Annotated in this window: 54 protein-coding genes (1 of these 54 running past the window's edge); 24 read left to right on the top strand and 30 right to left on the bottom strand. The window is 59.0% G+C overall.

All coding sequences use genetic code 11. The annotated features are described in order from the left end of the window. The 8 genes from GBCGDNIH1_RS07965 to GBCGDNIH1_RS07610 form a co-directional block, all read right to left on the bottom strand. A protein-coding gene (locus tag GBCGDNIH1_RS07965) for a phosphoenolpyruvate carboxylase (RefSeq protein WP_198353669.1) crosses the window boundary here: on the bottom strand, positions 1-339 show its 5' end (the start). It extends 2433 nt beyond the left edge of the window; the window shows 339 of its 2772 coding nt (coding positions 1-339); the start codon lies at positions 337-339; the stop codon falls past the left edge of the window. A 15-nt stretch (positions 340-354) separates the two neighbouring features. Next, positions 355-1251: a succinate--CoA ligase subunit alpha gene (gene sucD, locus GBCGDNIH1_RS07950; protein WP_011630761.1), complete on the bottom strand. Its 897-nt coding sequence runs from the start codon at positions 1249-1251 to the stop codon at positions 355-357. Positions 1252-1266: 15 nt separating this feature from the next. Beyond that, positions 1267-2436, bottom strand: a complete 1170-nt coding sequence (locus GBCGDNIH1_RS07910) for a malate--CoA ligase subunit beta (protein WP_011630760.1) — start codon at positions 2434-2436, stop codon at positions 1267-1269. A 108-nt stretch (positions 2437-2544) separates the two neighbouring features. Continuing rightward, positions 2545-3186, bottom strand: coding sequence for a methenyltetrahydrofolate cyclohydrolase (gene fchA / locus GBCGDNIH1_RS07905; RefSeq protein ID WP_025285641.1), 642 nt, complete (start codon positions 3184-3186; stop codon positions 2545-2547). After that, a complete protein-coding gene (locus tag GBCGDNIH1_RS07875) occupies positions 3186-4058 on the bottom strand; it encodes an NADP-dependent methylenetetrahydromethanopterin/methylenetetrahydrofolate dehydrogenase (RefSeq protein ID WP_011630758.1) in 873 nt (290 codons plus the stop codon). The genes fchA and GBCGDNIH1_RS07875 overlap by 1 nt, the downstream gene beginning before the upstream one ends. 48 nt (positions 4059-4106) lie before the next feature. Next, complete coding sequence (locus GBCGDNIH1_RS07800) at positions 4107-5045, bottom strand: D-2-hydroxyacid dehydrogenase (protein ID WP_011630757.1); 939 nt, start codon at positions 5043-5045, stop codon at positions 4107-4109. A 125-nt stretch (positions 5046-5170) separates the two neighbouring features. Next, positions 5171-6355, bottom strand: coding sequence for an aminotransferase class V-fold PLP-dependent enzyme (locus GBCGDNIH1_RS07755; protein WP_011630756.1), 1185 nt, complete (start codon positions 6353-6355; stop codon positions 5171-5173). Positions 6356-6446: 91 nt separating this feature from the next. Beyond that, positions 6447-8165, bottom strand: coding sequence for a formate--tetrahydrofolate ligase (locus GBCGDNIH1_RS07610; RefSeq protein ID WP_011630755.1), 1719 nt, complete (start codon positions 8163-8165; stop codon positions 6447-6449). A 377-nt stretch (positions 8166-8542) separates the two neighbouring features. On the opposite strand from GBCGDNIH1_RS07610, the gene GBCGDNIH1_RS07450 reads away from it, so the two are divergent. The 3 genes from GBCGDNIH1_RS07450 (at position 8543) to GBCGDNIH1_RS07170 (ending at position 11585) form a co-directional block, all read left to right on the top strand. Then, positions 8543-9415 carry a L,D-transpeptidase gene (locus GBCGDNIH1_RS07450; protein WP_232449662.1) on the top strand — a complete coding sequence of 291 codons (873 nt, stop codon included), beginning with the start codon at positions 8543-8545 and terminating at the stop codon, positions 9413-9415. Positions 9416-9527: 112 nt separating this feature from the next. Further along, complete coding sequence (locus GBCGDNIH1_RS07295; protein WP_198353667.1) at positions 9528-9914, top strand: copper resistance CopC family protein; 387 nt, start codon at positions 9528-9530, stop codon at positions 9912-9914. 18 nt (positions 9915-9932) lie between these two features. After that, positions 9933-11585 (top strand): copper resistance D family protein, encoded by a 1653-nt coding sequence (locus GBCGDNIH1_RS07170; RefSeq protein WP_011630752.1) that lies wholly within the window; start codon positions 9933-9935, stop codon positions 11583-11585. A gap of 103 nt (positions 11586-11688) precedes the next feature. Here GBCGDNIH1_RS07170 and GBCGDNIH1_RS07165 read toward each other — a convergent pair whose 3' ends face one another. From GBCGDNIH1_RS07165 to GBCGDNIH1_RS05850, 6 genes are all read right to left on the bottom strand, one after another. Further along, positions 11689-12270 (bottom strand): hypothetical protein, encoded by a 582-nt coding sequence (locus GBCGDNIH1_RS07165; RefSeq protein ID WP_025317955.1) that lies wholly within the window; start codon positions 12268-12270, stop codon positions 11689-11691. 14 nt (positions 12271-12284) lie between these two features. Next, positions 12285-12908 carry a hypothetical protein gene (locus tag GBCGDNIH1_RS07040; RefSeq protein WP_025317954.1) on the bottom strand — a complete coding sequence of 208 codons (624 nt, stop codon included), beginning with the start codon at positions 12906-12908 and terminating at the stop codon, positions 12285-12287. A 239-nt stretch (positions 12909-13147) separates the two neighbouring features. Next, a complete protein-coding gene (locus tag GBCGDNIH1_RS06800; protein WP_011630749.1) occupies positions 13148-14038 on the bottom strand; it encodes an energy transducer TonB in 891 nt (296 codons plus the stop codon). Further along, positions 14038-14472 (bottom strand): TonB system transport protein ExbD, encoded by a 435-nt coding sequence (gene exbD, locus GBCGDNIH1_RS06385; protein ID WP_011630748.1) that lies wholly within the window; start codon positions 14470-14472, stop codon positions 14038-14040. Before exbD ends, GBCGDNIH1_RS06800 begins: the two co-directional genes overlap by 1 nt. Positions 14473-14505: 33 nt before the next feature. Next, on the bottom strand, positions 14506-15456 hold the full coding sequence (gene exbB, locus GBCGDNIH1_RS05855; protein ID WP_011630747.1) for a tonB-system energizer ExbB: 951 nt from the start codon (positions 15454-15456) through the stop codon (positions 14506-14508). A 151-nt stretch (positions 15457-15607) separates the two neighbouring features. Next, on the bottom strand, positions 15608-16453 hold the full coding sequence (locus tag GBCGDNIH1_RS05850; protein WP_162288464.1) for a polysaccharide deacetylase family protein: 846 nt from the start codon (positions 16451-16453) through the stop codon (positions 15608-15610). 202 nt (positions 16454-16655) lie between these two features. On the opposite strand from GBCGDNIH1_RS05850, the gene GBCGDNIH1_RS05555 reads away from it, so the two are divergent. The 9 genes from GBCGDNIH1_RS05555 to GBCGDNIH1_RS04590 all read left to right on the top strand — a co-directional run bounded on the left by GBCGDNIH1_RS05555 (position 16656) and on the right by GBCGDNIH1_RS04590 (position 26598). Continuing rightward, a complete protein-coding gene (locus GBCGDNIH1_RS05555; RefSeq protein ID WP_011630745.1) occupies positions 16656-18110 on the top strand; it encodes an AMP-binding protein in 1455 nt (484 codons plus the stop codon). 10 nt (positions 18111-18120) lie between these two features. Further along, positions 18121-18477 carry a hypothetical protein gene (locus GBCGDNIH1_RS05475; RefSeq protein ID WP_050748366.1) on the top strand — a complete coding sequence of 119 codons (357 nt, stop codon included), beginning with the start codon at positions 18121-18123 and terminating at the stop codon, positions 18475-18477. A gap of 110 nt (positions 18478-18587) precedes the next feature. Then, positions 18588-19622, top strand: coding sequence for a hypothetical protein (locus GBCGDNIH1_RS05435; RefSeq protein WP_025317950.1), 1035 nt, complete (start codon positions 18588-18590; stop codon positions 19620-19622). Between the two features lie 16 nt (positions 19623-19638). Then, complete coding sequence (locus GBCGDNIH1_RS05265) at positions 19639-20124, top strand: LolA family protein (RefSeq protein WP_050748365.1); 486 nt, start codon at positions 19639-19641, stop codon at positions 20122-20124. A 139-nt stretch (positions 20125-20263) separates the two neighbouring features. Next, positions 20264-21601 carry a dicarboxylate/amino acid:cation symporter gene (locus GBCGDNIH1_RS05210; protein WP_172823006.1) on the top strand — a complete coding sequence of 446 codons (1338 nt, stop codon included), beginning with the start codon at positions 20264-20266 and terminating at the stop codon, positions 21599-21601. A gap of 126 nt (positions 21602-21727) precedes the next feature. Continuing rightward, positions 21728-24127 (top strand): MMPL family transporter, encoded by a 2400-nt coding sequence (locus tag GBCGDNIH1_RS04725; protein ID WP_025317948.1) that lies wholly within the window; start codon positions 21728-21730, stop codon positions 24125-24127. Between the two features lie 10 nt (positions 24128-24137). Beyond that, positions 24138-25307, top strand: a complete 1170-nt coding sequence (locus GBCGDNIH1_RS04710) for a beta-ketoacyl-[acyl-carrier-protein] synthase family protein (RefSeq protein ID WP_025317947.1) — start codon at positions 24138-24140, stop codon at positions 25305-25307. Positions 25308-25318: 11 nt separating this feature from the next. Then, positions 25319-26146 carry a beta-ketoacyl synthase chain length factor gene (locus tag GBCGDNIH1_RS04705; protein ID WP_025317946.1) on the top strand — a complete coding sequence of 276 codons (828 nt, stop codon included), beginning with the start codon at positions 25319-25321 and terminating at the stop codon, positions 26144-26146. Continuing rightward, positions 26143-26598, top strand: a complete 456-nt coding sequence (locus tag GBCGDNIH1_RS04590; protein WP_011630737.1) for a 3-oxoacyl-ACP reductase — start codon at positions 26143-26145, stop codon at positions 26596-26598. The genes GBCGDNIH1_RS04705 and GBCGDNIH1_RS04590 overlap by 4 nt, the downstream gene beginning before the upstream one ends. A 12-nt stretch (positions 26599-26610) precedes the next feature. Here the strand turns inward: GBCGDNIH1_RS04590 and hemW are convergent, their stop codons facing one another. From hemW to rph, 4 genes are read right to left on the bottom strand one after another with little or no spacing between them, the layout of a single operon-like run. Continuing rightward, positions 26611-27795 (bottom strand): radical SAM family heme chaperone HemW, encoded by a 1185-nt coding sequence (gene hemW / locus GBCGDNIH1_RS04160; RefSeq protein WP_011630736.1) that lies wholly within the window; start codon positions 27793-27795, stop codon positions 26611-26613. Beyond that, positions 27792-28391, bottom strand: coding sequence for a nitroreductase family protein (locus GBCGDNIH1_RS04025; protein ID WP_011630735.1), 600 nt, complete (start codon positions 28389-28391; stop codon positions 27792-27794). Before GBCGDNIH1_RS04025 ends, hemW begins: the two co-directional genes overlap by 4 nt. A 44-nt stretch (positions 28392-28435) precedes the next feature. Next, complete coding sequence (gene rdgB / locus GBCGDNIH1_RS03890) at positions 28436-29053, bottom strand: RdgB/HAM1 family non-canonical purine NTP pyrophosphatase (RefSeq protein ID WP_011630734.1); 618 nt, start codon at positions 29051-29053, stop codon at positions 28436-28438. 38 nt (positions 29054-29091) lie between these two features. Then, positions 29092-29844, bottom strand: a complete 753-nt coding sequence (rph, locus tag GBCGDNIH1_RS03865) for a ribonuclease PH (protein WP_011630733.1) — start codon at positions 29842-29844, stop codon at positions 29092-29094. Between the two features lie 225 nt (positions 29845-30069). Here rph and hrcA point away from each other — a divergent pair, with 225 nt between their 5' ends. From hrcA to dnaJ, 4 genes are all read left to right on the top strand, one after another. Next, positions 30070-31209, top strand: coding sequence for a heat-inducible transcriptional repressor HrcA (hrcA, locus tag GBCGDNIH1_RS03825; protein WP_011630732.1), 1140 nt, complete (start codon positions 30070-30072; stop codon positions 31207-31209). A 143-nt stretch (positions 31210-31352) separates the two neighbouring features. Beyond that, complete coding sequence (locus tag GBCGDNIH1_RS03820; protein WP_025285615.1) at positions 31353-31937, top strand: nucleotide exchange factor GrpE; 585 nt, start codon at positions 31353-31355, stop codon at positions 31935-31937. A 189-nt stretch (positions 31938-32126) separates the two neighbouring features. After that, on the top strand, positions 32127-34025 hold the full coding sequence (gene dnaK / locus GBCGDNIH1_RS03635) for a molecular chaperone DnaK (protein WP_011630730.1): 1899 nt from the start codon (positions 32127-32129) through the stop codon (positions 34023-34025). Between the two features lie 175 nt (positions 34026-34200). Next, positions 34201-35325, top strand: coding sequence for a molecular chaperone DnaJ (dnaJ, locus tag GBCGDNIH1_RS03435; RefSeq protein ID WP_025285614.1), 1125 nt, complete (start codon positions 34201-34203; stop codon positions 35323-35325). A 195-nt stretch (positions 35326-35520) separates the two neighbouring features. Here the strand turns inward: dnaJ and GBCGDNIH1_RS02470 are convergent, their stop codons facing one another. Beyond that, entirely contained in the window at positions 35521-36309 is a 789-nt protein-coding gene (locus tag GBCGDNIH1_RS02470; RefSeq protein WP_011630728.1) for an amino acid ABC transporter ATP-binding protein, read from the bottom strand. Between the two features lie 213 nt (positions 36310-36522). Between GBCGDNIH1_RS02470 and GBCGDNIH1_RS02370 the strand changes: the two genes are divergently transcribed. Then, complete coding sequence (locus GBCGDNIH1_RS02370) at positions 36523-37857, top strand: Nramp family divalent metal transporter (RefSeq protein WP_011630727.1); 1335 nt, start codon at positions 36523-36525, stop codon at positions 37855-37857. Between the two features lie 142 nt (positions 37858-37999). On the opposite strand, the gene GBCGDNIH1_RS02260 is transcribed toward GBCGDNIH1_RS02370, so the two are convergent. From GBCGDNIH1_RS02260 to GBCGDNIH1_RS01735, 5 genes are all read right to left on the bottom strand, one after another. Further along, a complete protein-coding gene (locus GBCGDNIH1_RS02260) occupies positions 38000-38305 on the bottom strand; it encodes an HU family DNA-binding protein (RefSeq protein ID WP_011630726.1) in 306 nt (101 codons plus the stop codon). A gap of 242 nt (positions 38306-38547) precedes the next feature. Beyond that, on the bottom strand, positions 38548-38754 hold the full coding sequence (locus tag GBCGDNIH1_RS02245) for a cold-shock protein (RefSeq protein ID WP_025285611.1): 207 nt from the start codon (positions 38752-38754) through the stop codon (positions 38548-38550). Between the two features lie 123 nt (positions 38755-38877). Next, a complete protein-coding gene (locus GBCGDNIH1_RS02000; RefSeq protein ID WP_011630724.1) occupies positions 38878-39864 on the bottom strand; it encodes a quinone oxidoreductase family protein in 987 nt (328 codons plus the stop codon). 12 nt (positions 39865-39876) lie between these two features. Continuing rightward, entirely contained in the window at positions 39877-40380 is a 504-nt protein-coding gene (locus GBCGDNIH1_RS01975) for a methylated-DNA--[protein]-cysteine S-methyltransferase (RefSeq protein ID WP_025285609.1), read from the bottom strand. A gap of 101 nt (positions 40381-40481) precedes the next feature. Continuing rightward, the gene (locus tag GBCGDNIH1_RS01735) at positions 40482-42500 is read right to left on the bottom strand and encodes a thioredoxin domain-containing protein (protein ID WP_025317944.1); all 2019 of its coding nucleotides are present in this window, start codon (positions 42498-42500) and stop codon (positions 40482-40484) included. Between the two features lie 258 nt (positions 42501-42758). Between GBCGDNIH1_RS01735 and GBCGDNIH1_RS25110 the strand changes: the two genes are divergently transcribed. The 6 genes from GBCGDNIH1_RS25110 to GBCGDNIH1_RS01295 all read left to right on the top strand — a co-directional run bounded on the left by GBCGDNIH1_RS25110 (position 42759) and on the right by GBCGDNIH1_RS01295 (position 48763). Next, positions 42759-43115: a (2Fe-2S) ferredoxin domain-containing protein gene (locus GBCGDNIH1_RS25110; protein ID WP_043452553.1), complete on the top strand. Its 357-nt coding sequence runs from the start codon at positions 42759-42761 to the stop codon at positions 43113-43115. After that, positions 43112-44434 (top strand): tRNA uridine-5-carboxymethylaminomethyl(34) synthesis GTPase MnmE, encoded by a 1323-nt coding sequence (gene mnmE / locus GBCGDNIH1_RS01625; protein ID WP_011630720.1) that lies wholly within the window; start codon positions 43112-43114, stop codon positions 44432-44434. The genes GBCGDNIH1_RS25110 and mnmE overlap by 4 nt, the downstream gene beginning before the upstream one ends. 40 nt (positions 44435-44474) lie before the next feature. Then, entirely contained in the window at positions 44475-46364 is a 1890-nt protein-coding gene (mnmG, locus tag GBCGDNIH1_RS01550; RefSeq protein ID WP_011630719.1) for a tRNA uridine-5-carboxymethylaminomethyl(34) synthesis enzyme MnmG, read from the top strand. Continuing rightward, positions 46352-46993 (top strand): 16S rRNA (guanine(527)-N(7))-methyltransferase RsmG, encoded by a 642-nt coding sequence (gene rsmG, locus GBCGDNIH1_RS01440; RefSeq protein ID WP_011630718.1) that lies wholly within the window; start codon positions 46352-46354, stop codon positions 46991-46993. Before mnmG ends, rsmG begins: the two co-directional genes overlap by 13 nt. Positions 46994-47075: 82 nt before the next feature. After that, positions 47076-47900, top strand: a complete 825-nt coding sequence (locus GBCGDNIH1_RS01310) for a ParA family protein (protein WP_157692040.1) — start codon at positions 47076-47078, stop codon at positions 47898-47900. Then, complete coding sequence (locus GBCGDNIH1_RS01295) at positions 47897-48763, top strand: ParB/RepB/Spo0J family partition protein (protein ID WP_011630716.1); 867 nt, start codon at positions 47897-47899, stop codon at positions 48761-48763. Before GBCGDNIH1_RS01310 ends, GBCGDNIH1_RS01295 begins: the two co-directional genes overlap by 4 nt. Here the strand turns inward: GBCGDNIH1_RS01295 and holA are convergent. The 5 genes from holA to GBCGDNIH1_RS00565 form a co-directional block, all read right to left on the bottom strand. Further along, entirely contained in the window at positions 48744-49799 is a 1056-nt protein-coding gene (gene holA / locus GBCGDNIH1_RS00875; protein ID WP_011630715.1) for a DNA polymerase III subunit delta, read from the bottom strand. The genes GBCGDNIH1_RS01295 and holA overlap by 20 nt on opposite strands. A gap of 12 nt (positions 49800-49811) precedes the next feature. Next, positions 49812-50372, bottom strand: coding sequence for an LPS assembly lipoprotein LptE (gene lptE, locus GBCGDNIH1_RS00775; protein WP_025317939.1), 561 nt, complete (start codon positions 50370-50372; stop codon positions 49812-49814). A gap of 117 nt (positions 50373-50489) precedes the next feature. Further along, positions 50490-53117, bottom strand: coding sequence for a leucine--tRNA ligase (gene leuS, locus GBCGDNIH1_RS00685; RefSeq protein WP_011630713.1), 2628 nt, complete (start codon positions 53115-53117; stop codon positions 50490-50492). 66 nt (positions 53118-53183) lie between these two features. Continuing rightward, positions 53184-53777: a Maf family protein gene (locus GBCGDNIH1_RS00665; RefSeq protein ID WP_011630712.1), complete on the bottom strand. Its 594-nt coding sequence runs from the start codon at positions 53775-53777 to the stop codon at positions 53184-53186. A 44-nt stretch (positions 53778-53821) separates the two neighbouring features. After that, a complete protein-coding gene (locus GBCGDNIH1_RS00565; protein ID WP_025285598.1) occupies positions 53822-54673 on the bottom strand; it encodes a pyruvate, water dikinase regulatory protein in 852 nt (283 codons plus the stop codon). 375 nt (positions 54674-55048) lie between these two features. On the opposite strand from GBCGDNIH1_RS00565, the gene hemE reads away from it, so the two are divergent. Then, entirely contained in the window at positions 55049-56080 is a 1032-nt protein-coding gene (hemE, locus tag GBCGDNIH1_RS00335; protein ID WP_011630710.1) for a uroporphyrinogen decarboxylase, read from the top strand. Positions 56081-56096: 16 nt separating this feature from the next. Here the strand turns inward: hemE and GBCGDNIH1_RS00180 are convergent, their stop codons facing one another. After that, on the bottom strand, positions 56097-57518 hold the full coding sequence (locus tag GBCGDNIH1_RS00180; protein WP_043452546.1) for an MFS transporter: 1422 nt from the start codon (positions 57516-57518) through the stop codon (positions 56097-56099). Positions 57519-57671 lie beyond the last annotated feature (153 nt).

Below are 57671 nucleotides of genomic sequence, written 5' to 3'. Positions count from 1 at the left end.
AGCGGCTTTCGCTTCCGCCAGCACGGCATCGAAGGTACCGCGCACATCGGCGCGGCTGCCCTGTTTTTCCACCGCCCGGCGCTGACGCATGGCTTCTTTCTGCTCGGCAATCGACAGAAGCTGAAACCAGATGCCCTGCGCCTGCAACGCCCTGCCGAGCGCCTGCGGTGTCATGGTGGAGAGGGACCAGCGCCCCTCCCCCGTCAAAGCCGGCACGATATCGGGATGATGACGTGCCGCCACTTCCAGCAGCAGATCTCGCAGAAGACAAGCCGTTCCCCGGCCGGCTGCCGAAACATCCGGCCGGGAAGTGCCTGTCATGATGTCAGACCGCTGCATGTTCGTCATGCCGGATCAGGCTGCCTGACGCCCAGCCAGCACCGCGGCAACGGTCGAGCCGAGTTCACCCGGGCTGGGAGCAACCGTCAGACCGTAGGAGCGCATGATCTCGCTCTTTTCGGCGGCGCTGTCGCCTTCGCCAGAGATGATCGCACCGGCATGGCCCATACGACGCCCCTTCGGAGCGGTCAGGCCGGCAACGTAGCCAACCACCGGCTTCGACATGTTCTCGCTGATCCACTTCGCCGCTTCGGCTTCCTGCGGGCCACCGATCTCGCCGATCATCAGCACGGCATGAGTCTCGGGGTCGGCTTCGAACAGCTGAAGGTGATCAAGGAAGGAAGAACCATTGATCGGGTCACCACCGATACCCACACTGGTGGACACACCGATGCCCAGCTCCTTCAGCTGCGCGGCGGCTTCATAGCCGAGCGTGCCTGAGCGGGAAACAATGCCGACATGGCCTTCCTTGTAGATATGGCCCGGCATGATGCCCAGCATGGCCTGGCCCGGGCTGATGATGCCCGCGCAGTTCGGCCCCACCAGACGCGTGCGACGATCCTTCTGGTAGCGGCGCAGATAACGCTTCACGCGCATCATATCCTGCGCCGGAATACCGTCCGTGATGGTGCAGATCAGCTCCAGCCCCGCATCGGCGCCTTCCATGATCGCATCGGCGCAAAAGGCAGGTGCCACAAAGGTGATCGACGCCTGGGCACCGGTTTCACGCACCGCGTCCTCGACCGTGTTGAACACGGGACGACCCAGATGGGTCTGGCCGCCTTTACCGGGCGTCACGCCACCGACGACATTGGTGCCGTAATCGATCATCTCGCGACCGTGGAACGTGCCCTTGTCGCCGGTGAAGCCCTGAATGATGATCTTGGTCTGCTTATTGATCAGAATGCTCATTGGTCCTGCCTCCCCTTACGCCGCGGCCTTCGCGGCCTCGACGGCCTTTTCGGCCGCTTCGGTCAGGCTTTCGGCCATGATGACGGAAATGCCGCTTTCTTTCAGAATACGGCGGCCTTCCTCCACATTGGTGCCTGCCAGACGCACCACCAGCGGAAGCTTCAGATCGACTTCTTTCACCGCGTGCACCACGCCTTCCGCGATCCAGTCGCAGCGGTTGATGCCGGCGAAGATGTTGACCAGAACAACCTTCACGTTCTTGTCGGACAGCACCAGACGGAACGCCGTCGCGGTACGCTCGGGGCTTGCCCCGCCGCCGACATCGAGGAAGTTGGCAGGCTCACCACCCGCATATTTGATGACGTCCATGGTCGCCATCGCCAGGCCGGCGCCATTCACCACGCAGCCGATATCGCCTTCCAGACCCACATAGTTGAGGTTGTGCTCGGCAGCCTGCGCCTCACGCGGATCGTCCTGAGAGGGGTCATGCATGTTGGCGACGTTGTTGCGACGGAACAAGGCGTTGTCGTCGAAGCTCATCTTCGCATCGAGCGCCAGAATACGGTCATCCTTGGTCAGAACCAGAGGATTGATTTCCAGCATGGTCGCGTCGTGATCGCGGAATGCGCGATAAGCGCCCATGATGCTGGTCACCGCACGCTGTACCTGACGGCTGGACAGGCCCAGCTTGAAGGCGATCTGGCGGGCCTGGAACTGCTGAAGACCAACCGCCGGCTCCACGATCACCTGGATCAGCTTTTCCGGATGCTTGGAAGCGATTTCCTCGATCTCCATGCCGCCCTCGGCGGAGGCGATCACACGCACGCGCTCCAGCTTACGATCCAGCACAAAGCCCAGATAGAATTCTTTCTCGAAGGGATCGGCGACCTCGACATACACGCGCTGGACAGGCTTGCCTTCCGGACCGGTCTGATGCGTGACCAGACGCTTGCCGAGCATACCGGCAGCAGCCTCGCGCACTTCATGATACGTCTTGCACAGCTTGATGCCGCCGGCCTTGCCGCGCGCACCGGCATGAATCTGGGCTTTCACCGCCCAGTGCCAGCCACCCAGTTCGGTCGCGGCATACACGGCCTGATCAGCGCTGAAAGCGATTGCACCGCGGGGCACGGCCACACCGGCGCTCGCAAGCAATTCTTTTGCCTGGTACTCATGGACGTCCATCTACGTCTCTCCCTTCGCGTTGATGCGCGCCTTCCCCCCCTCAGGTAAGCGCCAGACAGGATCGGGTCGGAAACATGCCGTATAGCCGCTTCGGACCCGGAGTATCACTCAGACGAGCTGCGATCTCACCAGCTCGTAAGTCGCTTCCGTCTTTTCGCCCGCACTGCCCAGAATCTCCTGAAGCTCCTGCAGACGGCTTTCCGCAAATGCCCGGTCTTCGATGGCCTTGGCATTGACATAGACATTCAGGGCGGAACTACGCAGACCGGCATGAGCGGCCAAAACAGCCACACCGCCATCGCTGATGACAGCGGCATTCCCCTTACGGCTGACGATCTCCGCCAGATCAATGGCATCACGGCAGAGGCGCGCGCAGTCCAGCGGCGCATCCGTAGCCAGATGCAGGGCCTTCTGGATCGCTTGCTTGCGGGCAGCCTGTTCCTCTTCCGTGGTCTTGGGCATGCCATAGGCGCCCATGACCGCATCGAAAGCCTGCACGTCTTCTTCAATCGCCGCAATCAGCTTCAGACGCAGCGCATCGGCCTGCGCCAGAACGCCCTTCAGCTCTTCCTCAACCTCGGCATATTTCTTTTTACCGATGGTCAGGTTGCAGACCATGCTGGACAGGGCCGCACCGATGGCCCCCATCACCGCAGCGGCGCTTCCACCACCGGGGGTGGAAGCCTTGCTCGCCAGCTGTTCGAGGAAAGCCTCGACGCTTTCGTCCTTGAACGAGACGCCTGCGGTCATCACGCCATTTCCTTCGCCAGGGCGTAGATGCCCTCCGCGTCCAGAACCTGATCGTCCTTCTCGAAGAGCTGGGCGATGCAGGCGCGATGCAGCTTCAGCTTCAGACCGCCGATACCCAGCGCACCAAAGCCCTTCACGGTGCCGGTGCCGCCTTCGTATTCCTTGCCCTTGTCCATGACACCAACCCCGCCAATACCCAGCGGAGGCTGTGCATTCACATCGGCCAGCAGCTCGACAGAGGAGGTCTTTTTCCAGGCCTCTTCGGACAGCAATTCGAACCCGATCGCACCGGCGGCATAGACTACCTGCTGCCCCTGAATAACGGCTTCACGCGCAGCGGCATCAGCGGCCTCGACCGCCTTCACCTCAACGCCGAAACGCTTGCTGATCGCAGCAGCGGCTTTTTCAGTGCGGTCCTTCTGGCGACCGGTGATGGTGACATCGGCCCCTTCGAGCGCCATCAAACCGGCAGCGCGCATGCCCACCGGCCCTGTTCCGGCCAGCACGATCGCCTTCTTGCCCTTCAGCGGAGCCGCCTTGGCCAGCAACGCCACACCCGCCGCAGCGGTGGTGTTGGAGCCATTGCTGTCCAGCATCACGGAGACGCGGAAATTACCGAAGAATTTCTTCTTCACCGCGCTCAGCACAGCCTCACCGGCCTCCATGCTGCCACCGCCGATCCACAATGCGGTGAAACGCTTTTCCTTCGGGCCGCGCGTAAAGATCGCACCATCGACCAGAGCACCGACATTCTCCGGCGTCACATTGGCATGGCCGATCACATGATCCGCACCGCCATCATACGCAACAACGCTGTCGAAAACGCTCGGGGTCCAGTCCGTATCAAACTGATACAGCAATTTCGCTGTCATAGTTTCGTTTCCTCTCCGCCTGAGACAGTCCTGATGTGAAAGACGATCTTACTCGACTACGTTGGCAGGCTTGCCGGAGACAAAAGCCTCGATATTGTCTACCAGCTGATCGGCCAGAATCTGCATCGCCTCGGTGCTCGCCCAGGCGACATGCGGGGTCACGATCAGGTTGGGGATGGTGGGATCCAGCAGCACGTTGCCGTTCACCGGCGGCTCCTGCGTCAGCACGTCGAAACCTGCACCGGCGATTTCGCCATCTTTCAGCGCCTGCGCCAGAGCGGCTTCGTCCACCAGACCGCCGCGCGCAGTGTTGATCAGGATCGCGCTGTTCTTCATCTTCCTGAATTCAGCCGCGCCGAACATATTGCGCGTCTCATCGGTCAGCGGGGCGTGAATCGTGATCACGTCACTGTCGCGCAGGATGGTTTCGAAATCCACCAGCCCTTCCTGCGGGAACGCATCATAGGCAATGACCTTCATTCCCAGCGCACGTGCCCGTTCGGCAATCGACTTGCCCAGCGCACCATAGCCGATAATGCCCATGGTGGAGCCGGCAATATCGCGGATCGGATGCGGGAAAAAGCAAAACTGGCGGGCCTTGTTCCACACGCCGTTCTGCACATCCACGGCATAGGCCAGCAGGTTGCGGCGCAGCGCGAACATCAGCGCAACGACATGTTCCGGAACAGTGTTGAACGCATAGCCGCGAATATTGGAGACAACGATGCCCTGCTTTTTGGCAGCCACCTTGTCAATGACATCGGTACCCGTCGCCGCGACCGCAATCAGCTTCAGATTGGGAAGCTGAGCCAGCGTATCGGCGCGCAGCGGCACCTTGTTGGTGATGACGATGGTTGCGTCCTTCAACCGCTCCACCACCTGGTCGGGGCCGGTTACGTCGTATTCGACATATTCATGCGCAAAAACGGGTTTGCGCATCGTGGCACCAAGTGTTTCACGATCGAGAAAAACGATCTTCTGAGTCATGGACGCAATCCTGGCATCGAAGGGAAAAACCGGAGACTTTCCTCCGTATCCGGACAGCGGCCCCGAAGGACCGCCCCGGCCTTTATGATGGAGGACGCATTCAGGCGTCCCCCATCATGCGGCAATTACTTGCCGTTCGTGCGGTAGTATTCTTCAGCAGCAGCGGCACCGCTGCCCGGCTTCACGTCGATGCCGATATCGCGCATCGCCATTTCGGCACCGGTGATGGCACCCAGGCACATCAGCTCGTTCAGGTCGCCCAGATGGCCGATACGGAACAGCTTGCCGGCAACCTGTGACAGACCGGCGCCCAGAGCGAGGTTATAGCGCTTGAACGCGCGGGAGATCACATCGGCGCCGTTGAAGCCTTCCGGAACCAGGATGGCGCTGACGGTGTCGCTGTACCATTTCTGGTCCTTCGCACAGAGCGTCAGGCCCCACGCCTTCACCGCTTCGCGCACGCCCTGAGCCAGGTAGTGGTGACGAGCGATGACGTTATCCAGACCTTCCTCGTCGAGGATGATCTGCAGCGCTTCACGCAGCCCGTACAGCAGCGGCAGAGCCGGAGTGTAAGGGAAATAGCCGGTTTCATTCGCCTTCGACTGATCTTCGAAGTCGAAATACACGCGGCGCAGCGGGTTGTTGGCGCGGGCGGCCTTCTGCGCTTCCAGCGCCTTCTGGCTGACGACAGCAATACCGAGACCGGCAGGCAGCATCAGGCCCTTCTGGGAGCCGGTGATGATCGCGTCGACCTTCCAGTCGTCCATGCGGAAATCGATGGAGCCGATGGAGCTGACGCCATCAACGAACAGCAGCGCCGGATGCTTCGCGGCGTCGATCGCCTTGCGGACAGCGGCCACGTCACTGGTAACACCGGTGGCGGTTTCGTTCTGAACCACCATCACCGCCTTGATCTGATGCGCGGTGTCTTTTTCCAGCTCGGCCTGGATGTGCTCCGGAGAAGCGCCCGTGCCCCATTCTTCTTCCTGAACGATCACGTCCAGACCATGGCGCTTGGCCAGGTCGATCCACAGATGGCTGAACTGGCCGAAGCGGGAGGCCAGAACCTTGTCACCGCTGGACAGGGTGTTGGTCATCACCGCTTCCCAGGCGCCCGTGCCGGAAGACGGGAAGATGAAAGCCTGACCGGTCTCGGTGCGGACCAGACGCTTCAGCTGCTTGAACAGCGGCAGGGTCAGGTTCGGGAAGGTCGGGTTGCGATGATCCTCGCTGGGAACATGCATCGCACGCAGGACGCGATCCGGAATGTTGGTGGGACCCGGCACGTGCAGAAAATGACGACCCGTCATAGAAAACTCCCTCAGGATATTGATCCGCATCGCAAGCAGACCATCGTTTGCGACGCGCACATTACGGTGAGCAGAAAACCCGGCAAGTGCCTTAGAACAATCCGGCGATAGTACCATTCGATGCCAGACGGATCGCGTTGGCGGCAGGCACTTTCGGCAGACCCGGCATGGTCATGATATCGCCGCAGATCGCGACGACGAATTCGGCGCCCGCAGACAGTCGCAGATCACGCACGGGAATGACGTGCCCGGATGGCGCACCACGCAAATTCGCATCGGTGCTGAAGCTGTACTGAGTCTTGGCGACACAGATCGGCAGATGACCGAATCCTTCTTTTTGCAGTTCGTCGAACCGCTTGCGCACGGCCGCATCGGCTGTGATATCGGACGCGCCGTAGATCTCGGTAGCAATCGTACGCAGCTTGTCCCAGAGGGGCATATCCTCCGGATACAGCGGCTTGAAATCGGCGGAGCCACCTTCCACCAGCTTGACCACCTCATGCGCCAGATCGGCGGCACCCGCGCCGCCATTGGCCCAATGGTCGGAGCTGACGCAAGGGACGCCCATTTTCGCGCACAGATCATGCAGCATCTGGAATTCGGCATCCGTATCGGCACTGAACTTGTTCACGCCGACCACAACCGGCACGCCGAACTTGCGGACGTTCTGGATATGGCGTTCCAGATTGGCGAAACCCTTCTGCACGGCTTCGACATTTTCGGTCTTCAGCGCATCCTTGGCTACGCCGCCATGCATCTTCAGGGCGCGCACCGTTGCCACGATCACCACGGCAGACGGGGAGAGGCCAGCCTTGCGGCACTTGATGTCGAAGAACTTCTCGGCCCCCAGATCAGCACCGAAGCCTGCTTCCGTCACCACATAATCGGACAGCTTCAACGCGGCGCGGGTCGCGATCACGCTGTTGCAGCCATGGGCGATATTGGCGAACGGGCCGCCATGGATGAAGGCCGGATTATGTTCCAGCGTCTGCACCAGATTCGGCGCAATCGCATCTTTCAAGAGCACGGCCATGGACCCGGCGGCGCTCAGCTCACTGGCGCGGATCGGCTTACGGTCCTTGGTGTGACCGACGATGATGTTGCCCAGACGGCGCTGCAAATCATCCAGATCCGTGGCGAGGCAGAAAATCGCCATCACTTCGGAGGCCACGGTGATGTCGAAGCCATCCTCACGCGGATAGCCGTTGGAGACGCCCCCCAGCGAGGACACGATGGAGCGCAGGGCACGGTCATTCATGTCCACCGCACGGCGCCAGCCAATGCGACGCGGGTCGATGCCCAGTTCGTTACCCCAGTAGACATGGTTATCGATCAGAGCTGCCAGCAGGTTGTTGGCTGCGCCGATCGCGTGGAAATCACCTGTGAAATGCAGGTTGATATCTTCCATCGGCACCACCTGGGCGTATCCGCCGCCGGCAGCGCCACCCTTCACACCGAAACACGGACCCAGCGAAGGCTCACGCAGACAGGCAACCGCCTTCTTGCCGATATGGTTCAGCGCATCGGTCAGGCCCACTGTCGTCGTGGTTTTGCCTTCACCCGCCGGGGTGGGGCTGATTGCGGTCACCAGAACCAGCTTACCATCCGGACGGCTGTCCAGCGACGATAGATAATTCAAATCAATTTTGGCCTTGTAGTGGCCATACGGAGCCAAATGCTCAGCGGCAATGCCCAGCTTTTCTGCCGCAACATCGACAATCGGGCGCATAAATGCAGCCTGCGCGATCTCGGCGTCGCTTTTTGCTTCCTGATGCTGATTGCCGCGCGGCTTGTTCGCTTCCGTAGACATCTGGCTCCCCTCTGCCCGTGTCATTGCATTTTTCTATCAGTTTAATGCAATGATCGTACGTTCTGAAGCCATTTAACGTAACCGAACGAACAAAACAACCCCGGTTTTGCTTATAATATTGCGGGGGAGAATGCCGAAGATGATTTCCTGGTTATTTTCTTGCGCGATACCGGCCAAAGACACCACACATTTACGTGGCTGACGCACAAACTTCGTTCCCCCGACGATGTTTGAGGATAGAGTCGCTCAATCGCTTCGCGGCGTCCTCATTTATCCGGATGCGATCCATGGTCCGTTTTTCCGTTCGATCCCTTTCCATATCAGGTGAAGGGAGAGTCTGTATTCTTTCAGGTGCGGCCTTTCGGCGTGGGATGGTCATGTGCGCCGCTTTGCTCCCGATCTTTTCGGTGATGGATGCCCAAGGGGCCGAAACACTGACGGCGGCGGCAGCACCGGTGCCGTCCCTTCAGACGACTCCGTCCGAGATTCAGACAATCCCGCTGATTCCATCCCTCCCCAGCCTCGGCAAGCCGGAAGCCATGGCGGAAGCTATTCTCCTGCGTCACGCCATGCAGCGGGAAGTTCCACGGACCAGTCTTTCCATCACGCCGGAAGAAAAAAGCCGCTGGATCGCCCTCACAGCCTCAGCCATCAAGCAAGCAGGGATCGTACTGGACCGGGAACAGCTTCTGATCGTGGTCGATCGTGCACCGCGTATGCAATATCTGCTGCCCGTTCTGGCGGATGGCGGAGATCCTGCCGGCTGGATGATTCTGGGAAAGGCCCATGTTTCGACTGGCCAGCCGGGACGCAAAGACCATTATCTGACCCCGATCGGCGTTTTCCCCCACAGCACAGGCATTCTGGATTACCGGGCACAAGGTACGTATAATGAAAACCATATCCGCGGTCTGGGGGTAAAAGGCATGCGGGTATGGGATTTCGGCTGGCAGAATGCCCGCAAAGGCTGGCGGGCCGATGGCGAAAGGGGCGATATCCGGTTGCTGATGCATGCCACCGACCCCGCAGTACTGGAAAGCCGGATCGGACGGCAGGCTTCACAAGGATGCGTCAGGCTGCCCGCCGCGCTCAACCTGTTTCTGGATCGGCACGGCTTGCTGGATGCCGATTATGAACAGACCGCAGCCTATGACATCAGTTTCCGCGCCCTGCTCCGCCCGGACCGGACCCCGACCCCCATCGCCGGCAAATATATGGTGGTGATCGACAGCAGCGGTGCACCTCTTTAAACCCCTTGTCCGCCGGCTCTCTCTCTGCTCCCGGGCGGATAGCAGTCCCGTCACGCCGGCAGCACGCTCTTTGTTCATTTGCCGGGCATTGAATCTTATCGGAGAGTCTGACTTGACCGTATTCCGCTCGACCTGCGCTGCCTTTTTCGCGATCATGCTGGCTGCTCTGGCCGCCCTGATGCCGCAAACCGCTTCAGCCCATGCCATCCTGCTCGACAGCACGCCCGCCGCCAGCAGCACCGTTCAGCCTGGCAGCCAGGCTATCAAACTTCATTTCAACAGCCGGCTCGACAAGAAGCGCTCGCGTATTTCACTTTCAAGCCCGGACAAACACAAGACCGTGCTGACCATCGCACCGGACGGACAGCCCGATATTCTCGACGTCACCGCTGTGCTCGATCAGCCCGGAGCCTATGTGCTGCATTGGCAGGTTCTGGCCGTGGATGGCCATATCACGCGCGGTGATGTGCCACTGACTGTCTCAAAAAGCGCTCCCTGATTATCCGCGACCATATCAGTGTCCCTTCTTGTTGATGTTTTCGGCTATCTCAGCGTCATCATTCATGGGCTGACCATCGTCGCCCAATCGATGATGCTGGGGGCCATTCTGTTTCTGGCTCTGCTGGCCCGCCCACTGTCTTCACGGATGGGAACCGTCGGGCCTGATGTCATCCGGGACAGCACCCGGATCGCTTTCTGGTCCGCGCTCGGCCTGATGGTAACGGAGACCGCCGCCATCGGCCTTCAGATCTCCGTCATTTCCAGTACCGTTGATCTGCCGATCAGCGGTATTCTGGGGGCCGGTTTCGCCGTATCGGGGCTGATCAAGATCGCTGCCGCTTTCACCATAGCCGTGCTGCTGGCAGGGGGAGAGTTGCGTGCACCGCTGTTGCCATTGCTGCTGGCGGGTGCCGTCGAACTTGGGGCCGCCACCATGACCACCCATGCCGCGGCACGGATCGATAACAGCATCCTGCTGCTGGTTATTGAAGGATTGCATCAGTTAGGGGCCGCAATCTGGGTAGGGGGCATCCCGTGCTTTGTAGCCGCGCTCGCCCGCATCAGCGATGTGAGCGCATTGCAAGCCGTCGGCCCCCGGTTTTCGCGCCTTTCCATGGCGGGCGTGGCTTTTATTCTCATCTCCGGCATCATCATGGCATGGTATTATATCGGCTCATGGCAGGGATTTTACGGCACGGCCTATGGTGTCATGGTCGGAGCCAAGATCGTCATGCTGCTGATGTTGCTGGCGCTTGGCTATGGCAATCTGAAAATCACCGAGCGGCTGAAGCGTGATCCTGCGACGCCCGTGCTCCGTATGAAACGGTTTGCCGAAGCGGAAATAGGCATCGGCTTCACGTTGTTTTTTGCCGCGGCCTCTCTGACCTCCGTGCCCCCCGCCATCGATCTGACGCAGGATCGGGCAACGCTGCATGAAATCGCCGAACGCAACCGTCCGGTCTGGCCACGCCTGATCTCCCCGGATCATGACCGGCTTGCCCTGATCGAAAAACAGCAACAGCTGGATACGGAAGCCGCCACAGCCCATACCAATCCCCAACTCGCTTTCGAACCGGGTTCCGGCGATCTGCCGCCGCGTAATGCCGCCGATATCGCCTGGAGCGAATATAATCATCACTGGGCCGGTATTTTCGTGGCGGCCATCGGCGTGCTGGCCCTGCTCAACCGTGCAGGATTACGGATGGCCCGTCACTGGCCGCTGATTTTCCTGCTGATGGCCGGATTTCTGCTGGTGCGTTCCGATCCTGAAGTGTGGCCGCTGGGGCAGGAAGGATTTTTCGCTTCCCTCCGCGATGTGGAGGTACTGCAACACAGGCTGTTCGTGGTCCTGATTGTGGTGTTCGGCCTGTTCGAATGGCGCGTGAGGGTTGGCGGGATGGAGCATTCCCGCGCTGCATTGGTGTTTCCACTGCTGACGGCAGTCGGCAGTGCATTACTGCTGACCCATAATCACGCCATTGCCAATGTCAAGGAACAGCTGCTGATCGAGCTGACCCATACTCCGCTGGCCCTGACAGGGGTGCTGGCAGGATGGTCTCGCTGGCTGGAGATCAGGGCCGATGGCCGAACCGCCAGGATTGCCGGATGGATCTGGCCGGTCTGCTTCGTCCTGATCGGGTTAATGCTGCTGTCTTACCGGGAAGCCTGACAGTCCCTCTGCACCTGTGGCCGAGAACACATAAAAGGCCGCCGAACATGGGTTCGACGGCCTTTTCGGTGGCTGTCGCCTTTCCACCCCTCAATGCAGGCCCTCAATGCAGGGCGGTAGACATGCCTTCCTCCATTGTTCCAAACGCATGCCGCCGCAGGGCCGCACTGGCGCGGGACATCACATGCCCGGCCGTATTGAGCAAATGCATCAGCTGCCCGGCATTCTCACATCCGGCTATAGCCGCCTCCGGTTTCGTCATGCCGGACAGCACGGTCATGGCCTCGTACCGCTGTTCCTGTGCCAGCGCCAGTACGTCCAGCAGCAGCGCCTCATCCTGACTGACAACGGTCTGACAGACGCAGTTGACATCAAGCTGACGGCTGGCGCCACGGCACAGCGCCCACATGAAACCATCCAGATATACCGCCGCCGCCGGGATTCCGAGCCGCTGATAAACCTCCTGAATCGCCGCAGAGGTATCGACCCGGCGTGAGACGCCAATGGCCCAGGCGCGCATGGTCCATAACAGGGCGTGTTCGACCATCGGCAATTCGTGACCGGCCCTGAGCGCGGGGTCCATCTGTGCCAGCCGACCGCAGACCTGCCCGCCCTTACCGGGTCCTGGCGAATGCTCCTCCGCCCCAGCCTCGACGGCCTGTTCATCCTGTTTGTCAGGCCGCATGAGCCTAAGTCCTTTCACGCTTGTTCACTGATCCAGTCAATGATGAGATCATCCGGCGAACATCCCCGTGCCCGCAGCGCCGCCAGCGCAGGGGCCGGAAGAATTCCGTGACTCCGGGTTGGGTTGGGAATGGGCAGATTTGGACAGGTTGGGTGGGAAGCAGCCGTGCCGGGGCTTGATGCGGTCTGTGACGATCCATCCGGCATGCCTTGTCCCCAGGCTGCAATGCTTTGGATGATCAGCGCCAGTTTCATCCGCAATGTCCGGTCCAGGGCCAGCTTGAACAGGTAATTATCCAGCAGCCGCCTGTCCCCGGTCCCGGCCACTTTCACCGCCCGCAGAAATCGACGCTCATCGCGCGTCATTCCCAGCGATCCGGGAGGTTCCATCTGCCAGCCGCGATAACCGGTCTGTTGCAGGGCACAGTTGATATCCGCCAGTCCGGACAGGATTCCCCGCACATACAGCGTGTTCTCCTGCGTCTGCGATCCAAGCGTGGAGGGTGGATCGCCCATCGCAAACCCGATATCACCCACCGCCCTGATCGCCATACGCAAGGCCGTCAGAATGCTTCTTTCCTGCGACCCCAAAGCCAGTGAGGGGGCAGGAAACCATCCTTCTGCAAAACCATGATCCATATCCACCGCTCCGCCCGTTACCGCAGGGGTTGGAAGAAACCGCCCGATCGGGGGGACGGCCGGCTGGTCCGTCCCTCTTTCCCGGTGGTAGACGATTCGATGGTTTAATTGCAAGTAATTCTTATTTGCGATATTACTTTTGAGGCGGACACAGGATGATGCACCTCTCTGGACAGCCCCAAAAAGCAAAGGCCGCCCGGAATGGCGGCCTTTGCTGCATTCATCACCGACGAAGATGATCAGCGATCAGCAATCGTAAAGCTGAGTGGAACACTGAGCACCATCGGGCGACCATGGCTTATCTCCTGCGGCGGCGGCGGCAGCGGCTGTGCACGGTCGATCCATTCCCGCGCACCCTCATCCAGCAGTTCATGGCCGGAAGAGGTCAGGATGGTAAAGCCCGTCACATGGCCAGCCTCATCCACAGAAAAGCGGACCTTGACCACGCCTTCCTCATGCCGAAGCTCGGCCATACGGGGGTACCGCTTGAAGCGCAGCAGATGCCCGGCCACCCTTCCGTACCATGACGCCTGTGCCTGACGCGCGGCTGAAGCAGCCTGCGCAGCATCCGGAGAGGGCGGTGCCGCCGGAGCAGGCGGAGCATCCCTGGGGTTTTCTTCGACATGCTCAGCCGGTTTCTGAACCGGCTTTGGCTTTGGCGGCTGCACCGGCTTCAGTTTTGGATGCTGCGGAACCGGCGGGGCTTTAGGCGGAGGCGGCAACACCGCTTCCGGCGAGGGTGCCGGAGAAGGGGGAATTTCGGGGAGTTTTTGGGTTTCCTGAAGCGGCTGCACCTCTGGCTGCGGCGGCAGTTGAGGGCGGGTCATATCGTCAGGAGGGGGGGCCGATGGCGTGGGTGCAGCAGGAGGCAGATCAATCATGACCGCCGGAGGAGAATCATTGCTGTCGCCGATCGGCACAGGATGAAGCTGGCTGACATAGGCGAACAAGGCCGCATGCAGCCCCAAAATCACCAGACAGGCCCCCGAATAGCGCAGCAGCGCACGGGTTCCGGACTCCGGCAAGCCGCTCGGACCAAGGGTCAACCCGGCCAGGCCGGGGAATAGGGGCTGCGGGACGACCGGACGGATGGTCTGTACAGTCCGGTCAGGTGTTGCGGCAGACACCATCAGTTCACCGCCGCATCCAGAGTCACCAGACCGATTTTCAGGTATCCCGCTGCCCGCAGGGAATCCATCACCTTCATCAGCGCCTCATAAGGCACCGTCTTATCGGCGCGAAGAAAAATCCTCTGTTCCTTATCACCGTGCGTCATCTGTGCAACCGCCTGACCCAGCATGGCTTCAGGCACCGCTTCCTCACCCACGGCCAGGGTCTTGTCTGCCTTCAGGCTGACAAAAACCGGCTTTTCCGGTCGCTTCTGGATTTTGGAGGTCGAGGATGGAAGATCAACCGCCACATCCACCGTCGCCAGCGGGGCCGCGACCATGAAAATGATCAGCAGCACCAGCATCACATCAATAAAGGGCGTCACATTGATTTCATGCGCCTCGGCCAGATCATCGCCGCCTGCGGTCTCCAGATCGCCCACACCCATCGCCATGATGGTTACTCCGTCAGGATCGCTTGAAACAGATTACTCGGCGGCGTGGCGCAGGGAACGCTGGCCATCCAGATCCCTGGAGACAATGCGGGTGACCGCCGCCGTCAGATCGGTCAGCTGCGCGCGATAGCCACCGGTGATACGGGCAAAGCTGTTATAGATGACCACCGCGGGAATGGCCGCCACCAGACCAGTGGCGGTCGCCAGAAGCGCTTCCGCAATGCCGGGGGCCACCACCGCCAGATTGGTGGTATGGGACTGGGAAATACCGATGAAGCTGTTCATGATGCCCCACACCGTTCCGAACAGACCGATAAAGGGAGAGGTCGCGCCAATGGTCGCCAGAAAGCCGGTACCACGCCCGATACGGCGGCCATAAGCGGCCTCCAGACGGCGCAGGCGGGAGACGACACGCTCCTGAATGCCACCGGTCCGATCACCTGAGGCGATGATTTCCTCTGCCGCCGCATTGACCATAGCCACGCCCGGACTCATACCGCGCCCATGCTGGCGGGCCTGAAGAGTAGCCAGAGAACGCTCAGCCATGGCCTCGCTCAGATCACGACGCAGGGAGCGGCGGGCACCGGCAATCTCGATCCCCTTCGCCAGCAGAATGGTCCAGGTCAGGATGGAGGCCGCAACCAGACCCAGCATCACCGCTTTCACGACCAGATCGGCATTATGGAACATCGCCTGAACCGATAAATCATGCGGCAGATCGGCATCCACAGCAGCCTCGGTGATTTTCGGAGCAGCGGTAGACGCCGCATCCGGTGTAGGTGCGAAGCTTCCTGCCGACGTTCCAACCGGAGCGGGCGCCGCCGGTGCTGATGCTGGTGCCGGAGCAGTTTGTGATGAAGCCGTCTGGGCGGAGACAATGCCCGGCCAAAAAATACCAGCCCCCAGCGAAAAAGACGTCGCTGTCAGAAACACAGCCGTCAGCGCGCCATGCACACTTGCCAGCCGATTGCTACGAATGCTCATCGGTCTCTCCGGTTGCGAATTATTCGCAAGAAAGGGGCAGTTACTGCATTCGCAGCATCAACGCAATCTCAATTCCGGGATGCTGCCCCGTTTTCCTTGAAAAACAGCCTGATTTCCGCTGGCCACAACCAGCCGACATTGGCCCACCCGCCTATTGTTTCTGTATCGTGACGGCCTGTTGCCGCCAGAGCGGCACCCTTTCCCCAAAACAGGGAGCAGGATTGGCTGCCAGAATCGTCATTCTTTCGACCATACGACCACGATTGGCCCACATCGCCATACTGGCTACACAGGAACGGCCAGGTAAAAGTGAAAATTTTTCTTTGGTATCAATGTCGTAAGGGTGACAGTAGGCCCATGACGGCTGCCCCCCCATCCGCTTTACAGCCAGACGCAGCAAGGGCAAAGGCAGATAACGCAGCCACATCCCCCCCATGAAAGGCACATGGAAAGGGCCAATGCGAAGCAGCGGGACCGGGATTTCCAGCACGCCGGAGGGCCATAGAAATGGCCGAGCCGGCAGTCCGGCCCAGCCAATCGGGGCCTTCCCTCCCCTCAGCCGGGTCGGCATGACAGAGGAGGACCAGAGATACCCGGCCTCTGCCAGAACATTCGGTACCCATGGCGTCAGCGGCGTCAAGGAGAATTCGGGCGCACGAAAACCCTCGACAGACTGGCCGGAAAGATCGCTCAGCCGCTGACGCGCCGCGATCAGGCCTGTGCGCAATTGCGCCGGGGATAGCTGTTCCAGCCGCTCATGCACCTCTCCATGGCAAGCGATTTCGTGACCTGCTTCAGCAAAGCGCCGGATGATCGCCGGGGCGGTGCGTCCCAACTCCCCCACGGTGAAAATCGTTGCCCGCACATGGTTGGATGCCAGCCAATCAAGCAGACGGCTTGCATTCCCTGCAAGGCGATCCAGCCCACCCCCATGATCTTCCAGATCGACACTGAACGTGACGGGATGATCCGGTCTGCCAAGAATCAGAGCGGTCAAGGAACGAGCCGGAAGCAGCCTGTTGGCTTTCGAACGTATCACGCCTCGCCCGTAGCATTCATGATGGGATCATGAAATATCTGTTTGACCGGGAATGAAAGATTAAGAATGACAAAAAATCAAATGTTACTCTCCGGCCTGACCTGATATTTAACCGGACGGCTCCGGTCGTGTTTTATGCTTCTTCCTGTCAGGATATATTTTGCTTACGACTCATGCTCTATCGGTAACCCGGCGCGCACCGGCCAGCACGGCTCTGACCGACCGGCAGCCTCACGAGACGCTTTTTCTGACGCCGGATGGGGCCGTCCCGAATGGGGCGATCACAGTCGCAATGTTTCTGGGAGAAGCCGATCTGCTGACACGGCAGTTACCGGCATGCCGGTTTCTGGCCCTGCCCTCCAGGAATCGGCTGGCGGTCGCCACAGGTTTTGCGGCTGCACAGATTATGGGCATTCCTGCGCTGATGACGGCCGAGCGCACCCTGCACGGGCTTGAACACCTGATTCAGTCCTATCCGGGAACAGCCCTGCTGCTGTCATCATCAGATACCGACCTCATTGATCTTGCACGGCAACAGGGATGGACTTTCGTGATATGGGACATGAGCGGTGCTTCCGTCTGGAGCCGCCCGCCCCACGACATTCCCGATGACCGGATTGCCGCCATTGCTTTCACCTCCGGATCAACAGGCAACCCGGTGGCCCATACCAAACGATGGCGCGCTCTGGTGGAGCGCAGCAGGGCCATCGGCACTCGCTTTGCCCTGCCGACAGAAACTGACGCGCCTTGCCACATCGTGGCGCCTGTTCCTTCCCAGCATATGTACGGGTTTGAGCTGTCCATCCTGCTGCCCCTGCATACCAAAGCGGCGATATGGTGTGGCCCGGCTTTTTATCCGGCCGATATAACCCATGCGCTGGAACGGATTCCGGCCCCGCGTATGCTGGTATGCACACCGCTGCATATGCGGGCGATGCAGGATGCGGCTCTGCCAGCGCCGCCTTTGTTGCGCACCATTTCAGCCACCGCCCCCCTGTCCCCGCCCCTGGCCTCCGGGTTTGAGGCACGTTTTGGCACAGAGGTGCATGAAATCTACGGCGCTACCGAAATCGGCTCATTCGCCACCCGCCGGACGGTTGCTGAAGACAAGTGGCATCTACTGGATGGGGTAAGCCTTGAAGCCGCCGGCGGGAGTGGGGCTGGTCAGGACGGGATCGAAATTGATCAGCCCGTTGCGCAGGCTCCTTTCTGCCCGGATACAAGGCTTGCGGATATTGTTGCCCTTCTGCCGGACCGCTCCTTCCGGTTGCTCGGCCGTCAGGCAGATATGATCAAACGCGGTGGCAAGCGCGCCTCTCTGGCCGGGCTGAGCCATATTCTGTCGGAGCTTCCGGGGGTAGAAGATGGCACTTTCTATCTCCCCTTCCACAAAGCAGACGACGCGAACAATCCGGAAGCAAAGCTGATCGCGTTGGTGGTTGCGCCAGGCTGTTCGGTTACCACTATTATGGAGGGGCTCCGTGCCCGGATCGACCCTGCCTTCCTGCCGCGCCGCGTGGTTAAAGTCGAGGCATTGCCTCGTAATGCGCTTGGTAAACTGCCGCGCAACGCGATAGAGGACATGCTCCATCGTATGAACACAATTGCTTTTTAAAGATCACGGCATGAATGACGGTGTTACAGACGATCAGCATGCTGCCATCCCACCTCAGCCCAGTTTTGAGGTCACACGGGATCATCCTGCTTTGGCCGGGCATTTTCCGGGCAGGCCATTGCTGCCGGGTGTTCTGCTGCTGGATCACGCCCTGCGATTCCTGAAAATGGATCAGGCTCCGGTTCATATCGCCTCCGCCCGTTTTTCCATGCCCGTTCTGCCGGGGGATAGAGTCGATATCTCCACTCAAGCAGCCACGAACGGAGAGAGCACCATCATCCTCTCAACCGAAAGCGGAGTATCACTGAAGGCCAGGGTCCAGGCCATGCACCCGACGCCCCCGCAGGAGGGGATGGGTCATGTCTAACCTTTTTCCCCGCCACCTCCAGATCGGCCTTGCTGGCAGGATGACGTCCTTGTGGATTGTTTCACGTGAAGCACTCATGGCTTCACCTGCCAGCACGATCCACTGAATCGATGAGCATTTACTGGACCAGAGTGAAGGAAGGCGGTGGACAATTTCTGCCTGCGCTCCTGATCCGTCTGACCTTGCGAGTGGACTGGCTGATCAGATTCCTGATCATGCCTGTGGTAGCAGGATGGTATCTGATCACCCGCACAGGGGCACGTCACGCCAGCAGAGAGTTTTTACAGCGAGCGCTCAACCGGCCCGCGACCTTGCGCGATCTGTATCGGCATTTCTACTGCTTTGCCTCCGTGATTCTGGACCGCGTTTTTTTGCTGTCCGGCCGGATCAGCAGCTACAAAATTACTGTGCATGGTCTGGATCTTCTGCACCATCATGCCAGAACCGGTCAGGGTGCATTGTTATTTGGTGCCCATCTTGGCAGCTTTGAAAGCCTGCGCGCACTGATTACGCTGGAAAACTGCCCGGTTCGGGTCAGGCCGCTGATGTGGCGGGAGCATACGGGCGGTCTGTCGGCTGCACTGGACAGTCTCAATCCTCAGGCTACGCGGGACATTATCGATATCGGGCGGGCCAGTACGGCACTGGACGTGCAGGAAGCGCTTGGCCGGGGAGAACTGATCGGGCTGCTGGCCGACCGTTCCCACATGCCGCAACGCATGCTCGGTGTGCCCTTCCTCGGCAAGACCGCCCATTTTCCGGCAGGCCCGCTTCTGTTGGCCGCCGTTACGGCAGCGCCAGTCCTGCTGTGTTTCGGGCTGAAGACCGGGCCACGCCACTATACCATCATCATCGAACCCTTCGCCGACCGCATCACCTTGCCCAGACAGAATCGTCTCGGTGCCGTGCAGGAATGGCTGCAGGCTTTCACCGCCCGGCTGGAACACCATGCGCGGGCCTATCCTTACAACTGGTTCAATTTCTATGATTTCTGGCACACGGATGAAGGCACTGGTGAAAACACTCTCAATCAGCCGGATTGCCAGCCTGATTGCGTTGTCCCTATTGGGCAGCGTTCCAGCCTTTCAGGCGATAGCCGCAGACCTGAAACCCGCTTCCCCTCCCCCCGCCAGCCAGCCATCTGATCCGCTGCATCAGTTGATGGCCCGGCTGGCGCAGGTCGAGACATCCCATGCACATTTCAGGGAAGAAAAGACGCTTTCCCAACTGACCAAACCGATTATTTCGGAAGGAAGCCTATTCTATCAACGGCCTGACCGGCTGGAGAAAACGATTATCTCTCCCTCCCCAGAGACGCTGCGTGTGACAGGGGATACGCTGGTTCTGATCCATCCGCCCGAACCACCTCACACTATTGATCTGACCACCCAGCCTGCACTTGGCGCCTTGGTGGATACTGTCCGCGGTGCGCTTTCCGGCAATCTGGCAACGCTGGAAAAGCATTACCAGATTGCCTATGAATCATTGGGAGGTGATGCATGGCGTCTTATCCTGAAACCGATCGACGGTCATATTTCGGGATTTGTGAGCATCGTCCGTATGGATGGCATCGGTAACAAACTGCGCCAGACCGATACCGTGCAGGCCAATGGGGATCGCAGTATCATGCAGATCACACCCGATTAATCTTTTTTGCTGACAGACTTTACTGCATCAATCCGGACTGGTCCTGGATTATGACTTTATAACGAAACGAAAAAGGCATATGGCACCCTTATAACCCGCAACCTGATGCGGGACAAAGGGGGAATACAAGACAATGGCCATGGCCCCGGTTTCACAGGTACCACAGCCTCGCCGACCACATAAATGGTATCAGCATCTGTATGTACAGGTACTGATTGCCATGGCTCTCAGTATCCTGCTGGGTTATTTCGCTCCGGATGTTGCGAAATCTTTTGGACCGCTGGGTGATGCTTTCATCAAGCTGGTCAAGATGATCATCGCACCGGTGATTTTTCTGACGGTTGTGACCGGCATTGCCGGCATGCGCGACATGAAAACCGTTGGCCGGGTCATCGGCAAGGCGATGATCTACTTTCTGTGCTTTTCAACGCTTGCATTGGTCGTCGGTCTGGTCGTTGTCAACATCGTGCAGCCTGGTGCCAGCATGCATGCTGATCCGGCCAAGCTTTCATCCTCACTTGTGCAGACCTATGTGCAAAGAGCGCACGATACCAGCCTGATCGGCTTTCTGCTGAACATCATTCCGGCCACACCTGTCAGCGCGCTTGCAAGCGGCGACATCCTTCAAGTGCTGTTTTTTTCCGTTCTGTTCGGGATTGCACTGGCATCGGTCGGTGAAGCAGGTACTCCCCTGCTGAAAGTTCTGGAATCGCTTTCTGCCAGTATCTTCAGGCTGGTCGCCATCCTGATGCGCGCAGCACCGCTCGGTGCATTCGGAGCCATGGCCTACACGGTTGGCACATTCGGCATCCGATCCATCCTCAATCTGGCGATGCTGGTGGGAACATTCTACATCACCGCCATCCTGTTCGTGCTGATCGTACTGGGGAGTGTCGCACGATATAACGGATTTTCCATCCTCAAGCTGATTCGCTACATCAAGGAAGAGCTTCTTCTCGTTCTCGGCACCAGCTCCTCCGAACCTGCTCTGCCCGGACTTATGGCCAAGATGGAGGCCGCAGGCTGCGAGAAAACCGTGGTCGGTCTGGTGATTCCGACTGGATATTCTTTCAATCTTGATGGTACCAACATCTATATGACCATTGCAGCGCTGTTCATTGCACAGGCCCTGAACATTCCGCTGTCATGGGGTGATCAGGCCCTGTTACTGGCCGTTGCCATGCTCAGTTCCAAAGGCGCTGCCGGAGTAACCGGGGCCGGGTTCGTCACTCTGGCTGCCACCCTGTCAGTGATTCCCAGCATTCCCGTTGCAGGAATCGGGCTGATTTTCGGCGTAGACCGTTTCATGTCGGAATGCCGAGCGCTTACCAACCTGATCGGTAATGCCGTCGCTGCAATCGTTGTTGCGCGATGGGAAGGCAAGCTGGACAAGAACCAGCTGACAGCGGCCCTGAATGGCGAATTCGGTCCTGTAGAAGCCGGTGAGGATCTTGCCGGGCATGTCACAACATCGTGACTCTGCCTTTGGTCTACTGACCGATCCTGTGCGTTGTCTTCGTCCGGCTTGACCGGACGAAGCATCCGCTCCTACCAAAGACTATGCGGCAACAGGATTATTTGCTCTCGTGACACGCGCAGTTCCATGAAACGACTTCTGGCCGTTTTTCTTCTCTGCGCTGTCTGTCTGGGTCTGGTGCTGACACAGATCCGTATCCGCACCGACATCACCGATTTCCTGCCTCCCGGTACAGACCCTGCGTCCCGCTTCCTGTTACGGGAAGTGCGGGAGGGAGAGGCAGCCACCCTGCTTCTGGCCGGAATAGACGGCCCCTCCACGCCTGCTCTCGTAAAAATCAGCCAGAGCATGGCTGCACGCTTGCGAGGACACAGCCTGTTCAGCCTCGTCATGAACAGCAGTGCGGGCATGGATCAGGAAGCGGAAAAGCTTTTTGCGGACCGCTATCTTCTCTCTGACGCCGTCACGCCGGAGCAATTTACCACCGACGCCCTGCATCATCATTTCGAGGCCTTGCTGACCGGTTTGTCAGGAGCGGCCTCACCGGTCGTAGCCCGCTATGGTTTTGCCGATCCGACCGGTGCATTCGGCGCGATAGCCGCACAATGGCTGGAAGGCGGGTTCAGCGGTCCACGCACAGTGGATGGCGTGTGGTTTGCGCCGGAACAACCGGATCAGCAACCACGTGCCCTTCTGCTGACCCGGCTTCATGCCGGTTCGAGCATCGAGGAACAACAGGTTGCCCTCTCCCTGTTGCGCTCTTCCTTTGAAGAAGCCCGTCGTACCGTCAGTCCAACCGATCAGGACGCCTTTTCCCTGCATCTGACCGGCCCGGCGATTTTTGCAGAACAGGCTTCCAGCATCGTCAAGGCCGATATTCACCGCATCGCCATTCTTTCCGGCGTGCTGATTCTGGGCCTTCTGCTATGGCGCTTCCGCTCACCTGCCGTACTGGTGGCCATGCTGATTCCACCCATGCTCGGGATTGCGCTGGCAGCGGTCACGATCCAGCTCTGGAACGGCAGCGTGCATGGTGTCACGCTGGGTTTCGGCCTCACCATGCTGGGTGTCACACTGGATTATCCGGTGCTGTGGATCGGCCACCGTCGTCCCGGCGAGCCTGTACGTGCAACACGGCGGAGAATCGGCATGACGCTGGGCCTGACCATGATCGCAGCCTCGCTGGGGCTGATCGGGATGGTCTTTTCCAGCTTCCCCGCTCTGGCGCAGCTGGGATTGTTTTCGGTGATGGGGCTGCTGGGGGCAGGACTGGCCACTTTCCTCGTGCTGCCCCCTGTCGTCCGCTCGGCCGATCTGGCACCTGCCCTGCTGAAGACGCCCGGGCGGAACAGCGCTGCGCCTGCATGGATGATCAGGCTGGAGCGGCTGCACCGTTTTCGGCCTCTGGCACTCCTGGTTCCCGTTCTCGCCATTGCCTATCTGGTCATCACCGGTTTGCCGCCGCTGGAACGCGATCTGGCTCATCTGAGTCCGGTACCGGCGAGCCAGATGACGCTGGATGAAACCCTGCGCCGCCAGATCGGCGCACCGGATGCCAGCGTCCTGCTGGTATTCAGCGGCACCAGCCAGGAAGATGTTCTACGCCATGCCGAGCGTCTGACCCCGTTTCTGCACCAGATGCGACAGCGCGGCCTGATCACCTCCTCGCTCGGTCCTGCCGATCTGCTTCCCAGTGAAGCGAGCCAGCGCCAACATCAGGCCGCTCTTCCACCCGCGCCAGAGCTGCATGACCGGGTCATGGCTGCCATGGCAGGCCTGCCCTTCGCAAACGGAGCCTTCGATCCGTTTTTGAAAAATGCGCAGCAGCAGCGGATGGCTTCCCCCCTGCACGCCTTACCCAGCCCCCTGTTGCGGGCACGTCTGGCTCCCATGCTGTTTCAGCGCGGTGGCAGCTGGTATGGTATCGCCTCTCTGACCGGTCTGACTGACGCGGATACGTTCCAGAGCCTGCTGGACCAGTCCGGCACAGGGCCGGCACAAGTCATCGATATCCGGGAAGCCACCAACGGGCTGGTGAACCGCTTTACGGGTCAGGCCTTTCGCTGGCTTGGCGCAGGCGCCTTGCTGGCGCTGTTCGCTCTGGCGGCCGGGTTGCGGCAACCGAAACGGTTGCTGGCCGTTCTGATCCCGATCGGCGCGGCTCTCTGCGTCACTCTGGCACTGCTGAAACTTGCCGGGGTCTCGATCTCTCTGTTCCACGTAACAGCCATTCAGCTCATGATCGGCATCTCTCTGGATTATGCGCTGTTCCTGACGCGACGGGGAGACAATGGAGTCCCGCTGGATCTGGAGGAGCGTGTGCGCACCCTCCGTACCCTGCTGGTCTGCAACGGCATGACCTTGCTGAGCTTCGGACTTCTGGCCACATGCCAGACTCCGCTGCTGGCCAGTATCGGCCTGACCGTCGCCAGTGGCACTTTCTGCGCACTTGTGCTGGCCTTCTTCATGGCCCGTCCGCAAGATACGGGTTCACCTGCCATTTCCCCCCCGTCCGCGAATGGATGACACAGCCACGATGCAACCGCTCGGGATTACCGCAACCAGCCTTGTCAGCGCGATCGGGCGGGACGAACAAACGACCTTGCAGGCTCTGCTTACCAGACAGAGCGGATTACGACGCTGTGACATGTTCGGCATCACCGAGGGATGGATCGGACGTGTGGAGGGGCTGGAGGAATACAGCCTTCCATCCGCATTGGCCCGGTTCGACTGCCGCAACCACCGTCTGGCCGATATGGCCCTGCACAGTGACGGATTTTCGGACCATGTCGCCCGCGCGCGTGCCCGTTATGGCGCGGAGCGGATCGCCGTCGTGCTTGGCACCAGCACATCGGGCATCCTGACCAGCGAGGAAGCCTATCGCTGCCGCGCGCCGGGAGAAAAACTCCCCGATGATCTGGATGTCGAAAACACACACGATCTGTTTGCACTTGCCCGCTTCGTGCAGGCGCGGTTGCAGCTGGAGGGCCCGGCTTTCGTGATTTCGACTGCCTGCGCCTCTGCCGCCAAGGCTTTTGCCGATGCCCAGCAACTGATTGCCAGCGGGTTGTGCGATGCCGCGGTGGTGGGGGGTGCAGATACGCTGTGCCGGATGACCCTGCGCGGCTTCGCGGCGCTGGAACTGATTTCCCCCGATGCCACCCAGCCCGGCGATGCCGGACGGCGCGGTATTTCCATCGGCGAGGCTGCCGGGTTCGCCCTGCTGGAACGCGACGAAGCCCCCGCCATGCTACTGGGTCATGGCGCCAGCAGTGACGGTCATCATATGTCCGCACCTCATCCGGAAGGACGGGGGGCCACGGATGCAATGCGTGGTGCGTTGCGCAGTGCCGGACTTTCTCCGGATGCCATTGATTTCGTGGCGCTCCATGGCACCGGCACAAGGCAGAACGATGCGATGGAGGACCGTGCCATCACCGAGATATTCGGCACGCAGACGCCCTGCGGCTCCTCCAAAGGCTGGATGGGTCACACGCTGGGGACGGCGGGCATGGTGGGTGTGGCACTGGCCATGCTGTCGCTGAAACACGGTTTTCTACCGGGCAACATCAACGTGTCACAGATCGATCCCACGTTTACTGCCCGGCTGCTGACCGAGAATCTGGTCGCCTCACCCCGCCGTATTCTGATCAACGCATTCGGCTTCGGCGGTATCAATTGCAGCCTGCTGGTAGGACAGCCCTGATCATGCCATCCATGTCCTCTCCCCCCTCCGTACGGATCGCGGGTGTTGCCATCTGGGGACCGGGTCTGCCGGGCTGGGAGCAGAGTCAGGGCGTGCTGACCGGCAAAACTCCCCTGGACCTCTCCAGTCAGGAACCACCGCCGCCACCCTCCATCCTGTCACCCAATGAGCGTCGCCGGACCGGCATGGTGGCACGTCTCGCCCTGTATGCAGCCGAACAGGCCGTCGCACAGAGCGGCCTTCAACCACAGACATTGCGCAGCATCTTTGCCAGCGGCAATGGCGACGGCATGTTGCTGCACGGGATTCTGGAAACACTGACGACCACCGAAAATGCCTCGGATGTGCAGCTGTCACCGACACAGTTTCACAATTCGGTTCACAATGCGCCCGCCGGATACTGGACCATCGCCCATGGTGCCAGCGCCCCCGCCAACTGCATCGGCTGCCACGATCATACTTTTGGTGCGGGACTGCTCAAGGCGGTGGTAGAGGCCGGGATAGAAAAAGAGCCTGTTCTGCTCTGTCTCTATGATGCCCCCCTTGCCTCGCCTCTGGCGGAAAAGCGGCGGACGGAATGCGCCTTCGCTGCCGCTTTCGTACTGACCCCGGATCAGGAGGCCGGGCAAGGCGACGATGCAGGCCGTTTGTCGGTCGATTTCAGTGCCGGAGAGGCCGATCCCGCTCTGATCGCTCCCGATCTTCCCGCCCTCGCCGCATTGGCGGAGATGAATCCGGCGGCCCGATCCCTGCGCCTGCTCAGCCTTCTGGCTGGGGGTAATCACGGGGAAGCTCATGCCCCTCTTTTATCCGGTCATGTGCGTATACGCCTGTCATGACCGTAACACGCAACAATCCTGACAGCCCCGCTGCCATTGCTGCACTGATTCCGCATCAGGGCAGCATGTGCCTGTTGCAATGTGTCGTGGCGTGGGATGACAGTACCATAAGCTGCCTGTCTCAATCCCATCTTCTGCCGGATAATCCGTTGCGGGAAGGCGGACGGCTCGGTGCGGTATGCGGCATCGAATATGCGCTTCAGGCTGCCGCCCTGCATGGAGCCTTGCTGGATGGGGCAGCGGCAAGGCCGGGTTATCTGGCAGGTCTACGCGCCGTGACCCTGCATGTGCCGCGGCTGGATGATGAACGGTTCGGCACACTCCATGTCTCGGCCCGCATGCTGCTGAACAGCCCGGGCGGCATGATCTATGCGCTGTCTGTGACCGCCGAAGATGGCAGCATGCTGGTTGAAGGGGAGGCGAGTATCGTCCTGCCTCCTACTGCCACCTGACCGTGATGTGCGTCAGAGCACCAAGGCCTGCAAAAGCGCGTTCAACCGCACTCTGCCCTCCGGCAAGGCCCTCAGGTTGCCATGCTCGCGGCTGAGATAGGCATTGTCCAGCGCCAGCGATAAAATCTCCTGATCCACCGCCTGTTCCAGCGTCAGGCCGGTGCGCTGCCGGAAACGGGCTTCGTCGATACCATCCGTGATCCGCAGCCCCATCAGCAGCATTTCCCGTGCGCGTTCCTGTGGCTCGACCTCTTCCTCAAGGGTCGAACCATGGCCCTGACGCTCCACCAGTTCCGCCCATGGCTCCGGTGCACGATGCCGTCTGGTGGCGAAGAGGCTGCCGGAATGGCTCACACGCCCATGGGCCCCCGGCCCGATTCCCGCATAATCGGCATAGCGCCAGTAAGCCAGATTATGTCGGCTTTCCGCCCCTGATCTGGCATAGTTCGACACTTCATAGGCCGTCATGCCGAACTGTGCCGCTTCTTCTCCGGTCACCTCGTACAGTTCTGCCGCCTGTTCATCCGAAGGCAGTATGATCTCCCCCCGGCGGAAAGACGCTTCATAGGCTGTACCGGGTTCGATGGTGAGCTGGTAGAGCGACAGATGATCACCCGCCAACGACAGAGCCTGTCGCAACTCCTGTCGCCACGCCGCCACAGTCTGGCCGGGTCGGGCATAGATCAGATCGAACGACAGACGGGGGAAAATCGTATGGGCCAGTTCCAGCGCAGCCATCGCCTGCCCGGCATCATGCTGCCGTCCCAGCCCTTTCAGAGCCTCGTCATGCAGGCTCTGAATCCCCAGTGATACGCGATTGACACCCGCCTGACGGAAGGCACGAAAACGTCCGGCCTCCACACTGGTCGGATTGGCCTCCAGTGTGATTTCCAGATCATCGCATGGCGGAAAATACCGGGTGGCCTCTTCAATCAGAGCAGCGACAGTCTCCGGTGCCATCAAGCTGGGCGTGCCACCGCCGAAAAACACCGAGGCGAGCGGACGACGCCCGAGCCGCGATGCCTCCCATGCCAGTTCAGCCCGCAACGCCGCGGCAAAACGCGCCTGCGGAATCTCATCCCGCACATGGCTGTTGAAGTCGCAATACGGGCATTTGGACAAGCAGAACGGCCAGTGAATATACAATGCCAGCGGTTCTGTTGTCCCGTCATCGGGGGATGGCGCATCCACCGTCATGCGGAGCGAAAAGTGCCTTCGAAGATTTTGCTCTGCACCGGCTCGCGGCTGTTGGGAACCTCGCGCGCGCGCGCGGCCTCATCCAGCACGGAGGGATCGGCCCGGCGTCCGATCGCCACCGCCGCTTCGATCCGGTAATCCGCGGGAACGTTCAGTGCCTCAGCGGCAGCAGCGAAATCCACGCCGGTCATGCCATGTGTCGCCCAGCCCTTGAGATGCGCCTGCAAGGCCAGGAGCGCCCAGGCCGCACCGGCATCGAAAGAATGGCTGTGATTCGGCACAGGCTGATCCTTGCCCGGCGGCGTCAGCACGGTGTGCGACACCACATAGAGCAGCACCGACGCATTTTTCGCCCAGCCCTGATTGAACGGGATCAACGGCTTCAGCAGCGTCTCGAAATGCGGCGTATCACGATGGGCATAGATGAACCGCCATGGCTGCGCATTATAGCCGGAGGGTGCCCAGGTGGCGGCTTCCAGAATGGTCAGCAGTTCGTGATGGGGCATGGTCTCCCCGGTAAAAGCACGGGGAGACCAGCGTTCCAGAAAAAGTTCATCGATAGGATGATCAGCACGGCGACCATTGGCTTCGGTCATGATCCTGTCCTTTGAGGCTGTAGAAAATTACGGTCTGCGTCCTATCAGGACTCTGCCAGAGGCAGACACGCAGCGGCAAACTGCTCGAACGCACGGGCACGATGGCTGGCGGCGTCTTTTTCGGCAGGCGCGATCTCGCCATAGGTCAGGTTCCCGCCGCGGGGAATGAACATCGGATCATAGCCGAAACCCTGTGTGCCACGCGGTGGCCAGACCCTTTCACCATCAACCCGGCCCAGAAAACTGTCCGTATGCCCGTCCGGCCAGGCGAGGCTGAGCACGCAGACGAACCAGGCGCGCCGGTCTTCATCCTCACCAGCCAGATCGTGAATCCGCTGCATGGCGGCGGCGAAATCCTTTTCCGGGCCGGCCCAGCGGGCGGAGAAAATACCGGGATCGCCCTCCAGCGCGGCCACGCAGAAACCGCTGTCATCCGCCAGCGCTGGCTGCCCCGAGACCTGCGCCGCAGCCAGCGCTTTCAATCGGGCATTGCCAACGAAATCGCTGGCGGTTTCCTCCGGCTCCGGAAGATTGAGGGAAGCTGCGGAAACCAGCGTGATCGACCACGGTTTCAGCAGGCTGTCGAATTCCCGCACCTTACCGGCATTATGCGTGGCAAGAATGAGTGTATCATTCCGGTTCAGTCTGCGGGTCTCGCTCATGATCCCTCTCTCTCGCTCAAGCCTGCTCGTGGCGGTTATTATCTGGCCAGGAACGCGACAATGGCGTCACGCTGCATGGTGAAAAGCTGTGCCGTTCCCTGACGTGCCAGACCCAGCATCGCAGAGAAATCCGCCTCGCTGAACGGAGCGCCTTCAGCCGTTCCCTGAATTTCAACGATGCCGCCCGCATCGGTCAGCACAAAGTTGGAATCCGCCTCGGCCCCGGAATCTTCAATGTAATCGAGGTCCAGCACAGGCTGCCCCCCCACCACGCCGCAGGAAACCGCCGCCACCTGACCATGCAGCGGCACCGCTTTCAGTACGCCAGCCTTTACCATTTTGTGGAAGGCAAGGCTGAGCGCAACATACGCGCCGGTGACAGAAGCACAGCGTGTCCCTCCATCCGCATTCAGCACGTCACAATCAAGGGTGATGCTCATCTCCCCCATTGCATCCCGATCCACCACCGCACGCAGGGCACGACCAATCAGCCGCTGGATTTCCTGCGTGCGACCGGATTGCTTTCCGCGAGCGGCCTCCCGGTCTCCACGCTTATGGGTAGCGCGCGGCAGCATGCCATATTCCGCCGTCACCCACCCTTTGCCGGTGCCACGCAGAAAGCCCGGAATGCGCGGCTCGGCACTGGCGGTGCACAGAACTTCGGTACGGCCCATCCTGATCAGGCAAGAGCCTTCGGCATGATGCGCAAAACCGGTTTCCAGACTGACGCTACGCAATGCATCAGCCGCACGACCGGACGGGCGTGCTGAAGAAAGGCCGGGGACAGACATGGGGGCAATCCTTTGGACATGACCAGACTGCTACGACAGGAGCCGGCTTCATGTCGTGTGGAGTGCCGGATCAGGGAAAGGCTGACAAGGCCGCCCACCATGAAAACCCACCCCACAGCCCCATATCATGGATCAGCATCCTGAAAATATGCAGAGATTAGGATGCGTCGTCATTGACCCGCCCCTTCCGGCTTTCTACCGTTATGGCAGATCAGGTTTTCATGCATGCCACGTTCTGTTTCATCACCCCCCCGCGGTTCAGGTCTGGGTAAAGTTCTGGGGGCCAGCCTTCCGGTCAGCCCTCTGCCAGCAGGGCTGCCGGCAGGTTTGGACACACGCTCCGCCGCCATCCTGCGCGAGATTGTCGAACAATATGTCGAAACCGGGGAGCCGGTCGGCAGTCGCACCCTGTCCCGCCGTCTGCCTGTCAATCTGTCCCCTGCGACCATTCGCAATGTGATGGCCGATCTGACGGATGCCGGGCTGCTGTTTGCCCCCCATACCTCTGCCGGACGCCTGCCCACTGATCGCGGCCTGCGGCTGTTCGTGGACGGGTTGCTCCAGTTCGGCGCACTCTCGGAAGACGAGCAGAACAGTATTGCCGCCTCGCTGGAAGCCCGCGGGCGCAGTCTCGAAGACACGTTGACCGAGGCCTCCACCCTGCTCTCCGGCCTTTCCTCCGCTGCCGGACTGGTGCTGGCGCCAAAATCGGAAGGTGCGCTGCGGCATATCGAATTCGTGCCCCTCAGTACCGGACGGGCACTGGTGATCATGGTCACATCCGAGGGACAGGTGGAAAACCGGGTCATGGAAATCCCGCCCGGTCTGCCACCCTCCGCCCTGCAACAAGCGGCGAATTATCTGAACGCCCGGCTCAGCAACAAACCTCTCGCCGATCTCCGCCGTCTGGTGACGGAGGAAATCACCGCCAACCGCACCCAGCTCGATACGCTGGCGGCGCAGGTGGTTGAAGCAGGACTTGCCACATGGAGCGGCGAGGAACGCGGTGGCAACCTGATCGTGCGTGGCCAGGGAAAATTGCTCGCCGATGCCGTGCAGGCCGGGCAGCTGGCCGCCATCCAGATGCTGTTCGATCAGCTGGAAGCACAGGAAACCATTCTGCGGCTGCTCGATCTGGCGGAAAACTCGGATGGTGTGCGGATTTTCATCGGCGCCGAGAGCGGCCTGTTCGGAGCCTCCGGCCTGTCCATGGTGGTGGCCCCGGCGCGCAACGAAGCCAACCGGATCGTCGGTGCCATCGGCGTGATTGGCCCGACTCGCATCAATTACGGCCGCATCATCCCGGTGGTGGACTACACGGCCCGGGTTATTGGTCGTCTTCTGGGCGGCGCCGGACAGATTTGAACATAGCCCCTGTCATACCCTGAAGCACAGACGGAACAGAAATCGGCATGGATCTGCGCTTCTGGACACGAAAAACACCGCAGAAACACAGTTTCAGAGTTTCATCCCTTGTTCCGCGGCGTCGATGCGCTAATTCACCGCCCATGACGAACGAAACCGAGGCGACAGCCATGCAGGACGAAACGCAGCAGGAACTTCCGAAAGATCAGGAAGAGACTCATTCCGGCGAGCAGCCGCAGAACGCTGCCACGGACACACCAGAAGCCCGCATCGCCGCACTGGAAGCGGAGCGGGACGATTTTCGTGAACGCTGGATGCGGGCAGAGGCGGAAATGGCGAATGTCCGCGCCCGCGCCAAGCGTGACGCCGACGATGCCCGCAATTACGCCGTGCAGAAATTCGCGGCCGACATCGTGGAAGCGGCAGAGAATCTTCGGCGCGGCCTGTCCGCCCTGCCGGCGGCAGAGGAAGGCGAACCTGCCTCCCTGACCCGCGTGCGGGAAGGGCTGGAGGGGGTGGAGCGGAATTTCATCTCCATTCTGGAACGCAATGGCATCAGCGGCACCGACCCGACCGGAGCGGTGTTCGATCCCAACCTTCATCAGGCCATGAGCGAACAACCCAGCGCCGAACATCCGCCGGGCACAGTGATTCAGGCATGGACATCGGCCTGGACATTGAATGGCCGCCTGCTGAAACCCGCCATGGTCGTGGTGGCGAAGGCCTGACAACCGATTTCCCCCGGCTGAATCGGTCGACTTCGACAGAGATGTCGCAGTTTTAACCATCCATGCCGGAATCTGGTGAAGCAGCCTCTTGCCCGGGACGCTTCTCCTTCTTACATCATCGAACGAATATAAATCGGGGATGCACGCGGTGCTTCGGGCCGTCAGCATCCGCTGGAAAGGAGCAGACTTATGAGCAAGGTCATCGGTATCGACCTCGGCACGACCAATTCCTGCGTTGCCATTATGGAAGGCAAGGATGTGCGCGTGCTGGAAAACGCGGAGGGCGCGCGTACAACCCCCTCCATGATCGCGTTCACCGATAGCGGGGAGCGTCTGGTCGGACAGGCCGCCAAGCGGCAGGCCGTCACTAACCCCTCCAACACATTATACGCCGTCAAACGCCTGATCGGCCGCCGTTATGACGATCCGACCGTCGCTAAGGACAAGGATCTGGTGCCCTACGCCATTGTGCGTGGCGATAACGGCGATGCATGGGTCGAGGCCCGCGGCGAAAAATACGCGCCGAGCCAGATCAGCGCTTTCGTGCTGTCGAAAATGAAGGAAACCGCCGAAGCCTATCTCGGCGAGCCGGTTACGCAGGCAGTCATCACCGTCCCGGCCTACTTCAATGACAGCCAGCGTCAGGCCACCAAGGATGCAGGCCGCATCGCCGGTCTCGAAGTTCTGCGCATCATCAACGAGCCGACTGCCGCCGCCCTCGCTTACGGCATGGACAAGAAGAATACCGGCACCATTGCGGTCTATGACCTTGGCGGCGGTACCTTCGACGTGTCCATCCTCGAAATCGGCGATGGTGTGTTCGAGGTGAAGTCCACCAACGGCGACACCTTCCTCGGCGGTGAGGATTTCGACGCCCGTGTGATCGATTATCTGGCCTCCGAATTCCAGCGCGAACAAGGTATCGACCTGCGCAAGGACAAGCTGGCCCTGCAGCGTCTGAAAGAAGCCGCGGAAAAGGCGAAGATCGAGCTGTCCTCCTCCAAGGAGACCGAGATCAACCTGCCCTTCATCACCGCCGATGCTTCCGGACCGAAGCATCTGGTGCTGAAGCTGTCCCGCGCCAAGCTGGAAAGCCTGGTGGATGATCTGATCCAGCGCACGCTGGAACCCTGCCGCAAGGCGCTGAAAGATGCCGGCGTGTCCGCAGGCGAGATCAGCGACGTGATCCTGGTCGGCGGCATGACCCGCATGCCGAAAGTGATCGAAGCCGTCAAACAGTTCTTCGGCAAGGAACCGGCCCGCAACGTCAACCCTGATGAAGTGGTCGCTATCGGCGCCGCCGTGCAGGGCGCCGTGCTGAAGGGCGACGTCAAGGACGTACTGCTGCTGGACGTCACCCCGCTCTCGCTGGGTATCGAAACCCTCGGCGGTGTGTTCACCCGCCTGATCGACCGCAACACGACGATCCCGACCAAGAAAAGCCAGGTGTTCTCCACCGCCGAAGACAATCAGCCCGCCGTGACCATCAAGGTCTATCAGGGCGAGCGTGAGATGGCGGCGGATAACAAGTCCCTCGGCCAGTTCGATCTGACCGGCCTGCCCCCCGCACCGCGTGGCGTGCCGCAGATCGAGGTGACGTTCGATATCGACGCCAACGGTATCGTCAACGTCTCCGCCAAGGACAAGGCGACCGGCAAGGAACAGCAGATCCGGATTCAGGCCTCCGGTGGTCTGTCGGATGCCGATATCCAGCGCATGGTGCAGGAAGCCGAGGCCAATGCCGAAGCCGACAAGCAGCGTCGCGCTCTGGTGGAAGCCCGCAATCAGGCCGAAAGCCTGGTCCATCAGGTCGAGAAAAACCTGAAGGAGCAGGGCGACAAGATCGCCGAAGCCGATAAGGGCGAGGCGGAAAGCGCCATCAGCGCTACTCGCACCGCACTGGAAGGCGATGACCTCGCTGCCCTGACCCAGGCCACCGAGCGTCTGAGCCAGGTTGCCATGAAGATTGGCGAGGCGATGTACAAGGCCCAGTCCGAGGCACCAACCGGTGAAGCAGAAGCTGGCCCGAACGGAGAAAAAGTCGTGGATGCGGATTTCGAGGAAGTCGATCCGAAGAAGCATTCCTGACCCCTGGTGTCAGGCTCCGGTCTTGATAAAAGGCCGGAATTACACGACCAGGGGCACGCCTGAATGGCGTGCCCCTTCTTCGTGGTTCGGCCTTTTTGATTGCCCCGCCCTGTCATCTGCTGCATGAGCACGGTTTCCGCTCTGCCGCGGACAGGACCTTAGCTGAGAAATGCCCATGGCCAAGCAGGATTATTATGCCACTCTTGGCGTCGCCCGAGACGCCAATGCCGATGAGCTGAAAAAAGCCTATCGCAAGCTCGCCATGCAGTATCACCCGGACCGCAATCCCGGTGATCACGAAGCCGAGGCCAAATTCAAGGAGGTCAGCGAAGCCTATGATGTTCTGAAAGACGAACAGAAACGGGCCGCCTACGACCGTTTCGGTCATGCCGCTTTCGAGAATGGCGGTGGCGGAGGAGGGGGCGGTTTCGGCGGCTTCCAGGAAGGCGGTCTGGGCGATATTTTCGATCAGATGTTCGGCGACTTCATGGGTCGGCGTGGGGGTGCCCCTCGCACAGGGTCCGACCTGCGCGCTGCGGTTGAAATCGATCTGGTCGAGGCCTTCAACGGCACCAAAGCCACGCTGCGCGTGCCCACACGCGTTACCTGCGAGTCCTGCCACGGGACAGGCAGCGAAGACAAAAACAAGAGCGCCGATACTTGTCCGACCTGTCAGGGCGCCGGCAAGGTACGGGCGCAGCAGGGTTTCTTCGTGGTGGAGCGCACCTGCCCCACTTGCGGCGGTGCGGGACGCGTCATTCGTAATCCGTGCCGGGTCTGTCAAGGGGCTGGAACCGTCTCCCAGGAACGCACGCTCCAGATCTCCATTCCTGCCGGAGTTGAGGATGGCACGCGCATTCGCCTCTCGGGTGAAGGTGAAGCCGGCCCGAATGGCACACCGCCGGGCGATCTGTACGTCCATGTCGCCATTCGTCCGCATCCGATTTTTCAGCGGGAAGGGGCAAATATTTTCTGCCGGGTTCCGCTACGGATGACGCAGGCTGCTCTGGGTGCAGAAATCGAGGTGCCCGTGATCGATGGTACCAGCGCCAAGGTCAAAATTCCAGTCGGCACGCAAAGCGGCGAGCAATTCCGTCTGCGTGGAAAAGGCTTCTCTGTCCTGCGTAGTCCGGCACGAGGCGACATGTATATTCAGGTCAATGTCGAAACGCCTCAGCATCTCAGCAAGCGGCAACAGGAATTACTGGAAGAATTCGAGCGTGAAGCCTCCACGACCAAAGCAAGCCCAGAAGCTGAAGGATTCTTTGCCAAGGTAAAGGAATTTTTTGAAGGACGCTGATTTTCTCAGCCAAGCCCATCAAAAATAAACAGATCATACCAATATAATGATGAACCCTGTAGCAGAATACACGTTCAGGGTTTAACTGCGGCGCTTCCCCCCCCCCACCTGTGCCGCAGGAAAAACAGAGGCGGCACGATCTCCCCCGATCGTGCCGCCCAATTTTTTTAGGTGGGATTGTCTGCCAGGCACATTTCAGGCGGTTGCGAGAAACGCCCTCAGCTCAGGGGGATCAGTCCGTTCAAAAAACACTGATGGCACGTCATCTACCAGAATATTGCCTTGATCCATGAAAATAATGCGATCTGCCGCCTTGCGGGCATATTCAAGCTCATTCGCAACACAGATCATGGTGATGCCGCTTTTTGCTACACTCTCCATCACCTCCAGCACGGGCCCCTTCATCTCCGGCGGCAGCGCCACGGTTGGTTCATCGAACAGCATGATACGCGGAGACATACACAAGGCGCGGGCAATGGCGACACGCTGCAACTCACCGGCATTCAAGCCAGAGGGATGCTGCTGCGCCCTGTCCAGCAGGCCGACCTGGCGCAATGCCTCAGCAGCACTGGCCTCTGCTTCTTCACGCCGCATACCGCGCGACCAGATGGGGGCCAGTGTACAGTTTTCCAATACGCTCATATGCGGGAATAAATTGACGCTTTGAAAAATCATGGCCACGTCCCGCTGTATGCGACTGATACAGGCGGGGTCATCGGTCAGCTCCACCCCATCGACCAAAATACGGCCGGTCTGATGGGTTTCCAGACGGCTGATACAGCGCAGGGCCGAAGACTTGCCGGAGCCTGATGGACCGCAGAGCACGACGCAGCTTCCCTCCTCCACGCACAGGGAAACATCACGCAATACCTGCATGCGCCCATACCATTGATTGACCTTCTCCATGATGACCACCGCACGATTGCAGAGCGCAGATGGCTCACCGGAGTCAGGGGTAAAAACGGTGGCAGGGGCTTCTTTCATACATCACGTCCGTTGGGTCGAGGCGCGCAGGAACATGATCGCGGGCCATGTCTGATTGTCGGCGCTCCCCCCTTTCCGCGCAAGCTGCATCCAGCGCAGCATGCCATCCTTTACAGCGCTCACCTTCTCTCTTGACGTTTTGTAGCACAGGTTACACTTTTTGGATCAGGTCCGGCACACACCGGTTTTTCTCACGACGAACCGTAGTATTTCATGACTCAGATCACTCCCACCTGTGCGCCACCCCCCGGTCCGACCATAACGGATCGCACCTCCTTACGCCTGTCCAAGGCAATCGCCGGCAAAAGCAGAGGCTGGAAAACCGGTCTTCTATTTGCCGGACCGGCCGTGATCGCTTCCATCGCCTATGTCGATCCCGGCAATTTCGCGACCAATATTCAGGCTGGCTCACGCTACGGCTATACACTGCTCTGGGTCGTGGCAGCCGCGAATCTGATCGCCATGCTGTTTCAGGCCCTTTCAGCCAAACTCGGCATCGCAACCGGGCGAAATTTGCCGGAACTCTGCCGGGACCATTTTTCCCGCCCATTGGTGATCGCGTTATGGATCATCAGCGAAATTGCCGCGATGGCAACCGATCTGGCAGAATTTCTGGGGGGGGCGATCGGACTGGCCCTGCTGTTCAGGCTTCCTCTGATCATCGGTATGGTGGCCACGGCCATGATTACCTTTGCCCTGCTGCTGTTTGAAAAGCGGGGATATCGGGTCATGGAGCTTGTCATCGGGGCCTTAGTGGCCACGATCGGCCTCTGCTATCTGGCTGAAATGTTCATTGCACCGGTGGATTGGACCGCTGCGGCTTGGGCGACCATCACGCCACGTCTGCCAGATGCAACAGCCCTGACAATCGCCACCGGGATCGTGGGGGCAACTGTGATGCCACATGCCGTTTATCTCCATTCCGGCCTGGCACAGAATCGCGCCGCTGCTGCCACGGATGACGCATCCCGGCATCGTCTGATTCGCTTTTCCAACCGGGAAGTCATACTGGCTCTGGCACTTGCCGGGATGGTCAATATGGCCATGGTGATCATGGCCGCATCAGCCTTTCATATCGGGCATAGTGACGTGGCTGAAATAGAACAGGCCTATCATACCCTGACGCCGCTTCTGGGCGCGGCCGCCGCCGCCATATTCCTGATATCCCTGATTACATCCGGTATTTCGTCATCTGTCGTCGGTACGATGGCAGGTCAGATGATCATGCAGGGTTTTGTGCATATTCGTATTCCAGTCTGGCTGCGCAGGCTGGTTACAATGGTTCCGGCTTTTATCGTCATTCTGGCGGGCGTGAACGCAACCGATGCGTTGGTCATCAGTCAGGTCATTCTCAGCATCGCCCTGCCCGCCCCCATGATCGCCCTGATCTATTTCAGCGGACACCGTGAATTGATGGGACCGTTCGTCAATCATCGGGTGACACAATGGGTCGCCTCAGCCGCTGCCGCCATTGTGCTGGGGCTGAATATGGTGCTGCTGATACAGGCTTTCGGATTTACCATTCCCGGTCTGCCAGTTGCTCCCTGAAAAATCCGGCCAGACTGGTTTGGGGTAAAAGATACCCAGATAAACAAAAAGCAGACTGCCATTGAACAGCCTGCTTTTCGCTTTTCATGAATCCTGCTTCCAAAGCAGGATACCTACCATCAGACGCAATTAGCGCGATGGATCAGGCCTTCTTGGCCTTTGCCTTGACGGCGGTACCGTTAACGGCATCCTTCAACGCCTTACCAGCACGGAAGCGGGCCGCACGGGTCGCGGCGATTTCAATCGTCGCACCAGTCTGCGGATTACGGCCCTGACGAGCGGCGCGTTCGGACACATCAAAAATGCCGAGACCGCTGATGCGGACTTCCTCGCCCGCCTTCAGCGTGGCACTGATCGTCTCAATTGCAGCGGACACGACGGCATCAACCGTAGCCTTGGTCTGGTCAGTTGATTTGGCGATCTTATCAATCAGATCGGCGTGGTTCATTGCGCTTCTCCCGTCTCTGGCTTTCTATGGCCGATGGTTGGAACTGCTGGTCAATGCCTCAATGGAGACAGACCAGCGCCTGGTCAATGGTTGAACTGGTCTGGCTGGCTCAAGAAAGCAGGCAATAAGAAAAAAGACTCGTGCCGCCCGACACTGCTCATGATGAAGCATAAAGGCACATCCGGCAGACAGGTACTCCGTTGAGAGACCTGACCAGCCGGATATGGAAAGAGTTAATCGTATCAGGCGAGCTTCAGATTAACCGCGGAGGTCTTGCCCTGACGACCGGCTTCAAGGTCGAAGCTGAGCTTCTGACCATCATCCAGCTTGGACAGGCCGGCCTTCTCGACGGCGGAGATATGCACGAACACGTCTGCACCGCCCCCATCCGGGTGAATAAATCCATAACCCTTGGTCGCATTAAACCATTTGACGGTGCCAGTCGGCATCAACGCCTCCCCGTTAGTTTCATCGGCATCATGACACGATACCAACCGTGACGGAAAGGGTAATGGCCGAACGACATAATAATCAATGTCTGATCGGCCTCTCAGTGCAGATTTATTGAGGTTTCAGGGGATCAGAATCGTACTTCCCGTGGTCCGGCGCTCTTCAAGAGCACGTTGGGCCTCTGCTGCCTGCTGCAGCGGATAGGTCTGGTTGATTTCGATATGGACATGACCGGTGGAAACGACGTCGAACAGATCCTGCGCCATAGCCAACAAATCAGCCCTTTTTGCCGTATAGGTTGCCAGGCTGGGCCGTGTGACAAACAGGCTTCCCTTGGCGGACAAGGTCGTTAATGAGAATGGCGGCACCGGGCCGGAAGCGTTGCCATAGCTGACCATCAGCCCCAGCGGCGCCAGACAGTCGAGACTGGCATCAAACGTATCCTTACCGACGCTGTCATATACAACCGGCACCATTGCTCCCTGTGTGATGCGGCGGACCTCGCCTGCAATATCGGCGGGGTGATCATTGGAAGACACGATCACATGGCTGGCTCCATGGGCACGCGCCAAGGCCGCTTTTTCCTCGGTAGAAACAACACCAATGACCGAAGCCCCCAGATAAGCGGCCCACTGGCAGAGTATCAGCCCCACTCCACCCGCCGCAGCGTAGACCAGAATCGTATCTCCGCGTTTGACCGGATAGGTCCGCCGCAGAAGATATTGCGCCGTCAGACCCTGAAGCATCATGGCGGCGGCTGTCTGACAGCTGATCGAATCAGGCAATTTGACCAGCCGGTCGGCTGCGATCGTGCGCTCTGTCGCGTAGGCGCCTAACGGGCCAGTCGCGTAGGCTACCCGGTCTCCAACCTGAATATCTGTCACACCTGCACCGATTTCGATGACGGTGCCAGCTCCTTCCATTCCCAGAACAGTCGGAAGCGAGGGCGCTTTGTACAAACCGGAGCGGAAATAAATATCAATGAAATTCAGCCCCACCGCAGCGTGACGAATGACAGCTTCTCCAGGTCCTGGAACAGGGGTTGGCACATCCTCCCATGAAAGAACATCCGGACCGCCATGAGCGTGCATACGAATTGCTTTAGTCATGACAAATCCTTGTCAGGAACGGGGTAATGACGGCTGGAAAGAGGGTGATGCCGGATGAACCATATCCGGATCAGGATTTTCAAGCGACAGAAGGTACTGCTTCGTTTCCACGCCATCCAGCCCGCTATATCCGCCAAGAGCGCCATTGCTGCCAATGACACGGTGACAGGGAATGATAATGGGTATGGGATTGAAATGATTGGCCTGACCTATGGATCGTGCCGAACCCCCGACTTTCGCGGCCAATGCCCCGTATGTCATTGTTTTTCCATAAGGAATATCCTGTAAAGCCTGCCAGACTTTTCTGCGATAGCCGGTACCCTCGGGCATCAGCGGAAGATCGAAGTTTTTCAGATCACCATCGAAATAAGCCTGGACCTGCTCTGCGGCTTTTTTCAACAGCGGTGTTCGATCACGGCTGTCCATCCCTTCTCCCCAGTCGAGGGAAACAATAGCCCCCTCATCTTCCGTGATGGTCAGAACACCCAGGGGTGAATGAAGGGAAAGCTGCGGCATGGGGGATCCGGTCTCGTAAAAAATTGAGGTGAAAGACAGGAGCATTCAGTCTGATTACATCCGATCAGATCTTTCATACGCGGTATCGTGGATAACGTCATTCATGAGGCGCTGATGGCTGCTTTGACCGCATCCAGCGTTGTCAGCGGTGCGCTGCATAGAGTCTGCCTACAGACCAGCACGAAAAACGTTTGAGCGACATGGTCTGTCTGCCTGTCAGGAGCAGCATGCAGAGGCTTACGGCACACCAGCACGGAAGGATCGCCAAGCGCCAGCACCTCCCTGACCATGGACTGCAGATGCGGATCATCAGCCTGCCCATGAATACTCACCAGCGTTCCGCGCGTCAGCAAATCTGCCGCCATCAACAGATAGGGTGAAGATGCCAGACTTTGCGGACGTCCGGTAAAGGCACGGATCAGACCGGAAGCAGCCTCATACCATCTCTGCTCGCCGGTGAGATGATAAAGCCGGGCCAGCGCATCAGCCATCATGCCATTGCCGGACGGCACGGCATTGTCGCTCGCTGTACAGGGCCGGGTCAGAGGAACGTCATCGGCATCATGGGCCGTCGTATAAAACGCACCGGTTTCAGAGCTGAAAAAGGATCGGGCAGACTGGGCGAGGGTGACAGCATCAGACAGGTAACGCTCCTGCCCTGTTGCCTCATAAAGGGACAGGGCGGCGCGGATCATGGAGGCCTGATCATCCAGCAAGCCGGCCGCAGTGATCCGGCCCAGACGCCATGCATGTGCAATTCGTCCATCCTCCGACCCCAGTGCAGCCCTGACCGCTTCATAGGCGCTTTCCGCCGCGGATAACCAGTCTGCACGGTCCAGCGCAATGGCAGCCCTGACCAATCCGACGATGACCAGTCCGTTCCAATCAGCCAGCACCTTGTCATCACGACCGGGGCGGGGACGGTTTTCCCGTGACTGGAACAGAATTCTGCGCTCCTGCGCCCAGCTTTCAGCATCAGCCTCCGGCGATATGGTAAGGCGCCGCAGAATCGTGTGGCCCTCCCAGTTGCCTTCCCGGGTGACATCGAAAGCCTGTTTAAAGCCGGTTGCGGCCTCTCCCAACAGGGCATCTATTTCATCCTCATGCCATATATAGAATCGGCCTTCCTCGCCCTCACTATCCGCATCCTCGGACGCCGCGAAAGCAGTGCCGCCCCCCTCGACCGGAACGGACATGTCCCTGATCAGCCACCCCACCGTTTCCTCGATACAGCGCGCATAAAGTGGTGTGGGATTCTGCGCATATCCCAAAGACAACAGCTCCAGAATCTGGCCGTTATCGTAGGCCATTTTCTCGAAATGCGGCACCAGCCACTCTGCATCGGTTGAATAGCGGGCAAAGCCGCCACCTAGATGATCGTATATGCCGCCGCGCGCCATATGACTCAGAACCGCGTGCACAGCGTCGGACAGTTCAGGGCGACCGGTGCGATGGAATTCCTGCCAGAAAAAACGGAATACCGGCGCATTCGGGAATTTGGGAGCCCCTGTGAAACCGCCTTTCTCCGGATCCAGATTGCGCAGAAGGGCTGCATCGACCGCATTCAGCAATAATACATCGACCTCGGGCCCTGCTGCCGTTTCCGAGAGGCGGTTCATGGCGCGCGTCAATTGCCCGAGATTCTGTTCAATCGCCGATCTTCTGGTGGCCCATGCATCCCTGATGGCCGCGAGTACCTGCCGGAATGAAGGTCTGCCGAAACGCGGCTCCGGGGGAAAATACGTACCTCCCCAGAAAGGTTGACCCTCTGGGGTTAGAAACATGGTCAATGGCCAGCCGCCCTGCTGTCCCATCGCGTGCAGCGCCGACATGTAGATATGGTCAATATCCGGGCGCTCCTCCCGATCGACCTTGATGCAGATGAAAGCGTTATTCATCTCATCGGCGGTTGCCTGATCTTCGAAGCTTTCATGCGCCATGACATGACACCAGTGACAGGCCGCATAGCCAATGGACAGCAGAATGGGCCTGTCCGTTTTTCGGGCATGTTCCAGGGCTTGTGTACCCCAGGGTAACCAGTGAACAGGATTATCCGCATGCTGCAACAGATAGGGGGAAAGCGCTTCAGAGAGATGGTTACGGTTTGGCGCGACGGTCATCGTCATTCCATATACTGTCACAAGGCTGGCAAGGCAGATCGTCTATGGCGAGGCTGGATCGAGTGTTTCACGTGAAACACCATACAGGAGTGTATGCATCAAGTGCCTTTACAATAGCGAGATTGGCACACTGATATTCGTACGCAAGCAGCTTTATAGAATCCGTCAGAACGATCATATCCGTCGCTGCTCCATGGCTGATAAAAGGTGTTTCCGATGAGTGATCAATCTGTGACCACTGAAATGACAGGCCACAGGATGGAAACCGATCCACCGCTTTACTTCGATATCCATCTGTTTGTTTGTTGCAACCGTCGCCCGGACGATCATTCACGTGGCTCCTGCGCTGCAAAAGGATCTGAAAAACTGCGGGATTATATGAAGGCCAGAGCAAAGGAGATGAGTCTGGCAGGATTCACAATGCCGAGCCTGCGTATCAATACAGCTGGATGCCTCGATCGATGTGAACAGGGGCCCTGTCTGGTCATCTATCCGGAGGGTATCTGGTACACCATTTCCTCCACCGAGGATGTCGATCAGATCCTGATGCGCCATGTCAGTCAGGGAGAGCGAGTACCTGAGCTTATGTTACCTGCCGAAACGGCTCCCCGATGAGTCAGGAGACGATTTTTGCACTGGCCTCCGGTGCGGGCCGCGCTGCCATCGCGGTGATACGGATCAGCGGTCCCGCAACACGGAATACGGTGACCCATCTATGCGGAACCCTGCCCCCGCAACGAAAAAGCAGCCTGCGGAGACTGAGAAACCGGAGTGGGGAAATACTGGATCAGGGCATCATCCTCTGGTTTGCTGGTCCCGGCAGCTTCACCGGCGAAGACTGTGCTGAGCTGCATCTTCATGGCGGCAATGCCGTGATTGAAGGAATGGCTGACGCGCTGGTCGATCTTGGATTGAGACCGGCAGAAGCAGGTGAATTTACCCGTCGTGCGTTCCTCAACGGCAAGCTTGATCTGACTGAAGCAGAAGCCGTTGCCGATCTGATCGACGCAGAAACCAGTGCCCAGCGTCGTCAGGCCCTGCAGCAACTGGATGGTGGCCTGAGTCGTCAGTTGGAGACATGGACTGCAACGCTGACAAGAGTGTTAGCCTGGCAGGAAACGCTGATCGACTTTCCGGACGAGGATTTACCGGCTGAAGTGGATGCTGCTTTACGAACTGACCTGCTCCTGCTTCGTCAGGAAATGGCTCAGGCGCTCAACGAAGGCGCAAAAGCGGAAAAACTGCGTGAAGGGCTGATCTTTACCATTCTCGGCAAACCGAATGCCGGAAAATCCAGCCTGCTGAACAGTCTGGCGAGTCGGGATGCCGCCATTGTTTCCTCACAGCCCGGCACAACGCGGGATACGATCGAAGTCCGTCTAGTTCTGGCAGGCGTTCCGGTTACACTGATAGACACAGCCGGATTACGGGACAGCGCCGACAGTATCGAGGCTGAGGGAGTCCGTCGTGCTCTGGCGCGAGCTGAAAGTGCTGATCTCGTGCTAAGGACTGTCGATATCTCGACAGCGACAGAGGCTGATTTCTCGGCTGAACAATGGCCGGGATCATCAGAGGCACGATCCTTGATGATCGGCACGAAATCTGATCTTCCATATACACCCCCTTCATCACCGGACATTGTGTTGGTCAGCACGCTGACAGGGGACGGGATGGAGAGGCTGAAAACGATGCTGGAAGCGGAAGCACGGGCGCTGACATCCCACGCCACCGGAGCACCTTTGACACGGGCACGCCATCGCGCTGCCCTGCAAGACGCGATCCAGCATCTGGAGGATGCCGAATCAGCCCGGCTGGAAGAATTACGCGCCGAAGAGATCAGGCTCGCCCGTCAGGCTGTTGGCCGGGTCACTGGACAGATCGGGGTCGAACAAATTCTGGACCACGTCTTTTCCAGTTTTTGTATAGGAAAGTAGGGGCCACCCTTTGTAGCGTGCCCGACAGGATTGATACCTTATGAATACCTCTGACCATCCCGCCCCGGCCGCCTACGATGTGATCGTAGTCGGAGGAGGACATGCAGGCTGCGAAGCAGCAGCAGCAGCAGCCCGTACCGGAGCCATCACGGCTCTGGTCACGCATCAGGCAGCAACGATTGGTGAAATGTCCTGCAATCCTGCCATTGGCGGTATCGGCAAGGGGCATCTGGTGCGGGAAATCGACGCGCTGGACGGACTCATGGGACGCGCGATCGACCAGGCCTGCATTCATTTCAAAATGCTGAACCGGAGCAAGGGGCCAGCCGTACGCGGGCCTCGTGCCCAGGCAGATCGGAAGCTCTACAAAAAAGCCGTTCAGGATATTCTTCATACCACTCCCCATCTGTCCATCATCGAAGGATCAGTTGAGGATCTGATCACCAGCTCCGGCACACAACAGACCGTGCAGGGTGTGATCCTGCAGGATGGGCGGCATCTGTCTGCCTCTGCCGTGGTCTTGACAACCGGTACCTTTCTGCGGGGCGTGATCCATTGCGGTGAACAGCGATCCGAGGCCGGACGTGTGGGGGAAGCACCGTCTATCGGTCTGGCAAAGCGGCTGGATGCTCTTAATCTCCGTATGGGGCGGCTAAAAACTGGCACACCGCCCCGTATCGACCGCCGCAGCATCGCATGGGAGGATCTTCCGGAAGATCGTGGAGAAAATCCGCCGACTCCATTCAGTACCCTGAACCATCACATTGATCTGCCACAGATATCCTGCCGCATCTCGGAGACCACCGCAGATACCCATCAGATCATCCGCGACAATCTGCACCGATCCGCGGTCTATGGTGGCATGCTGAGTGGCAAAGGGCCTCGCTATTGCCCTTCCATTGAGGACAAGGTCGTCCGCTTTCCCGATAAGACCCGCCATCAGGTGTTTCTGGAACCGGAGGGGCTGGATGATTTTACCGTCTATCCAAACGGCATCTCCACCAGCCTGCCAGCCGAGGTGCAAGAAGCCCTGCTTCATTCCATGCCCGGCCTGCATAATGCCGTGATTATCAGGCCCGGTTATGCGGTGGAGTATGATTTCGTTGATCCTCGCTCCCTGCGTCCCTCTCTGGAGCTGAAGGAGTTACCGGGGCTGTTTCTGGCCGGGCAGATCAATGGTACGACCGGCTATGAAGAGGCTGGTGCACAAGGGCTGATGGCCGGGTTGAACGCAGCCCGGAAAGCTCAGGGATTGGATAGCGTTACGCTCGATCGGTCTCAGGCCTATATCGGTGTTCTGATTGACGATCTCACCACGCATGGCGTTACTGAACCTTATCGCATGTTCACATCCCGATCAGAATTCCGCCTGACCCTGCGGGCAGATAATGCCGATCGCCGCCTGACCCGTTGGGGGCGGCAAGCAGGTTGTGTCAGTGATGAACGATGGAAGACCTTTGCTGCCTACGATCAGGCCATGAACGACGCTTTGACGCTGGCCGCTCAGGATACACGGACACCTGTCCAGTTGCAGCAGGTGGGGATTACTGTACGACAGGATGGCCGCCGCCGCCCTCTGCTCTCTCTGATCGGTTCTGACCCTGAACAGGATCAGAAATTGAATCAGGCCTTTCCCTGGCTGCACGATCTTGATCCACGCGTGCGGGAACAGCTGGAAATCGAAGGGGCTTATTCCGGCTACCTGTCCCGGCAGGATAAAGAACGCCGCGTCCTGCAACAGGAGGATACGATTTTACTGAGCGATCATATCGATTACAGCGCTATTGGTGGTTTATCCGCTGAAATCCGGGACAAACTGCAATCCCTTCGCCCCACTTCATTGGGAGCAGCCTCCCGGATGGAAGGCATGACCCCGGCTGCCCTCGCAGCCATCAGCCATTTCGTTCGCCGCAAGCAGTGTTTCACGTGAAACAACCCCTTATTAACTGTCAGATTATCCGTACTCTCCTCCCGGCCGGATCGGGTGTTTCACGTGAAACAGGGGAAAAACTCGCCCTGTATGAATCGCTGCTGACACGCTGGACCCGCACGGTTAACCTGGTCAGCCGGAATGATGTGGAGCATATCCGTGATCGCCACATCTTGGATTCTCTCCAACTGCTGCCTCTGCTGGAACCATTACCTGGACCTCTGATCGACATTGGCTCCGGCGGTGGATTGCCCGGCCTGGTTCTGGCTATTGCTACTGGCCGGGAAACCCATCTGGTGGAAGCAGACCAGCGCAAGGCGGCTTTTCTGCGGGAAGCCGCCAGAGCCACAGAGTCCAATGTCACCGTTCATGCCTGCCGGATCGAACAATGTAATATTGCTCCCGCCCCGGTTCTGACCGCCCGTGCGCTTGCTCCCCTGAACGTGCTGCTTGGTTATGCCTTACGCTTGCTAAGCAAAAACGGCGTTGCCCTTTTCATGAAGGGAAAAACAGCAGAGCAAGAATTGACGGAGGCCGCGACAGAGTGGCACATGCGCGTACAACTAAGCCCAAGCCGCACTCATCCCGAGGCTTCCATTTTACGGATAGACGAAATTTCTCGTGTCTGAGAAACCGAAAAGCCCTTTTCGGGCATTGAAAAAACCCTCCGGGCAGGTCTCCGAATCAACCGAGAGTCCTTCCTCTCCGGTGATAACCAACAGCAAAACACGTCCGAAAATTCTTGCTATTGCCAACCAGAAAGGGGGAGTCGGCAAAACCACGACGGCGATCAATCTGGCCACCGCGCTCGCTGAAACCGGAGAGCGGGTACTGTTGATCGACCTCGACTCTCAGGGCAATGCGTCCACCGGTCTCGGCATCCCCCGCAATCAACGTGGCCATGGTTCCTATGCCGTGCTGATGGGTAGCCACAAAGCGGCTGATGTCATACGCACAAGCATTGTTCCCAACCTGTTTCTGATCGTGGCAGAAATTGATCTGGCCGGCACTGAAGTGGAGCTGGTCGCCCAGAACCGCCGTGAGTACAGGTTGAGAGAGGCGCTGGATGCTCTAAAAAATGCTGACCAAACCCCTGAACTTTCTTTCGATCACGTGTTGATTGACTGCCCGCCCAGCCTTGGCCTGCTCACATTGAATGCCCTTGTCGCAGCAGATTCGGTGCTGGTACCCCTGCAATGCGAGTTCTTCGCTCTGGAGGGCGTAACCCAACTTAATCGTACGGTTCAGGCTGTGCGACGGGCGCTCAATCCGGCTCTGGAGCTGGAAGGGATTGTGCTGACGATGTTCGATCGGCGTAACAACCTGTCAGAACTGGTCGCGGCGGATGCAAGAGGATTTTTCGGTGCCAAAGTCTATGACACTGTGATTCCGCGCAATATTCGCCTCTCTGAAGCGCCGAGCCATGGCAAGCCGGTGCTGCTCTACGACAGTAAATCCTCCGGCGCGCAGGCTTATGTTCAGCTGGCAGACGAGTTACTGAAGCGTGAACGCAAGGCAGGGACGAAAGCGGTATGACAAAATCCCCCCAGACGCGGCTGGGCCGTGGATTGGCAGCTTTATTGGGCGATGATCTACCGACACAGGATACGGAGCGCCGTCATCCTGATATCGCCATGCTGGCAGTGGAACTGCTTGCCCCAAGCCCCTTTCAACCAAGAGGAACCATTGAACCGGATGCCTTGGCCGAGTTGACGGAATCCGTTCGTGCCAGAGGCATCCTGCAACCCTTGCTGGCCAGACCCGATCCCGATCTTGCCGGACGTTACCAGATCATCGCCGGTGAACGCCGCTGGCGGGCCGCTCAGGCAGCCGGGCTGCATGAAGTGCCTGTGCTGGTGCGTGCCCTGTCCGACAGCGATGCCATGGCCGCGGCCCTGGTCGAGAATCTGCAAAGGCAGGATCTCAATGCCGTGGAGGAAGCAGAAGGCTATCGCCGCCTGTCCGAGGAATTCGGCCTGACACAGGAAAAACTGGGCGATGCGGTCGGCAAATCCCGCAGCCATATCGCCAATACACTTCGGCTGCTTAATTTACCTTCCCCCGTCCTGCACGAAGTCAAAAAAGGTGCTCTCAGCGCAGGCCATGCCAGAGCCTTGCTGTCGCATGCCGATCCGGCAACAGCCATGCTGACGGTGCTGGCAAAAGGCCTTAATGTGCGACAAACAGAGCAACTGGTTGCACGCAAGAACGCTCCCCCTGTCACGGCGCAGGAAAGAGCCGCCCGTCGGGATCCCGAAATTGCTGTTCTGGAACGTGACCTCAGCAATCATCTGGGGCTGAAAGTCACCGTCACCTATGATGGTCAGAGCGGGGATATACGCATTCGCTACAAATCACTTGATCAATTGGATGGCCTGATCACCCTGCTGACCCGTTAAACCCCTTGTTAAAAACCCCTCTGGCAGCAGCCTGACGTGCCCGCAGAGCGATACTCATGACCGCCTGACGACAGATGGTCTCATCAGGGGCACCGCTCTGCTTACAGGCTTTCTCGGCCTGCCAAAGCATGTCGCAGATCGCGGCCAGCATCTCATCCCGCCAGAGCGTGAGAGCCTTCGTAAAAGCGGGTACCCGTTTGAAGAAAACCGGAGGCTTTGCCTGCCTGACAGCCTCAGCCGCGCTTGTTCCGTTTTCCTGCATCACCGCACGCAGCTTGCGAAGCCGCTGCATATGCTGAAGCGCCATTCTGACCACGGCAATCGAGGTCGTACCCTCCGACAGAGCCAGTGACAGGGCGCGTTCAGCGCCTGAAATGTCACCGATGACAGACGCATACAGTGCATCTTCCAATGACAATCCGGCGAGGTCGCCAATACAGGCATGTGCTGCCTCTATTGTCGCGGTTCCATCCTGACCGACATACAGGGCAAGCTTGTCGATTTCACGCCGCGTCAGGGCACGATCAGCCCCCAGATGATCGCAGAGCCATTTCAGCGCATCAGCCTCAATGGAAACACGATCCCGGGCCAGAGAATCCTGAATAGTCTGGGACAGGCTTCTACCTTCATCGGGATAACAGGCAATGGAGGCTGCACTGGCCATTTTCTCGGCCAGCACACGAAGCTTGGAGCGTGGCGTCAATGTCCCTGCTTCCAGAATGACCAGCGCTTCCCCCTGCCTCTCCAGACCGGCCTGCAGAGGGGCAGCGAAAATGTCGGCCGCTTCCCTGATTCTGATGACACGACGGCCGCCCGTCAGGGACAGACCCGCCATTTCATTGGGAAGATCGGCCGCCTGTTCCGCGGCCAGTTCGATAACACGAAAAGGATCATCAATCTGCCCTGCTACCAGCCGTGTCAGACTGGTCCCGCGCTCACGGACCAAACCATGATCATCCCCGTAAAGCAGCACAGCCCGCACAGCCTGATCAGGCTGACGCAAAAATGCTTCCGCCTGACGTGCATCAAATTTCATGCAGGCTGCACCTCAGCCTTTGCTGTCTGAAGCAACGGGCTTTATTGCTTCATCTGCCTGTTTTTTTTCGAAATACTGGGCAAGATCAAGCGTAATCTGGTTGGCAAGTTCCTCTGCCATACGGCGCAGGACCGTTTCCGAATTGATATCCATGGCAAAGAACTGACCATTCGACAGATCAATGCCATCGAGTGTGTAAGCACGTCCTTTGGTCAGAATCGTTTTTTTCAGATCGTCAGCCGTCAGGGTCCAGTTGGCGATCCCATGCATCCTGAGCCGGGTGGTCGAGTTATCGGGCATGATCCCGGCACTCTCGTTATTAACGGTATAAAAAACCGACAGCTCATAGCGAGGAAGTTTGCTTCCGCCTGTATAATCAAAGCGATTCTGCAATGCCTGACGCAGCAGCACGCCATTATGATCACTGATCAGCGCCACAGAGATAGCTCTGAGCTGCTCCTGAACAGGGGTAAGGGCACCGTCCTTGCCCGGCGCATAGACGGCATGCCACCCACAACCAGGCAGCAGTAGCAACCCACCCAGTGACAGTAGCGTGCGGCGTTTCAGGTCCATGGTCTTTTCCCTATCCCACACGGGCCTGTCTGTGTGCGTCAGACAAGCCCGTGGATCAAAGCTTTTCCCTCTTTGCGGCCAACCGCGCGGACGGACCGCTACCCAACCCTGTGAACCCTATCCGGCAATAACGAAATTGACGATGCGGTTGGGAACATAGATGCGCTTGACCACGCGCTTTCCTTCCAGCGCCCGCACAACATTCGGATCGGCTTCAGCCTGCGCAATAACACTGTCCTGATCAGCATCGGGGGAAATGTCGAGGGTGGCGCGCAATTTGCCCATGACCTGAATCGCTATAGTGACCGACTGCACCACCAGCAGCGCAGGATCGGCAGATGGCCAGACCTGCTCGGCAACCAGCTTCGGCCCCTGTTCGATCAGTGTGGCCATTTCCTCTGCCAGATGCGGCATCATCGGTGCGATGATTCGTGACAACAGGGTGATGGCCTCAACCCGGGCCGCTGTCATGCCCGGTTCAGCAGCTTTCTTTTCTGCTTCAGTCAGAGCATTGGCGAATTCGTAAACCCGCGCCACAGCAACGTTGAAGTTGAAGCCCTCCAGTGCTTCTGTCACCGCAGCCACCGTACGGTGGGTCATACGCCGTAACGTCATCGCCGCATCGGATGAAGCATCGTCCCGGTTTGTTTCCTCCTTTGCGATGCGCGCAACCGCCTCGGCCAGACGATAGAGGCGCTGGACAAATCGATATGCACCGACAGCCCCGGCATCGGTCCACTCCATATCCCGCTCGGGCGGGTTGTCAGAGAGAATAAACCAACGCGCCGCATCGGCTCCGTAGCGGTTGAAGATTTCTCCCGGTGCCACGGTATTGCGCTTGGATTTGGACATTTTCTCGCCGCGACCGACCTGAACCGGTTCGCCGGTTGCCGTCTCGACCACCGTCTCGCCATGACGAGTAACCTCGACTGGCGAAAGCCAGCGTCCATCGGCAGCACGATAGCTTTCATGCGTCACCATGCCCTGCGTGAACAGCCCGGCAAACGGCTCCCTGACTGGTACATGGCCGGTATCGGCCATGGCCCGGGTAAAGAACCGGGCATAGAGCAGATGCAGGATGGCATGCTCAATCCCGCCAATATACTGATCAACCGGCAGCCAGTTTTGCGCCGCTTCCTTCAGGACAGGCACATGCGCATGCGGGCTGGCAAACCGTGCGAAATACCAGGAACTGTCGACAAAAGTATCAAACGTATCGGTCTCCCGCACGGCTGCCGCACCACAGGAGGGGCAGGTCACGTGTTTCCAGCTTGGATGATGATCCAGCGGGTTGCCGGGACGGTCAAACGTCACATCTTCCGGCAAAGTAACGGGCAACTGATCGGCGGGCACCGGAACCGGACCACACTGATCGCAATGGATGATGGGAATGGGGCAGCCCCAGTAACGCTGCCGGCTGACACCCCAATCCCGCAGACGCCAATTGGTGACACCCTGCCCCCAACCCATTGCTTCCAGCCGGGTAATGGCTTCCCGTCTGGCGGCATCCGGGGTCAGCCCATCGAAAGGTCCGGAGTTAAAAAGAATGCCATCCCCGTCATAAGCCTTCCTGCCGATCGTGAAGCTGGCCGCATCCTGATCAGATGGCAAAACCACCGGCGTGACGGACAGATCATACTTGCGGGCGAAATCCAGATCGCGCTGATCATGCGCCGGGCAGCCGAAGACGGCGCCGGTGCCGTAATCCATCAGCACGAAATTCGCGATCCAAACCGGAAAAGTCTCATCACAGAAAGGATGCTTGACCCTTAACCCGGTATCGAAACCGCGTTTCTCGGCGGCTTCAATGGCAGCTTCACTGGTGCCGAGAGAACGGCATTCAGCAACGAAAGCAGCCAGAGCAGGATGATGTGCCGCCAGTGCTGCCGCCACAGGATGATCCGCAGCAATAGCCACGAATGACATGCCATACAGCGTGTCAGGGCGGGTGGTATAAACCTCGATCTCACGCTGATCACCCAGCGGCTCGACCAATGGAAAACGGAGCCTGGCTCCTTCACTGCGACCGATCCAGCGGGACTGCATAACCCTGACACGCTCGGGCCAACGATCGAGCTGATCCAGCCCTGCCAGCAATTCTTCAGCATAGTCGGTGATGCGCAGGAACCACTGCGACAACTTCTTCCGCTCCACCGGCGCGCCGGAGCGCCAGCCTTTGCCGTCAATGACCTGTTCATTGGCCAGCACGGTTTCATCAACCGGATCCCAGTTGACCCAGCTCTCCCGGCGCTCCACCAGATTTTTTTTCAGGAAATCGAGAAACAGAGCCTGCTGATGGCCATAATAGGAAGGGTCACAGGTGGCGAATTCGCGTTCCCAGGTGATGGACAGACCCATGCGCTGCAATTCACCGCGCATGGCGGCAATATTGTTCCAGGTCCATTGCCCCGGATGCACACCGCGTTCCCGTGCCGCATTCTCGGCCGGCAATCCGAACGCATCCCATCCCATGGGATGCAACACCTGATAGCCCTGAGCACGCTTGTAACGTGCCACCACATCCCCAAGCGTATAATTACGCACATGCCCCATATGGATCTGCCCACTGGGATACGGGAACATTTCAAGGACATAATAGGTTCTGGCGCCCGGATCAGGCACATCAGGAACGGTAAAGCAGGCCCGCTCGGTCCAGGCCAACTGCCAGCGCCGTTCGGCGCTGGCAAAGTCATAGGAACGGTCCGGGCGCTGATCGCTCTGGAGATCGGTGATGCTGTCGGTCATGAACGGCTGTATTCCTCACAGCCGTTTTCTTGACAAGGGAAACCCTGAGGACTCCCTGGTTTCCTCCTATACCGTCAAAGCCTGATGCTGCCGCAGAAAGCCCAGCAAGGGCAGCAAAGGCATGCCAAGAATGGAAAAATAATCACCCTCGATACGATCGAACAACTGGATACCCGGTCCTTCCAGCCGATAGCACCCGACACTGCCCAGCAGTGCCTCCCCCTCCTGTGCCAGATACCGGTTCAGGAAATCCTCGCTGAAGCGGCGCATATGCAGGCAGGGCGTCTCGACGTGATGCCAGAGACGGCTGCCCCCTTTCGCACAGACCACCGAGGTGACGAGATGATGCGCCCTCCCCCGAAAATCCAGCAACCGGGCGCGCGCCCTTTCCAGATCGGGGGCCTTGTCGAACCATGCACCTTCACAGACCAGCAGCTGATCGGACCCGATGACCACAGAATCCGGATAACGCCGCGAAATCCGTTCAGCCTTCAGATGGGCCAAAGCTGTCGCCGTCTCCGCAGCAGAAGCGCCTTCAGCCCGCATGGATTGCTTTACCATATCTTCATCAACAGCAGCCGGGATGCTTTCGGCATCAATTCCAGCCTGTTCGAGCATGGACCGCCGGGCAGAAGAGGCGCTGGCAAGAATAAGCTTCATGGCATGGCTCCGTCCTGACGATGAAGGATCCGGCTATGGCGCGGCTAACCACCGGGAGGCAAGGACCGCCGCCGCTCATGCCATGCCTCCACCAGTTGCAGCACAGTGGCCGCCGTTTCCTCGATCGAACGTCTGGTGACATCAATCACCGGCCAGCCTTTCCGCGCACAGAGACGCCGCGCCCAGATCAGTTCGGCCTTGACGGACTCCAGATCAACATAAGCGGTATTCTGCTGCACATTCGGCTGGCCACCGATCAGTTTGAGCCGGTGGCGGCGAATTTCGATCAGGGCTTCCGGATCGATGGTCAGGCCAATCACGGGTACAATGGGCGCTTCCAGACCGGGCGGTTCCGGCAAGCCGGGAACAAGCGGAATATTGGCTGCCTTGACGCCACGATTGGCAAGATAGAACGAGGTCGGCGTTTTAGAGGAGCGTGATACCCCGACCAGACACAGATCGGCCTCATTGATCCCGACCTGAGCCTGGCCATCATCATGCGCCAACACGAAATGCATGGCATCGATCCGGCGAAAATAATCGGCATCCAGCACATACTGACGACCGGGTCGGGCTATTGCCTGTTCCCCGATATGGTGTTGCAGCAGGGACAGAACCGGATCCAGCACATGCACCACCGCAATCCCGATCCGGGAACAGAAATTCTCCAGCTCACTGCGCAATCCCGGCTCTATCAGCGTTGACAGGACAGGACCGGGTTCAGCCTCGATCCCCTCAAGGACACGATGAAGCTGAAAACGGGTTCGGATCAGGGACCAGCGATGATAGATGATCTGGGCATGCTCGAACTGGGAGACAGTGGCCCGCGCTATGGAATTGAGCGTTTCTCCGGTGGCATCGGAGACCAGATGCAGATTCATGCGATGTGCGGTCATGACCCGAATCCATTTTCCTGTCTCCCGCCCATCCTTCAGCAATGTGCTGACTTCCGGAAGGCGCGGTCCTGAATCACCTTAGTGAATTACCGTAGTACCGGGGATAACCCCTCTTTCCACCAAGGTCGCAAACCATGCGTACCGAAACAAGGGGACAAACTCACGAATCACGGGTACTGGGCATGAATCGTACACCCATGTGAAAAGTTTTCTGGATAAATGCTGTTTCACTTTATCTATCAGTTACTTATCTGCATCTTTCGGTGTGGATAAAGTACGTAGTAAAATCCGGATTCCGGGTACCACGTTATCCACAGGGTTCTATCTATTCCCCTCCCTTTTCCTTTTCTTCTTTATCCTTTTTAAGCAGGTCTTATGAACAAACCGATCCTGCGCGTGCTCCGTGGTGAAGCACTCCCCGTTCCTCCCGTCTGGCTGATGCGTCAGGCAGGTCGGTATCTGCCCGAATATCGGGAGGTCAGAGCAAAAGCAGGCAGCTTCCTCGGTCTTGCCACCCATCCCGAATGGGCAGCGGAAGTAACCCTGCAACCTATTCGCCGTTTCGGAATGGATGCAGCCATTCTGTTCAGCGATATTCTGATGTTGCCATGGGCTTTGGGCTACGGGCTGCATTTTGCCGAGGGTGAAGGCCCCGTACTGCCGAAACTTGAAGAAGCGGATATCGACCGGCTCGATTTCAGCCAGCTGATCCCGCGGATTGCTCCGATTATGGAAACCGTCACACGGGTTCGCGAACAGCTTCAGCAGCTTCATCCAGAAACGACGCTGATCGGGTTTGCCGGCGCTCCGTTTACCGTCTCCTGCTACATGGTCGATGGAGGGGGCGCCAAGGAATTCCCCCGCACCCGGCATTTCGCCTACACAAATCCCGAGGCTTTTGACCGTCTGATCGCCCGCCTGACAGAAGCAACCATCACCTATCTGTCAGCACAGGTCGAAGCAGGGGCGGAAGTGCTGATGCTGTTCGACAGCTGGGCCGGTTTACTGTCTCCGCTCAGTTTTGCCCGTTGGGTAACTGCACCGGCACGCCAGATCACTGCAGCGCTGAAAGCGCGTCATCCATCGGTGCCGGTGATCGGTTTTCCAAGGTTGGCTGGCACATTGCTACAGAATTATGCTTCAGAAACCGGGGTCAATGCGGTTGGAATGGATACCTCCGTTGATCCGGCCATGGCGCGCAAAATGGTGCCTGCGGAAATAGCGCTGCAAGGCAATCTCGATCCCCTGGCTTTACGCGCGGGTGGAGAGGCCATGAGGCGGGAAGTATCCTCGATTCGTCAGGCTATGGCGGGACATCCGCATATCTTCAATCTCGGCCACGGCATTGTACCGCAGACACCGCCGGAGCATGTGGCCGAATTGTTGAACCTGATCAGAACAATCTGAAACGGGCCGGGCAAGGTCAGGCTTTTCTACTCAGATCTTGCCCATCCGTGCTGTTGAGCCGGGATGCGCAGAGAATGGCCAGTGCCGAAATAGTGGCAATGGTCACGAAGCCGGTTGCGAAATCAGTCATATCGGGCTGCGTACGGGGCCCTGCAAGCATGGAGAGACTGACGGAGATACCGGCAATACAAATACCAGCCGACAGCGTCATCTGCTGAAACGTCGTGTAGAAGCTGGTGGCCTCGCTCATCCGTTCACGCGGGACATCAGCATAGGCGATGGTATTGTAGGCAATGAACTGAAGCGCCTGAAACAGCCCGGCCGGAGCCAGTACCAGAAAAAACCATCCATGCGGCCAGGATGGCTGAAATGTCGCACAGAGCAACACGGCCGTACTGGACAGGGCGCCATTCCAGATCATCACGCGCCGGAAACCGAAACGGCGTAAAATTCCGGCGGCCCATGGCCGGATCAACAGTGAGCCGGCAGCCCCGACAAAGGTCAGTGATCCACTTTCAGCAGCACTCATGCCCATGCCGAGTTGCATCGTCATGGGCAGCAGGAACGGCATGGCTCCTGCCACCACCCGGCTGCACGCGCCTCCCAACACCGATAGTCGGAAGGTACGGATACGCATCAGCATCGGGTTGAGGATCGGATGAGGGATAGTCCTGCTATGCCGCAAATACAGCCATCCGCTGCCCAGTCCGATCAGGGTCAGAATGGCGGCGCTGGACAGAGCCATTCCATCTGTGCCTGACGGGCCTCTGCCGAGCGTTTCCATGGCCCATAACAGAGAGGCCAGAGCCGTTCCCGAAAGCAAAAGTCCCTTGACATCAAGCGGACGAAGCTCTGCCTCAGTCACATTGGGAACGAACCGTGCCGCAAGACCCATGCCAATCAATCCGATGGGCAGATTGATGTAGAAAATCCAGCGCCATGACAGCCATGTCGTCAAAAACCCGCCGACAGGCGGTCCCAGGACAGGCCCCAATGTGGCCGGAATAGTCATCCACGCAATAGCGGAGACCAGCTCATGGCGCGGCACGTTCCTTAACAGTAACAGCCGTCCTACCGGCACCATCATGGCCCCGCCCGCACCCTGCACCAGCCGGGCGATGACCATTTCCGGCAGGGCATTTGCCATGCCACAGACCATCGACCCGGTTACGAACAAGGCAATGGCCCCCATGAAAATCCGGCGACTGCCGAAGCGATCCGCCATCCAGCCCGATGCCGGGATGAACACTGCCAGGCTGAGGAGATAAGCCGTCAGCGCCACGCTCATTTGCAGGGGGGCAACGTCAAAACTCTGCGCCATCTGAGGCAGGGCCGTGGCCAGAATGGTTCCGTCCATCAACTCCATGAACAGCGCAGCGGAGACGATGAGCGCCAGTATTCTCGATGATACTGGCCGGGAAGAGCGTGGCTGGGTCATAAGGTCTTTATGAACTGCCCGGCGGTGGTGAAAACGCCAATGGTGCACATGGCGGGCTTGCATCCAGCCTCTGCCCTGTGTACCCGGCTCTGATATATCTTCTTGTTCCCGGCTTTGTGATGGCCGGCCCTGTCGCACCATTGTCGATGAATC

The organism is Granulibacter bethesdensis CGDNIH1, assembly GCF_000014285.2.
GTDB classification, from domain to species: domain Bacteria; phylum Pseudomonadota; class Alphaproteobacteria; order Acetobacterales; family Acetobacteraceae; genus Granulibacter; species Granulibacter bethesdensis.
Note: the sequence above shows the minus strand (reverse complement) of the source record. Positions and strands in the feature narration are given on the sequence as shown.

Coding starts and splice junctions, on each gene's coding strand:
- GBCGDNIH1_RS07165 (WP_025317955.1), bottom strand. CDS start 12,270: ATGCGGCCTGACAAACAGGATGAACAGGCCGTCGAGGCTGGGGCGGAG.
- sucD (WP_011630761.1), bottom strand. CDS start 1,251: ATGAGCATTCTGATCAATAAGCAGACCAAGATCATCATTCAGGGCTTC.
- GBCGDNIH1_RS02370 (WP_011630727.1), top strand. CDS start 36,523: ATGACTCAGATCACTCCCACCTGTGCGCCACCCCCCGGTCCGACCATA.
- GBCGDNIH1_RS07450 (WP_232449662.1), top strand. CDS start 8,543: ATGTGCGCCGCTTTGCTCCCGATCTTTTCGGTGATGGATGCCCAAGGG.
- exbD (WP_011630748.1), bottom strand. CDS start 14,472: ATGGCGATGGGTGTGGGCGATCTGGAGACCGCAGGCGGCGATGATCTG.
- GBCGDNIH1_RS05435 (WP_025317950.1), top strand. CDS start 18,588: ATGAGCATTTACTGGACCAGAGTGAAGGAAGGCGGTGGACAATTTCTG.
- hemW (WP_011630736.1), bottom strand. CDS start 27,795: ATGACGGTGGATGCGCCATCCCCCGATGACGGGACAACAGAACCGCTG.
- holA (WP_011630715.1), bottom strand. CDS start 49,799: ATGAAATTTGATGCACGTCAGGCGGAAGCATTTTTGCGTCAGCCTGAT.
- GBCGDNIH1_RS00565 (WP_025285598.1), bottom strand. CDS start 54,673: ATGACCGCACATCGCATGAATCTGCATCTGGTCTCCGATGCCACCGGA.
- dnaJ (WP_025285614.1), top strand. CDS start 34,201: ATGGCCAAGCAGGATTATTATGCCACTCTTGGCGTCGCCCGAGACGCC.
- GBCGDNIH1_RS04710 (WP_025317947.1), top strand. CDS start 24,138: ATGCAACCGCTCGGGATTACCGCAACCAGCCTTGTCAGCGCGATCGGG.
- GBCGDNIH1_RS00180 (WP_043452546.1), bottom strand. CDS start 57,518: ATGACCCAGCCACGCTCTTCCCGGCCAGTATCATCGAGAATACTGGCG.
- leuS (WP_011630713.1), bottom strand. CDS start 53,117: ATGACCGACAGCATCACCGATCTCCAGAGCGATCAGCGCCCGGACCGT.
- mnmG (WP_011630719.1), top strand. CDS start 44,475: ATGAATACCTCTGACCATCCCGCCCCGGCCGCCTACGATGTGATCGTA.
- GBCGDNIH1_RS02260 (WP_011630726.1), bottom strand. CDS start 38,305: ATGAACCACGCCGATCTGATTGATAAGATCGCCAAATCAACTGACCAG.
- hrcA (WP_011630732.1), top strand. CDS start 30,070: ATGCCACGTTCTGTTTCATCACCCCCCCGCGGTTCAGGTCTGGGTAAA.
- GBCGDNIH1_RS04725 (WP_025317948.1), top strand. CDS start 21,728: ATGAAACGACTTCTGGCCGTTTTTCTTCTCTGCGCTGTCTGTCTGGGT.
- GBCGDNIH1_RS07040 (WP_025317954.1), bottom strand. CDS start 12,908: ATGGATCATGGTTTTGCAGAAGGATGGTTTCCTGCCCCCTCACTGGCT.
- mnmE (WP_011630720.1), top strand. CDS start 43,112: ATGAGTCAGGAGACGATTTTTGCACTGGCCTCCGGTGCGGGCCGCGCT.
- GBCGDNIH1_RS01975 (WP_025285609.1), bottom strand. CDS start 40,380: ATGCCGCAGCTTTCCCTTCATTCACCCCTGGGTGTTCTGACCATCACG.
- GBCGDNIH1_RS02000 (WP_011630724.1), bottom strand. CDS start 39,864: ATGACTAAAGCAATTCGTATGCACGCTCATGGCGGTCCGGATGTTCTT.
- GBCGDNIH1_RS04025 (WP_011630735.1), bottom strand. CDS start 28,391: ATGACCGAAGCCAATGGTCGCCGTGCTGATCATCCTATCGATGAACTT.
- dnaK (WP_011630730.1), top strand. CDS start 32,127: ATGAGCAAGGTCATCGGTATCGACCTCGGCACGACCAATTCCTGCGTT.
- GBCGDNIH1_RS01735 (WP_025317944.1), bottom strand. CDS start 42,500: ATGACCGTCGCGCCAAACCGTAACCATCTCTCTGAAGCGCTTTCCCCC.
- rph (WP_011630733.1), bottom strand. CDS start 29,844: ATGTCTGTCCCCGGCCTTTCTTCAGCACGCCCGTCCGGTCGTGCGGCT.
- GBCGDNIH1_RS03820 (WP_025285615.1), top strand. CDS start 31,353: ATGACGAACGAAACCGAGGCGACAGCCATGCAGGACGAAACGCAGCAG.
- GBCGDNIH1_RS05475 (WP_050748366.1), top strand. CDS start 18,121: ATGAATGACGGTGTTACAGACGATCAGCATGCTGCCATCCCACCTCAG.
- GBCGDNIH1_RS06800 (WP_011630749.1), bottom strand. CDS start 14,038: ATGGTGTCTGCCGCAACACCTGACCGGACTGTACAGACCATCCGTCCG.
- GBCGDNIH1_RS02245 (WP_025285611.1), bottom strand. CDS start 38,754: ATGCCGACTGGCACCGTCAAATGGTTTAATGCGACCAAGGGTTATGGA.
- GBCGDNIH1_RS25110 (WP_043452553.1), top strand. CDS start 42,759: ATGGAAACCGATCCACCGCTTTACTTCGATATCCATCTGTTTGTTTGT.
- GBCGDNIH1_RS07875 (WP_011630758.1), bottom strand. CDS start 4,058: ATGACAGCGAAATTGCTGTATCAGTTTGATACGGACTGGACCCCGAGC.
- GBCGDNIH1_RS07800 (WP_011630757.1), bottom strand. CDS start 5,045: ATGACTCAGAAGATCGTTTTTCTCGATCGTGAAACACTTGGTGCCACG.
- GBCGDNIH1_RS02470 (WP_011630728.1), bottom strand. CDS start 36,309: ATGAAAGAAGCCCCTGCCACCGTTTTTACCCCTGACTCCGGTGAGCCA.
- GBCGDNIH1_RS05210 (WP_172823006.1), top strand. CDS start 20,264: ATGGCCCCGGTTTCACAGGTACCACAGCCTCGCCGACCACATAAATGG.
- GBCGDNIH1_RS07755 (WP_011630756.1), bottom strand. CDS start 6,355: ATGACGGGTCGTCATTTTCTGCACGTGCCGGGTCCCACCAACATTCCG.
- GBCGDNIH1_RS00665 (WP_011630712.1), bottom strand. CDS start 53,777: ATGAAGCTTATTCTTGCCAGCGCCTCTTCTGCCCGGCGGTCCATGCTC.
- hemE (WP_011630710.1), top strand. CDS start 55,049: ATGAACAAACCGATCCTGCGCGTGCTCCGTGGTGAAGCACTCCCCGTT.
- GBCGDNIH1_RS07610 (WP_011630755.1), bottom strand. CDS start 8,165: ATGTCTACGGAAGCGAACAAGCCGCGCGGCAATCAGCATCAGGAAGCA.
- GBCGDNIH1_RS05265 (WP_050748365.1), top strand. CDS start 19,639: ATGGCCCGGCTGGCGCAGGTCGAGACATCCCATGCACATTTCAGGGAA.
- rdgB (WP_011630734.1), bottom strand. CDS start 29,053: ATGAGCGAGACCCGCAGACTGAACCGGAATGATACACTCATTCTTGCC.
- exbB (WP_011630747.1), bottom strand. CDS start 15,456: ATGAGCATTCGTAGCAATCGGCTGGCAAGTGTGCATGGCGCGCTGACG.
- GBCGDNIH1_RS07910 (WP_011630760.1), bottom strand. CDS start 2,436: ATGGACGTCCATGAGTACCAGGCAAAAGAATTGCTTGCGAGCGCCGGT.
- GBCGDNIH1_RS01295 (WP_011630716.1), top strand. CDS start 47,897: ATGACAAAATCCCCCCAGACGCGGCTGGGCCGTGGATTGGCAGCTTTA.
- fchA (WP_025285641.1), bottom strand. CDS start 3,186: ATGACCGCAGGCGTCTCGTTCAAGGACGAAAGCGTCGAGGCTTTCCTC.
- lptE (WP_025317939.1), bottom strand. CDS start 50,372: ATGGACCTGAAACGCCGCACGCTACTGTCACTGGGTGGGTTGCTACTG.
- GBCGDNIH1_RS04590 (WP_011630737.1), top strand. CDS start 26,143: ATGACCGTAACACGCAACAATCCTGACAGCCCCGCTGCCATTGCTGCA.
- GBCGDNIH1_RS04705 (WP_025317946.1), top strand. CDS start 25,319: ATGTCCTCTCCCCCCTCCGTACGGATCGCGGGTGTTGCCATCTGGGGA.